Origin of the sequence: Pigmentiphaga kullae (genome assembly GCF_004216695.1) — a bacterium.
Classification (GTDB): domain Bacteria; phylum Pseudomonadota; class Gammaproteobacteria; order Burkholderiales; family Burkholderiaceae_B; genus Pigmentiphaga; species Pigmentiphaga kullae.
The window spans coordinates 1627444-1682906 of the sequence record NZ_SGXC01000002.1 but is presented as its reverse complement, the minus strand read 5'-3'; the positions used below and the strand labels follow the sequence as shown (position 1 = coordinate 1682906).

The following is a 55463-nucleotide window of genomic DNA, read 5'->3' as shown; positions in this document are numbered from 1 at the left end:
GCCAATGGAACCCCAAGGCTCAGCGCCCCGAGGTCTGGAATCTGTACAACACGCGGGTCCACGCCGGCGAGAACATGCGCGTGTTCCCGATCTCGAACTGGACCGAGCTGGACGTGTGGCAATACATCGCGCGCGAGAACCTCGCGCTGCCGTCGATCTACTACGCGCACCAGCGCGACGTGGTCCGGCGCAAGGGCCTGCTGGTGCCGGTGACGCCGCTCACCCCGCCGCAGGACGGCGAGTCGATCGAGAACCTGACGGTGCGCTTCCGCACCGTGGGCGACATCTCGTGCACCTGCCCGGTGGCCTCCGAGGCCGCGGATCCGCTGGCCATCATCGCCGAGACGGCGGTGACGGACATCACCGAGCGCGGCGCCACCCGCATGGACGACCAGACCTCGGAAGCCTCGATGGAGCGCCGCAAGAAGGAAGGATATTTCTGATGAACGCCATGACCGATTCCGCATTCTTCTCCGCCGCCGACAAGGGCGTGCTGCGCCTGATCACCGCCGGTTCGGTGGACGACGGCAAGTCGACCCTGATCGGCCGGCTGCTGTACGACAGCAAGGGCATTTTCGCCGACCAGCTCGACGCGATCTCGCGCGCCAAGTACAAGCGCACGGTGGGCGACACCATCGACCTGTCTCTGCTGACCGACGGCCTGGAAGCCGAGCGCGAGCAGGGCATCACGATCGACGTGGCGTACCGCTATTTCTCGACGCCGGTGCGCAAGTTCATCATCGCCGATGCCCCCGGGCACGAGCAGTACACGCGCAACATGGTGACCGGCGCATCCACGGCCGACGTCGCGATCATCCTGATCGACGCGACCCGGGCGGCGGACGGCCAGTTGCTGACGCAGACCAAGCGCCACAGCACGCTGGCGCACCTGCTGGGCATCCGCCACATCGTGGTGGCGGTCAACAAGATGGACCTGGTCGACTGGGACCGCGAGGTGTTCGAGCGGATCCGCGAGGCCTATGCGGCGCTGGCCGCGAAGCTGGGCATCGCCGGCTTCCACGTCCTGCCGCTGTCGGCGCTGACCGGCGACAACGTCGTCGGCAAGTCCGGCCGCACGCCCTGGTACCAGGGGCCGGCCCTGCTCGAACTGCTCGAGGCGCTGGAGGCGCGCGCGGATGATTCGGGCAAGGCCCTGCGCTTCCCGGTGCAACTGGTCGCGCGTCACGGCGGCGACCGGGCCGACGATTTCCGCGGCTACATGGGGCAGTTGGCCAGCGGTTCGCTGGCCGTGGGCGATCGCGTGCTGGTCCAGCCTTCGGGCGTGGCGGCGACGGTGAAGTCGCTGGTCGTTCACGGTGGAGAAGTGGAAGGCGCCATCGCCGGCGATTCCGTCACCGTCGTGCTGGACGAGGACGTGGACGTCTCGCGCGGCGACGTGCTGGTGCACGCGTCGGCGCCGGCCTTCGTCGCGCGGCAGTTCCAGGCCGAGATCTGCTGGCTGGATACGCAGGCCCTGAATCCCGCGCGCAAGTACCTGCTCAAGCACGGCACCCGCCTGACCTCGGCCAAGATCAAGTCGGTGCTGGCGCGGCGCGACATCCACGAACTCGCGGAGGTCCCGGCGGCCGACACGCCGTTCGCGATGAACGACATCGGCCGCGTGGAAATCGCCACCCGCGATGCACTGGCGCTGGATGCCTACGACGACATCGCGGCCACCGGGGCATTCATCCTGATCGACGAAGCCACGCACCAAACGGCCGCGGCCGGATTGATCCGGCAGTCGCCCCCCTCTACGCGCTGACGCGCGCCCCCCAGGGGGCGATGCGGGTGGACCGGCAAAGCCGGATCCACCGCATCCTGGAGAACTTGGAAACTATCGGAATGGTTCCGGCCGTCGCCATAGCCACACGGCTACTGTCAGCATGACGGCGGTGGACAGGCCGGCGGCCCAGCGCGGCACCGGGGCGATGAACAGGATGGCGGCGCACAGGGCCATGGTAAGGGTGGCGCTCCATTTGGCGCGGCGGCTGACGGAGCGGTCGGTGCGCCAGTTGCGGATCATGGCGCCGAAGACCGGGTGGCGTTCCAGCCAGGCCAGCAGGCGGGGCGATCCTCGCGCCGCGAACCAGGCGGCCATCAGGATGAAGACCGTGGTCGGCAGGCCGGGCACGAAGATGCCGACGACGCCCAGCGCCAGGCACAGCAGCGCCGCCAGCAGCATCAGGCCGCGAACGACGATGCCGGGATCGGATGCGGGTTTCACGGCCGGCCCGGACCGTCGGCGGCGGGCAGCCACTTGGCGAAGAGCCGGCGCGGCATGGCCGGCGAGATCCACCACTTGCGCTGCACGCTGTCCCACTGCGCGCCCAGTTGCTTGGCCGCGTCCTTTTCGCCGTAGGGTACGTCCAGGTAGACGCGAGGAGGCGTGGCCGGCGCCGCCGGGGCGGCGGGCCGGGCGCGCGCGGCCGCGCGCGCCGCTGGCAGGTCCAGCGCGCGGATGAAATGGCTGTCGTGGCCCTGCGGCGTGTACAGGAACAGCTTCTCGCTGGTCCGCGTCATGGCGACGTAGAACAGCCGGCGTTCCTCGGCCGGATCGGCGTGCGCCTGCGGGAATTCGCCGTCGGCGATGAAGGGCATGTGCACGAAACGCCATTCCTTGCCCTTGGCGGCGCGCGCGGTGGTCACGACCAGCGGTTGCCGGTTTTTCTTCAGCGCGCCGCTGCGGCGCTGGGCCTGGTGCAGGTGGTCCAGCAGGCCGGCGGCATCCAGGCCGGTGGTACGCGCGTAGGCGATGAAACCATCGATGGAGCGGGTGACCGCCTGGGCGTCCAGCCGGTGCACGAACAGGCGCCGCGTGGCGTCGGCCAGTTGCAGCTGCGCCGCCGCGTGGGCCAGCAGCTCGCCCGCCGACAGCGAAGATGCCTGGGCGATGAGATGGTCGCAGACCTCGGCGAAGCGGGCGCGCCAGCGGCGGGTGGCCGGGCCCACGGTTTCCTGCGCGTCGGTGGTGCGGCTGAGCCGGCCGCTGTAGAAATAGCGGATGGTCTCGGGGTCGGTGGCGATGGTGCGTTCGGCGTCCGCCCACTCGCTTTCCGTATAGTCCAGTCCCGCGAACAGGCCCAGCGCCCGCAGGATGGCCTTGACGTCGCCGCGGTCGCGCACGGGTGCCATGGACAGCCTGGCGATGTGCAGGATGCCGCGCAGCATCAGGATCTCGATGCGATCGAGATAGCTCTGGCAGCCGTCCATGGCGTAGGGCAGGCCGCGGGCGATCAACGCGTTCTCCAGGGCGATGCTTTGATGCGCGTCGCGCAGCACCACGGCACAGTCGGCCAGGCTGTGCGCGGCGCCCGACTCGACCAGGCCCGCCAGCGCGTCGACCACCTGGCGGCAGCAGTCGTCTTCCGGCGCCTTGCCGTAGCGCACGATCTCGACCTCGGTATCTTCCGCCCGCCCGGACTGGAAGACCTGGGCCGTCAGGGCCTGGGCGCACGCGCCCAGCGTCGCGCCGCAGCGGAACGAGTTGGTCAGCGGCAGGCGGCGCGTGCCGGGGAAAAGATGCTCGAAGGCCTCGCCCATGTAGCGGGGGTCGGCGCCGTTCCACGAATGGACGACCTGTTCCTTGTCGCCGGCCGCGATGATGCGGGTGCGCGGGCCGGCAAGCTTGCGCAGCAGGCTGATCTGGGCGGCGTTGGCATCGTGCCATTCGTCCGCCACGACCAGCGCGGGGCAGGGCAGGGGCACGATCTCGCCCAGCTCGTCGGCAATGGCCAGCACGTCGGTGACCAGATCGTGCTCGCTCTGGAACGCGAAATGGCCGGCATCGATCCGGCGCAGCCGTTCGTAGGTGCGGCAGATCGACAGCAGTCCGCGCGGCAGGTCGAGTTCGTCGGCCAGTTCCGCGTCGGAGGCATCCCCGAAGCGGGCGAAGGCCAGCGTGCCCTTGAGCCGGGACAACTGGTTGATCACGATTTCGGCATGCAGGTTGTTCAGGTCGTAGCCGTATTCCCGGTCCGCCTGCGGATCGGCGGCCGCTTCCTCGATGGCCTCGAACACGCAAGGCCGCATGGCCTCGGCGTCGGGCAGGTAGTCCAGGGCGCCGTCGATCAGCCCCTGCCCCTGCCAGTCGGCCAGCAGCCCGCGCGCGAACTCGGCATAGGTGGCGACCCGGATCGAACGCGACGCGCCGGCCTGCGCCAGGCGCTGCAGGAAGACCTGCCGGGCGGCCTCGGTGAACACCAGCGCCAGGATGCCGTCGGCCGGCGTGCCCTGGCGCTCGCGATAGGCCACGCACTGGGCCAGGGTCGTGGTCTTGCCCGAGCCGGCCACGGCGTCGATCAGCAGGAATTGGCCGGCTTGCGAAACGATCTGCCGCTGTTCCGGCGTCAGCAATAGGGAACTCATGGCCGGAAGTGTAAACCGCCGGCCTGAGTGCGGACAGTTCGCCGCGGCGCTCAGAACTGGTGGTTGATACCGACGCTGAACGCGCGGTTGCCCGCCGTCATGTTGCCGATGTCGTTGGCGTTCCACACCCGGTAGAAGCCCGTGGGCGAGGTGTTGGAGGCCTTGTTGTCGATATAGGCGTACGACGTGTACAGGCTGGTGCGCCTGGACAGCGAATAGACGTAGCCGATCGCGTATTGCTGCGCGTCGAAGTTGTCGGCCGACCGGTCGTTCTTGTTGATGTAGGAAAGAATCAGCCGCCCCTGTCCGATCGGGACCACGGCGCCCACCAGGATGTCCTGGGACTTGTAGTTGGGGGTGCCGGGCACGATGGCGCCGCGGCTGACGACGTAGTTCAGGTAGCCGATCACCGGGCCGAAGTCGTAGCGGATGCCCAGGAAGGTTTCCTTCGCGTCCTTGCCCGGACCGTTCGCGTCCTTGGCGTTGGCGTAGGCGATCTTGCCGCGCAACGGTCCGCGCACGTAGCCCAGCGCGGCGCCGTACTGGTCGTTCTGGCCGCCGTTCGTGGTTTCGCCCGGCGCGTACGAGGCTTCCAGTTCCAGGCCGTGCAGCGATGGCGAGTTGTACTTGACCGCGTTGTCGAAGCGATTGCTGCCGCCGCGCCCGCCGGCCGAGATCAGGTTCGCCGACGTGCCCGCCATGCCGGTCGAGAACGGGTCGAGTTCCGCCTGGGCCACGGCCAGCGTGGTGTATTGCCGGCCCAGCGTCAGGCGGCCATAGGGCGTGCCCAGCCCGACCAGCGCCTGCCGGCCGAACAGCGTGCCGCCCTGGCCGGACATGCCGGTGTCCATCAGGATGCCGGCCTCCAGCGCGAAGAACGCGCTCAGGCCCGAGCCCAGGTTCTCCTGGCCGCGGAAACCCAGGCGCGAGCCGGACATCATGCCGCTGGTGAGTTTGTTGCGCGAGCCGTCGGCCGCGCCGCTTTCATGGACGAAGCCCATGTCGGCGATGCCGTACAGGGTGACGCCCGTGGTCTGGGCGTGGGCGGAGCCCGCGCCCGCCAGCAGGCAGGCGAACGCGTACCGCTTCATGGTGGTGTGACCGACCTTGAACATTGTTGTCTTCCAGAGGAGAAAGCGTGTCCGTGCGGGGACACGGCAGGGGAGGGGCGCGCGGCCTGCCCCCCGGCAGCGCCGCGCGCGCAGAAAGCTCAGTTGGCCTGGATGCCGAATTCCTTGATGATGCGGGCGTAGCGCGTGTCCTCGGCGGCGATGCGCCGGGCCAGCGCGTCGGGCGTGCCGCCCGTGGGCGTGAGGCCCATGACCGCCGCGCGGGAAACGATGTCCGGCATCCTGATGATCTCGTTCACCGCCGCGTTCAGCTTCTGCACGACCTCGGCCGGCAGCCCGCGCGGCCCGAGCAGGGCCTGCCAGGCCCCGACCTCGACGTTCTTGTAGCCCAGCTCGGCGAAGGTGGGGACCTCGGGCGCGAAGGGCGAGCGCTGCGGGTCGGCCACGGCCAGCAGGTGCAGCTTGCCGTTGGCGACGTACGAGGTGATGGGGCCCAGGGTGGTGTACATCAGCGGGACTTGTCCGCCCACCAGGTCGACGATGGCCGGCGCGCTGCCGCGATACGGGATCTGGTTGATCCGGGTGCCGGCCGCCTTGTCGAACAGCTCGGCCAGGATGTGCATGGGCGATCCCGAGCCGGGGCTGGCATAGCTTTGCAGCGTGCCCGCTTTGACGCCCGCCACCACGTCCTTGACCGACTTCACGCCGGATTGCTGGGAACTGGCCAGGAACAGCGATTGGGTGCCGATCTCGGCGATGGGGGTGAAGTCGGTCCGGGCGTCGTAGTCGGCGCCGGTGCCGGGCTTGAGCACGTGGGGCACGATGGCCAGCGTGTTGGGCGCCAGCAGTAGCGTGTAGCCGTCGGCGGCGGAGCGGGCCACGTAGGCGCTGCCTATCGAGCCGGCCGCGCCGCTGCGGTTCTCGACCACGACGGGCTGGCCCCACCTGGCGCTGAGCTTCTCTCCTATCCAGCGGGCCAGCACGTCGGTATCCCCACCCGCGGGATAGGCGACGATGATTTTCACCGGTTTGTCGGGATAGCCGGCCGCCACGGCGGAGGTGGCCAGCGCGGCGAGGGAAACCGCCGCGGCGAGGGCGGCGAGCGTGGTGCGTCTTGCGAAATCGGTCATGGCCATCCCTGTAAGTCCGGGTAATTTATATGAACGTCTTAAAATATAAGAAGTGTGGAAAATATAAATTATTTGGTGTTGTATGAATTTAGGGAAAAACCCTGGCCCTCTGCGAACCACCGATGAAACAAGCGCATAGGCTAAAATTTATGAATAACGGATTTTGTATATATTCAACCGTCGTCGGAGCGGTACCCTCATGCGATCAGCCGAAACGCCCGCCCAGGTCCGGACGCCTGCCCCCAAGGCGCCTTCGGAGACCATGTCCGAACGGGCGTACCAGCACCTGCGCGCCGACGTGATCGCCGGCGCGCTGGCGCCCGGCCAGAAGCTCAGGCTGCAGGCCTTGCAACAGCGCTACGAACTGGGCATCAGCCCCATACGCGAAGCCTTGATGCAGTTGTCCGGCGAAGGCCTGGTCAGCAACGACGGCCAGCGCGGCTTCAGCGTGTCCCCGCTGTCCCGGGAGGACATGCTCGACCTGATGCATGCGCGCACCTCGGTCGAGACGCTGCTGCTCCAGGACGCGATCGAGCATGGCGACGACGATTGGGGCGCCAGCATCACGGCCGCCTACTACAAGCTGACGCGGGCGCGCCTGCCGCAGGATCCCAACGACCTCGTGGCGGTAGAGTTGTGGGAAGCGGCCCACCGGGGTTTCCACGCCGCGCTGCTGGCCGCCGCGCGGTCCAAGTGGCTGATGCGCATCGACGAACAATTGATCGATCATTCCGAGCGCTACCGCCGGATCCGCCTGGCCTATACGTCCTCGGCCCAACAGCTCGAGGATGACGTGATGAGCGAACACGCGCAGTTGATGGAGGCCGCCCTGGCCCGCAACGCCGGCCTGGCCTGCGAGCTGCTGCGCAGCCACCTGATGCGGACCGCGCAGGTGCTGGGCGAGCGTTTCGCCGGATAGGCGCTAGCGGCAGGTCCGCGCCACCAGCGACTCCAGCTGCCCGTACCAGTCGTGGGCGGGGTCGGCCAGCGCCAGATGGGTGTCGAAGTGATCGAGGCCCGTCCAGGCGTGCAGGCCGGCGTCGGCGGGCTGGCGCTTCAGCAGTTCGTGCATGCGCGTATTGGCGCCGATCACGCGGGCGCTGTCCCGTTCCCCATAGCTCGACACCATAGGCACGAGGTTGCCGGCGGTCCAACTGATGGCGCTCATCAGCGTGTCTTCGCACGGCCGTTCCAGCAGGGTGGCGTAGACCCGTTCCTCCAGGCTGCCGGGCCCGGGGCAGGGGTGGTGCAGGTCCATGACGCCGCTGATGGGCAGGCAGCCACGGACGTCGCCGGGCGGTACGCCCGCCCGCTCCAGCGCCGGCTTGCGCAGGGCCGCCATCGCGGCGGTGCCGCCTCCGGCCGAGTGCCCGGCCAGATAGAGATTCCGGCAATCTCCCCCCCACCTGCCCACGGTCCGCCGCAGTTCGCCCAGCAGCAGGACGGCGTCGTCGTAGGCGGCGGGCAGCCGGTGGCCGGGCGCCAGCCGATAGGTGGGCGCGACCAACACCAGCCCCCGCCGGATCACGGCCTCGGCCATGAAGTGCACATATTCCTTGTAGCCATTGGTCCAGCCGCCGCCATGCCAGAACACCAGCACCGGCGCGCCGCGCATGCCATCGGCGGCGAACACGTCATAGCGGTGCTGCGGATCGGGTCCATAGGCCTGGTCGCGGGCGCGCAGGGAACGGGCGTCCAGGCCTCGGGCCCATTCCAGCACCGTGTCTTCATAGCGCTGCGCGGCGGGAAAAGGCAGGGGAGGCTGCGGAGTGAGCGGGGCGTGGTTCATGATTCGTCTCGTAAATTTCTAATTAATTATAGAAATTATATATTTTTAGGAAAATATTTTTTGTTGTGTGAGGTGGAGGCGATTGTGTCTCGATGCTGTATGGATATACAGTATTTCGGTGGAAAACGATGATCTGCCGCAAGACGGCTACCCCCAGGCTCCCCCCGTACCGCAGCGCGGACGCGGCGCCGTTCTCAACGTCAGGCACCGCTTCGAGGGCGACCGGCGCGACGCGGTCGACGATGGCTGGGCCACCCCGGAAGAAGAACCTCCCCCGCTCAGGACCGAGGTCGCCATCGAGCGGGCGCGCAAGATCCTGTCCCGCAACGATTCGCCCGACATCCCCTTCGACCGCGCCATCAATCCTTACCGCGGCTGCGAGCACGGCTGCGTCTATTGCTTCGCGCGGCCCACGCATGCCTACCTGGGCTGGTCTCCCGGCCTGGATTTCGAGACCCGCCTCGTCGCCAAGGCCAATGCGGTCGAGGCGCTGCGGGCTGAACTGGGGCGTCCGGGCTACCGGGTGGACGTCATCAACATCGGTTCGGCCACCGACGCCTACCAGCCCATCGAGCGCCAGTGGAAGCTGACGCGGGGGCTGCTGGAACTGCTGCTGGAAACCCGGCACCCCGTGTCGCTGGTCACCAAGGGCGGGCTGGTCGCGCGCGACGTCGATCTGCTGGCGAAGCTGGCGGAATTGAAGCTCGTCGCCGTCTATGTCTCGGTCGCCACGTTGGACGGGCGCGTGGCGCGGACGCTCGAGCCGCGCGCGGCGGCGCCGTGGCGGCGGCTGGAGGCGGTCCGGACGCTGGCCGGCGCAGGCGTGCCGGTTGGCGTTTCGCTGGCGCCGGTCATCCCCTTCATCACCGACGACCATATCGAGCACGTATTGGAGGCGGCCAAGGAGGCGGGGGCACGGGCGGCTTTCTACACCATGCTGCGCCTGCCCTGGGAGGTCAAGGACGTGTTCTCGGACTGGCTGCAGGCGCACTTTCCCGACCGCAAGGCCAGGGTGCTGCATTGTCTGGAGGATCTGCGCGGCGGCAAGCTCAACGACGCGCGTTTCGGCAGCCGCATGCGTGGCCAGGGCATCTGGGCCGACCTGGTCGCGCAGCGTTTCGGGCGCGCCGCGCGCCGGCATGGGCTGGCGGACCGGCGCATCGAACTGGATACGGGGTCGTTCAGGCCGCCGGCCCGCGAGCCCCGGGGTGGAGAACCTCCGGTCGATACGCGCCAGATGCCGCTGTTCGGCTAGCTGGCGATCAGGCGGGGATGCCCTCGAACAGGCTCTGGAACAGCAGCACGATGCCCAGCATGAGGATGGCGGTGCCCACGGCCAGCGTGATGCCGGCCACCAGGACCGGCCCCCAGCCGGTGCGCGACTGCCGCGCCTGGCCCGCGTTGTATCGGGCATCGAACTTGGCATCGGAGGTCAGGCACAGGACGATGGCCTCGATGAAGCCCGCGACGGCCGGGACCAGGAACAGGAAGAAGGCGGGATGGAAATACCATGCTTCGCTACGCAGCGCGGTGCCTATCATGATCAGCGAGAACAGGAGGACGATCCAGCCATGCCGGCGGCCCAGGTACCACCAGTGCGCGCCGGCCCAGCCCAGCACGGCGGCCAGCAGTCCGGCCACGGTTTTGTGGCGGAATCCTCGGGTCGGCGGGGGGATATGGGACGTATCGTCTGCGGAAGAGGTGGGCATGTGGTGGGAATCCATCGTAGAAGACCTTGATTTTGAAGGACTTTACCGCATCCTTGCTTGCTAGGCCTAGCAGGCCGGGCTATACTTTAGGGCTTTTCTCAGTTCAACTTTTTCCAAGGAATTACCTATGGTGGTGATTCGTATGTCCCGCGGCGGCTCGAAGAAGCGCCCCTTCTACAACCTCGTTGCTGCCGATTCGCGCAATCGCCGCGATGGCCGCTTCATCGAACGCGTGGGTTTCTACAACCCCGTTGCTTCCGAGGGTGAAGAAGGCCTGCGCATCGCGCTCGACCGCGTCGAGCACTGGACCAAGAACGGCGCCCAGCTGTCGCCGGCCGTGGCCCGTCTCGTCAAGGAATACGGCGCCAAGGTCGCGTCGGCTGCCTGATTTCGTGGTGTCCGCTGCGTCCACGGGGTCCGGTAGCGATCCCGCCCTTCCCGCCGACCTCGTCGAGGTCGGGCATGTGGCGGAGGCCTTTGGCGTGCGCGGCGGTCTGAAGATCCAGCCGTACTCGGCACAGTCCGAAGCCTTGTTGGGCAGCCGCGCGTGGTGGTTGCGCAAGGGAGCGGAGGTGCGCCGTATCGAAGTGGTCGACGCCAAGCGCCATGGCGCAGTGGTGACGGTCGCTTTTCCCGGCGTGTCCGACCGGGACCAGGCCCTGGCCTGGAAGGGTTGGACGGTGCTGGTGCCGCGCAGTCAGTTCCCCCGGCTCGCGGAAGGCGAGTTCTATTGGGTGGACCTGATCGGCTGCGAATTGACGGGCAAGGATGCCTCGGACCGGGAAGTCGTCCTGGGTACGGTGTCGGAAGTCAGCGACAACGGGGTGCATGCGATCCTGCACGTGGCCTGTGTCGAACCCGTGGCTCCCGGCCTGCCGACGCAGCCGCTGCTCGATGCGCGCGGCAGGCAGCGCGAGACCCTGGTGCCTTTCGTCGACGCGTATATCCGCGGTGTCGATCTGGACGCCAAGCGCATAGACAGCGATTGGCCCGAGGGTTTCTGACCCGTCGGGCGTGAACAGAGGGCTTGGGCCCGGGCCATGGACGAGATGTTGCGGTTCGACGTGATCACGCTGTTCGGCCCGATGTTCGAGGCCATCAGCCAGCAGGGCGTGACCGGCCGGGCGCATGCGCAGGGCCGGTGGCAGTTGCAGGCCTGGAATCCGCGCGACTTCACGGTGGACGTGCATCGTACGGTGGACGACAGGCCCTATGGCGGCGGACCCGGCATGGTGATGCGGGTCGAGCCTCTGGAGAAAGCCGTGTGCGCGGCGCGCGACCAGCGCGCGCAGGCCGGCTTGCCCGAGGCGCCGGTGGTGTTGCTGTCGCCGCAGGGGCGGCGTTTCGACCAGGCCCAGGCTCACGCGCTGGCCGGCGGAACGGGCGCCATCCTGGTGTGCGGCCGCTATGAAGGCATCGACCAGCGGTTCATCGACCGCTGGGTGACGCAGGAAGTGTCGCTGGGCGATTTCGTGCTGTCCGGCGGGGAAATCGCCGCGATGGCGATGATGGATGCCGCGGTCAGGCTGTTGCCCGGTGTCCTGAACGACGACGAATCGGCCGTGCAGGACTCGTTCAACGAGCGGTTGTCCGGCCTGCTGGACTGTCCGCACTATACTCGGCCGGAAGTCTATGACGGCCAGCCGGTGCCCGACGTACTGTTGTCCGGGCACCATGCCAACATCGAGCGTTGGCGGCGCCGGCAGTCGCTGGAAGCGACGAGCGGCAAGCGCCCCGACCTGATCGAGGCGGCACGCGAGCGCGGCTGGTTGAGCCGCGACGACGAGAAGTTTCTGTCCGACCTGCAAAGGGAGGACAAGCGCTGACCGCCCCGGCGGACAGCGTTGCAGCAAGCCTGTCGGGCATGAGTCCGGTGGGAGTTCCCATCCTCTGGTAGCGGTGCCATCAAAAGCAGAACCGCCACGTATGATGGTCATTGGAGATAGAAATGGACCTGATCCAAGTCCTCGAGCAAGAAGAGCTGGCCCGCTTGACGGCCAACAAGACCATCCCCGAATTCGCCCCCGGCGACACCGTGGTGGTCAACGTCAACGTGGTTGAAGGCACCCGCAAGCGTGTCCAGGCATACGAAGGCGTGGTCATCGCCAAGCGCAATCGTGGCCTGAACTCGTCGTTCATCGTCCGCAAGATTTCGTCGGGTGAAGGCGTGGAACGTACGTTCCAACTGTACGCGCCGACCATCGCGTCGATCGAAGTCAAGCGTCGCGGTGACGTGCGCCGCGCCAAGCTGTACTACCTGCGCTCCCGTTCGGGCAAGTCGGCCCGGATCAAGGAAAAGCTGGTTCGCAACACGCCTGTTGCCAAGGCTTGATTCCCGCGGTACTGCAAGATGGGCGCCCCCGTGTGGGGCGCTTTTTTTTCGCCGCCGCGCAGCGGCAAGCGTGGGGGCCGCCAGCGGGAGTATGCTCTAGCCATGCCGACAACGACGGCGTTTTCGCCGGGATTTCCGTTTCACATGTCATCATCCATCTCGACCGATCAACCTAGCGACGCTCCGGCAGACCAGATCGACGATACGCCGGAGGAAATCCAGCCCGATTCCCTCGCCCCGCCAGTCCTGCGCCCGCCGCAGCGCCCGGCCTTCGATCCCGTCGCCCAGCCATGGGTCGCCAATCCGGGCGGACTGGCGGCGGTGCCCGGGACGCGCCTGACACCGATGGCGCTGCGCGACCGCTTCGCCGCGCCGCCCATCTGGACGCCGGATGCGCAGGACATCAATCCGGCGCGCGCTGCGGACCGGTCCCTGCGGCTGGCGTCGGTGCTGGTACCCATGATGCTGCGGCCCGATGGCATCCAGGTCATGCTGACCCAGCGCACCGCGCACCTGCACGACCACGCCGGCCAGGTCAGTTTTCCGGGCGGGAGGGTGGAGCCCAGCGATACGTCGGTAACGGATGCCGCGCTGCGCGAGACCGAGGAAGAAACCGGCCTGCCGCGCGGGCTGGTGGAAATCATCGGGCAGCTGCCGGACTACTTCACCGGCACGGGGTTCCGTGTCGTGCCGCTGGTGGGGCTGGTGCGCCCGGATTTCGCGCCGCGTCCGGATCCCTTCGAGGTGGCCGAGGTCTTCGAGGTGCCGCTGAGCTTCCTGATGGATCCGTCCAATCATCGGCTGCACAGCGCCGCATTGCCGGCCGGCGGCCTGCGTTCCTATTATTCGATGCCATGGAAGCAGTTCTTCATCTGGGGCGCGACGGCGGGCATGCTGCGCAATCTCTACCAATTCCTGCGCGCCTGACCCCGTGCCGTCCTCGCGTGTGCGAGGGATGATGCAAAATCATGGCTATGCAATCTAGAATGCGCTCATGAGCTTCTTCGCACTCCTTCTTGCCTTTCTTGCCGAACAAGTCCGGCCCCTGCCGCGTTCCAACGCCGTCCATGAAGCCGCCCGCGCCGCCTGCCGGTGGGCCGGCCATGCGCTGGACGCGGGCAGCCGCGGCTATGCCGTGCTGGGCTGGCTGCTGGTGGTGGTGGTTCCCACCCTGGCGATATGGCTGATCGGGTCGCTGGCGTGGTCCGTGCACCCTGTTTTTTCGCTGATCTTCCACGTGGTCGTCCTGTGGTTCACGCTGGGGTTCCGGCAGTTCAGCCACCATTTCACCGAGATCCAGTTCGCGCTGGCTCGGGGCGACGTCACGCTGGCGCGCAGCCATCTGCAGGAGTGGCTGCGGGCATCCGGCGACACCGTGTCCGCCGAGACCATGACCGTGCCGGAGATCTGCCGCACCGCGATCGAGGAAGGCGTGGTCGCCTCGCATCGGAACGTCTACGGCGTGCTGTTCTGGTATGCGCTGCTGCCCGGTCCGTCCGGCGCCGTGCTGTACAAGCTGGCGGGCATCGCGCGCCAGGAGTGGGGCGATCGCGCCGATGCCTTCGGCGAGGTGGCGCGCCGGGCCTTCTACCTGCTGGACTGGATTCCGGCCCGGATGACGGCGGTCGGCTTCGCCATCGTCGGCAATTTCGAGGACGCCCTGTACGGGTGGCGCCAGCGCGCCTCCAGCTGGGACGATCCCCAGCGCGGAGTGGTGGTCGAAAGCGCGGCGGGCGCGCTGGGCGTGCGCCTGGCGCCGGTCTCGGGCAAGTGGCAGCCGCCGGCCGAGACCGTCGATCCCGACCTGGTCGGGCCGGTCCAGCCGGCCTCCGCCGCCAGCGAGTTCACCGCCGCCGCCGAGGCCCCCGACGAGCCCGCTCGGCTGCCCGATCCGGCCACGCTGCATGCGGCGGTGGGGCTGCTGTGGCGGGCGGTGGTGCTCTGGATGGCGCTGCTGTTGCTGCTGTCGCTGGTGTCCTGGGCATCCTGAGACCTGGCTGGCGGCGGGCCATGCATGGCGGCGCCGTGCCGCCATGCTGCACTGCATGAGGCCAGGCGCGGTTTCCGGCGCTATAGTGGCCCGGTCGAACTGACCGGAGCGGGGCCAGCCATGTTCTCTTTCCAATATTGCCCGAATCGCACTTCCCGTGTGCTGGAAGTGGAGATAGACCCGCTGCAGCGTGGCCCGGGCACGTGGGATGTCAACTGCAAGATCTACGAACAGAGCGAGGGCAGGCGGCTGTTGCTCGGGCCGACGCTGGCGCTGCGCGACATTCCGGCCCAGTCCGAGCAGGAATGCCTGGACGAGGCCGAGATCCGCATCGCTGACGAAATCGAGAACGACCGCTGGTTCAAGCTGTAGCGACTGGCGTTTCTCAGTTATTGCATCCCGTTACATCCCAGGACTCGGCTTCCTGCCACGGTCTATACAATCGACCGCAGGCATGTGCCGTTCACGACGATTAGGGGGAAGATGTGAGCATTTTCAAAGCCATACTCGACAAGATTTTCCCGTCCAGCCATCCCGCGGTGGCCCAGGAGGCGCCTCCGGCAGCCGCCCCGGCGCCTGGTGGCGCGGCGGCCCCGGCCATGCCGGCCGTGGATGTGGAAAACATCCTGAACGCCCTGGCGGCCAAGAGCCCCGAGAAGCTGAACTGGAAGACCTCCATCGTCGACCTGATGAAGCTGCTGGGACTGGACAGCAGCCTGGCGGCCCGCAAGCAGCTCGCGACCGAACTGCACTACAGCGGCGACACCAACGATTCCGCCTCGATGAACATCTGGCTGCACAAGCAGGTGATGCAGAAGCTGGCGGACAACGGCGGCAAGGTTCCCGACGACCTGAAGAAGTGATCGAAGGCAGGGCCCCCACGCCTGCCCCCATGCGGCGGCAAGCGTGGGGGCCCTTTTTGTTTCACGATCGCTTTTGTTTCATTCGGGCAGGATGTCGATTTCCTTCGTGATCTGCGCCCACCGCGCGTGTTCGCGCTTGAGGAAGTCGCCGGTCTGGGCCGGGCTGTAGCCCGGCGCGGCGATGGGGCCGATGGTGGCGATGCGCCCGGCCACTTCCTCGTCGGCCAGCAGCGCATTGATGTCGCGGTTGACCCGCTCGACCGCCGCCGTGGGCGTGCCGGCGGGCGCGACGATGGCGAACCAGCCCACCATATCGAAGTCGGGCAGCAGCTCGGACACCGCCGGTACCTGCGGCCAGTCCGCCAGGCGCTTGTCCGAGGTCACGGCCAGCAGCCGCAGCCGTCCTTGTTTGGCGAGCTGCGCGGTCGAGGCCACGTCGGCCACGATCGCATCCACGTGGCCGCCCATCAGGTTCTGCGCCGAAACACCTACCGACACGTAGGGCACCAGGTTGGCCTGGGCGCCGGAGCGGGCATTGAACAGGCGGGCGATCATGCCGCCGAAGGTGCGCGGTCCCTCGTTGCCCAGCGTGAACGTGCCCGGGGTGGCCTTGGACCTGGCGATCAATTCCTCGACGGTGCGGATGGGCGAATCGGCCTTGACCAGGATGCCGAAGGGGCTGCGGGCAATGAAAGCCACCGGCACGAAGTCCTTGGCGGGATCGTAGGGAAGCTGCTTGAACAGGAACGTATTGGTGACCAGTGCAGCGGTGGTCGCGAAATAGAAGTTGTAGCCATCGGCCGGCGACCGGGCCGCCGCCTGCGCGCCCACGGTATTCTGGCCGCCCGGCTTGTTCTCGATCACGACGGCCTGGCCCCAGCGCGGATACAGCCGCTCGGATAGCAGCCGGGCGATGTTGTCCGGGCCGGATCCCGGCGGCTGGGACAGCAGCAGCCGCACCGGCTTGTCGGGCCAGGCCTGGGCCAGGGCCGAGCGCAGGGGGGAAAGCGCCGGGACGGCGGCCAGGGCGGCCAGGGTCTGGATGGCGTGTCTTCTGTTCATCGTTGTCTCCTCGCGTAATGGGTCAATGCAGCGCGCTGCGCAGTTCTTCCAGCAAGGCGTCCAGTTCGCGCGCATCGGACGCGACGCCGTAGACATAGCGGTCGGGACGCACCACCGCCGCCGTGCAGCGGTGGCGCGCGAACCACGCCGCGCACACACCCTCGGTTTCGGCCAGTTCGCCCAGGTCCAGCGTGGCCATGTCCCACCGGGGGGGAAGGGCGGGCGCGGCCCCCGCATGGCGGGCGTCCAGCACCAGCCACCAGCCGTCTCCCGCCACGTGGTCCAGGCGGACGACCGCATCCGCCCGCCTGATCCAGGGTTGCGGGAACAGCGTGCCGCGGGCCGGCGTGCCGGCACGGGCCAGCAGGCCCTGTTCCAGCGGCGGAATGACTTCCTGGCGCGGCACGTCGCGCACCGTGCCGCCGCATTCGTCCAGCAGTTGGGCGTCGCGGGCCCGGGCCCGGGCCTCGTCGCGTTCGCAGATCACCGCGCCTATGGCCTTGATGCGGCCGGTCAGGCTGCGCACGTGCTGCTTGCGCTCGATGCCGTAGCTGTCCAGCAGCGCGTCGGCCTGGGCGCCCGTCACGGCTTGCCGCAGCACGGCGGCCAGCTTCCAGTTCAGATTGGCGACGTCGCGTATGCCCTGGCACATGCCCTGGCCCAGGAAGGGGGGCTGCTGGTGGGCGGCATCGCCGGCGACGAACACGCGGCCGCGGCGCCAGTCGCGCGCCACCAGCGCGTGGAAACGATAGCTGGCCTGGCGCCAGAGTTCGCCGTCCTCCGGGGTCAGCCAGCGCGACAGCAGCTTCCAGGTTTCTTCGGGCTGCGTGATGGTGCGGGGATCCTCGCCGGGCTTGAGGGAAATCTCCCAGCGGCGGTGATTGCCCGGACCGATGACCAGCGTGCATGGCCGGTCGGGTTCGCAGTACTGCACGCTGGTGCGCGGCAGCTTGGCCAGGCCGCGCTCGTTGGCCAGGACGTCCACCACCAGCCAGGGTTCGTCGAATTCCAGGTCTTCCAGCTCGATGCCGGCCAGTTCGCGCACCGTGCTGGAGGCGCCGTCGCAGCCGACGACGTATTTCGCCCGCAGGCTGGCGCGGCGGCCGTCCGCGTGGGCCAGGTCCAGCCTGGCGCCCGAGGCGTCCTGCTCCAGGCCGACCAGCGTCGTGTCCAGCTCGACGCGTACGTTCGGCAATTGCTGGACGTGGTCGCGCAGGATGCGTTCCACCGGCGGCTGGGTGAACACGTTCGATGGCGTGTAGCCCAGGGGGTAGGGCGGTTCGACCATCGTGAGCCGCTTGATCAACTGGCCATCCACGCCGAAGTACTCCGATGGCGTGAAGGGTTCCACGTACCGGGAGATGGAATCGACCAGTCCCAGCTGCTGGAAGACCCGCATGATCTCGTGATCGACCGCGATCGCGCGCGGCTTGTCGTAGACGTCGTGCTGCCGGTCGCAGACGTAGACCTTGAATCCCTGGTTGCCCAGCAGTCCGGCGGCGACCGCCCCCGAAGGGCCGAAGCCGACGATGGCGACGTCGTACAGGGGATGCGTGGAGGCGTTCATGCCCGGCCTCCGGATGCGGGGTGTTTCTTCGGGGCGAGACGGGCCATGCCCGCCAGCCGGGCGTGAGGGGTGTGCATGATGGGTCCGTGATTCGGGAAAAGGGCGCCTCAGGCGGACGAGGGCACGAAGAACACTTCGCCTTGCGCCGTCTTCAATCGTGCCGACGGAGGCGGCGAGATGCCCCACTGGTCCACCCGTCCCGGCGGCCATTTCCAGTCGTCGGGGCTGCCGGCGACGTAGCCGTCGTCGATCTGTTCCACTTCCGCCGTGTATTCGATCACCTCGCCGAACGGGCCGATGAAATAGTTGAAGGCGTTGTCGCCGGGGCCGTGGCGGCCCGGGCCCCATTCGATCGCATAGCCGGCATCCTTCATGCGGCCGCCGCCGCGCATGACCGATTCCAGGTCCGGCATGACGAAGGCGATGTGGTTCAGCGCGTTGTTGTCGGTGATTCCCACCGCGATCGTGTGGTGGTCGGCATTGCAGTTCATGAACGCCATGATGCGGGTGAGGTCCGCCAGCCGGAAGTCCAGCGCCTGCTCGAAGAAACGCCGGGTGGCGGCGACGTCGGCGCTGTTGAGCACCGCGTGCGCCAGGCGCACGGGCCGGTCAGGCACGTCGGGCGCCTGGGCGTGCCGGACGTCGCCGGTCACGACCTGGATCAGCCTGCCGTCGGCGTCGCGCAGCAGCAGTCCGCGGCCGCCGGCCGGGTCGGCCAGGGGACCGATGGTCGCCGCCAGCGTGCCGCCGGCTTCCAGGCCTGCGCGGGCGATCGCATGCAGGGCGTCCTCGTCGTGGGCCCGCAGCGTGACGTGGCGGATGGCCGTGCGCGGGCCGCGGTGCAGCGCCAGCAGATGGTGGTCCGGGCCGGTGCCGCGGAAATAAAGAGCGTCCGGCTCGCGAGCGACGACGTCCAGGTGCCAGATGCGGGTGTAGAAGTCTTCCGCCTTGTCGAGGTCGGGGACTTCCAGGGCTACGCTGCGCAGCCCTTGTATGGTGGAAGATGCCATGGGTGATTTGCTCCGTGATGCGTGCCGCGTCAGCCCGCCTGCAGGCCGGCGGCGGTGACGCCGGCGATGCAGATGTCCTCGTCCTCGTCGCCCGTGCCGCCGCTGGCGCCGGCCGCGCCAACGATGGCGCCGCCGGCATCGCGGATCAGGATGGCGCCGGTCTGCGGCAGGAAGCGTCCCTGCGCGGTGGCCGCCAGCGTGACGAAGAAGTTCGGGTTGTCCTGGGCGCGCTGTGCCAGCGCGCGGCTGGGGGCGTCCATGCCCACCGCGGCCCAGGCCTTGCCGGTCGCGATGTCCACGCGGAACATGCTGGCGCCGTCCTGGCGTTGGGCCGACTTGAGATGGCCGGCGGCGTCCAGCACCACCACGGCCATGGGCTTGTAGCCCTTGCGGGCGGAATGGGCCAGCGCGCCGGCGATGATGGCGTTCGCCTGTTCCAAGGTCAGGCCGGGCATGGCATCTCCGTTTGTTCGAGTAGTCATGCGGGCAGTCTACGAGGCGGTCGACTATCTATCCAGACGATCAGGCGAATAGTTAGAATCCATGCCATGGATATTCGTCATGTGGACCTGAACCTGCTGCGCGTGTTCGACGCCATGCTGGAGCACCGCAGCGTGTCGCGCGCGGCCGAGGCCATCGGCCTGAGCCAGCCGGCCATGAGTGCCGCGGTGGCCCGCCTGCGCGCGCTGTTCAACGATGCCTTGTTCGTGCGGACCGGCGCGCAGATGCAGCCCACGCCACGCGCGCTGGCGCTGGCCCCGGCGGTGCGCCGCGTCATGGAGACCGTCAAGAGCGAGATCCTGCAGGCCCATACCTTCGACCCGGCCACCAGCGAGCGCACCTTCACGCTGATCACGCCCGACATCGGCGAGATCAACTTCGTGCCCAAGCTGCTGGCGCGTTTCGTGCAGGCCGGACCGGGGCTGAACCTGCGCACCCTGGCCATGCCGCGCCACGCGGCGGCCGAGGCGCTGGAGTCGGGCGAGGCCGAGCTGGCCATCGGCTATTTTCCCGACCTGCACAAGGCGGGCATGTTCCAGCAACTGCTGTTCCGCAATCCCTACGTCTGCATCGTGCGCAAAGGCCATCCGGACGTGGGCGATGCGCTCACGCTCAAACAATACCTGGCCTTGCCGCACGCGGCGGTCAGGCCGGGGCGGGAACACCTGTTCGAGGAATATCTTCAGCGCAAGGGGCTAAGGCGCAGGATCCTGCTGGAGACCTCGCATTTCACCAGCCTGCTGCCCATCATCGAGAGCTCGGACCTGATCGCCACCGTGCCGCACGACATGGCCACCGTCTGCGTGCAGCACGCCGACATCCGCATGGTGGACGTACCGCTGAAGGTACCCACCATCGAGGTCCACCAGTTCTGGCCGCGCCGCTTCCACAAGGACGCCGGCAACATGTGGCTGCGGGCGCAAGTCTACGAGCTATTCAGAGAGTAGAGGTCCCCCCCCTACGCCCTTCGGGCGCCCCCAAGGGGGCGATGCGGGTGGACCGGCGGAGCCGGATCCACCGCATCCTGGGTCTAGTTCCTTTATCTTGGTATGTCACACCGTTGCTACCGCTGGCAGCCAGCGAAGCACAGGTGCTCCAACCCAAGATAAAGGAACTAGACCCAGGAAACCGCGGATCTGGCTTTGCCAGTCCGCCGGTTTCGCCCCCTGGGGGGCGCCCGAAGGGCGTAGGGGGGGGACACCCTCTACCCTATTGCAGTTCGCAAGTCGTCGGGCAGCGCGATCGACTTGTGCGTGTCCAGCGAGGTGGTGACCAGCGTCTGGACCGCCGATATCCGCACCACGTCGTCCGTGCCCACGCAGCGCCAGGCCAGCGTGATCGAGCGGTTGCCCAGGCGCGTGACCTCCAGCTCCAGCCACACCTGTTCGCCGAAGCGGCTGATGGCCCGGAAGTCCGATTCGATGTGCACGGTGGGCATGCCTATCCGCCGCTCGCCCACCAGGCCGTGGTAGCCGCCGGGCAGGATCGCGTCTATCCAGCTCTCGACCAGGTCGTTGAACAGGATGAAGTACTGCGGATAGAAAATGATGCCGGCCGGGTCGCAGCGGGAAAAATGGATCTTGTAGGGAAGCCGGAACGTGTGTGCGGTTTGCATGGGGAGACGGTTCGTCAGGGAAGGGCGGGCGCGAGCGGCCTGCGGAAGCACACGCGGTGCTGTCCCGGACCCGCATGGTCGAGATGGACGGGAACGCCGTCGATGACGCCGGTTCCGGGCGCCAGCTCGAAGCCCATGCGCCGGTGGAAGGCGATCGAGCCCGTATTGGCCGGGGACGTGATGCTGCGCACTTCCCGGCAGCCCCGGGCCCGCGCGGCATCGAAGAAACGTTCGTACAGCACCCGCCCCAGGCCCGAGGCGCGCAGCGTGGGGTCGACGCCGACGAAGTGGATGTAGGCCACGCCCGCTTCCGACTGCGAGACGAAGCCGACCAGGAAGGCGCGCACTTCCCCGGGCCGGCCGGCGACGAAGCTGGTGTCGCGGAAGTGCTCGAAGAACAGGCGCTGCAGCAGGCCGCGCATGGGCCGGCCGCCCCACCAGTCGTCCACCACCGAGGCGATGGGTTCGTAGTCGTCGATGGACAGGGGGCGCAGGGGGGGGAGCGTCATGGATGGCTGCAAAGGGATATGCCGGGTGCCGGGAATGTCTCGCGGACACGATACACGAGTTCATGCCCGTCCTATGCCTAGGCCGTGACGGCGTGCGCGTGCCGTTTGATCTGCGCCAGGGTTTCCTTCCCGATGGCGTCCCTGGCTCGTTCGGTATCGTAGTGCGCTTGCAGGCTCATCCAGCTTTGCGCGTCGGTCCCGAAATAAACACCCAGTCGCACGGCGGTATCGGCGGTGATGGCGCGTTGTCCCTTGACGATTTCGTTGATGCGTCGGGGCGGTACACCGATGGCCTTGGCCAGGGCGTATTGGGTAATACCCATCGGCTCCAGCCAGTCGTGGAGCAGGATCTCGCCAGGAGTGGCGAGGGGGACTTGTCGGGGCACGGTGTTCTCCCTGCTAGTGATAATCCACGATCTCGACGTCACTGCTGATCCCCGCGCTGAAGCGAAAGCACACGCGCCATTGCGCGTTGATCCGGATGCTGTATTGTCCGGCCCGGTCGCCCGAGAGCGCCTCCAGCCTGTTTCCGGGGGGCGCGCGCAGGAAGTCCAGTGTGGCGGCTGCGTGGATCTGCTGGAGTCTGCGCATCGCCACCACTTCGATGTTGGCGAATCGTTTGACGTGTCTGCCCTGAAACAGCGCTTCAGTGTGGGGGCACTTGAATGACAGGATCATTGGATGGATAGTAACGTATCGCGTTATTAACGTCGAGCGTTAATAACGCGGTGTATGAGAGTTCCTTGCGGTGCTTCGTGCACCGCAAGTCTGCCATCCATTTCCCTGGTGTCGAGCGGACCTGGGATATCCGCATCACATCAAGATGATGTCGTACTGCTCCTGGCTATAAATACCCTCGACCTGCAGCGAGATCGGCTTGCCGATGAAATCGCCCAGCGCCGCCAGGTTCTGGCTTTCCTCTTCCAGGAACAGATCCACCACCGCCTGCGCGGCCAGGATGCGGAATTCCTTGGGGTTGAACTGCCGCGCCTCGCGCAGGATCTCGCGCAGGATCTCGTAGCACAGCGTGCGCGCGGTCTTGACCTGTCCGCGGCCCTGGCAGGTGGGGCAGGATTCGCACAGCACGTGGCTGAGCGATTCGCGCGTGCGCTTGCGCGTCATCTCGACCAGCCCCAGCTGGGTGAAGCCGTTGAGCGTGATGCGCGTGCGGTCGCGCGCCAACGCCTTGCGCAGCTCGCCCAGCACGGATTCCCGGTGCTCCAGGTTCTCCATGTCGATGAAGTCGAGGATGACGATGCCGCCCAGGTTGCGCAGCCGCAACTGGCGCGCGATGGCCTGCGCCGCCTCGAGGTTGGTCTTGAAGATGGTGTCGTCGAAGTTGCGTCCGCCGACGAAGCCGCCGGTGTTGACGTCGATGGTGGTCAGCGCCTCGGTCTGGTCGATGATGAGGTAGCCGCCCGATTTCAGTTCGACGCGCCGCGACAGGCCCCGGTTGATCTCTTCGTCGACGTTGTAGAGGTCGAACAGCGGACGCTCGCCGGTGTAGTGCATGACCTTGTCGATGACCGAGGGTGTGAACTCGCGCGCCCAGGCCAGCAGCCGGGTGAAGCTGCTGCGCGAATCGATCTGGATGGAGGCGGTCTCGGTGCTGACCACGTCGCGCAGCACCCGCTGCGCGAGGTTGAGGTCTTCGTGCAGCAGCCATGGCGCGCCCTTGGTGCGGGCCTGCTGTTGCATGATGGCCCACAGCTTGCCCAGATAGGCGATGTCGGCCGCGAGTTCCTCGTCGGAGGCGTCCTCGGCCTGGGTGCGCACGATGTAGCCGCCTTTCTCTTCGGCGGGCACCAGACGCTGCACGCGGTCGCGCAGCTGGTTGCGCTCGGCCTCGGATTCGATGCGCTGCGAGATGCCGATGTGCGGATCGTAGGGCAGGTAGACCAGCATGCGGCCGGCCACGCTGATCTGCGTGGACAGGCGGGCGCCCTTGGTGCCGATGGGGTCCTTGATGACCTGCACCATCAGGGTCTGGCCCTCGAACAGCAGTTTCTCGATGGGGGTGGCGGGGTGGCCGCCGTGGGCGCGTTCCTGGCGGCTTTCGCGGATGTCGGCGATGTGCAGGAAGGCGGCGCGGCCCAGGCCGATGTCGATGAAGGCGCTTTGCATGCCCGGCAGCACGCGCGCGACGCGGCCGAGGTAGATGTTGCCGACGTAGCCCTTCTGCGAGGTGCGCTCGATGTGGAGTTCCTGGACGGCTCCCTGCTGGATGACGGCGACCCGGGTTTCGTACGGGGATACGTTGATGAGGATGTCTTCGGTCATGGAATGTGCCGGTGGCGTGCGCGACTATCCGCAGCTTACCGCGAGTCGGGTGGCGGCGGGGCGGGGATCAGGGCAGGACGATGCCGGCCAGTCCCAGCAGGCGCGCCGTTTCGTACAGCGGCAGGCCCATCACGCCGGTGAAGCTGCCGGCGATGTGCTGCACGAACACGCCGCCCAGGCCTTGTATCCCATAGGCGCCGGCCTTGTCGTAGGGTTCGCCGGTGTCGCAGTAGCGCGAGATATCGCCCGGCGTCAGTTCGCGAAAGCGTACGAGGGTGATGGAGACGTCTTCGTGCAGCGTGCCGCGATGGACCAGGGCGAGGGCCGTGTGTACTTCGTGCTCGGACCCCGACAGCCGTCCCAGGATGCGCACCGCGTCGTTCCGGTCGACTGGCTTGCCCAGCACGTCGCCGTCCAGGATGACGGTCGTGTCGGCGGCCAGGATGGGGCGCCCGGCCAGCTTGCGCTGCTTCAGCAGTTCGGCGCCGGTCAGCGCCTTTTCGCGGGCCGTGCGGCGCACGTAGTGGGCGGCGGGTTCACCGGGCAACTGCGGTTCGTCGGGGCCGTTCGCGGGCGGCGGCAGCAGCAGTTCGTGCTCGACGCCCAGTTGCGCCAGGAGTTCCCGGCGGCGCGGGCTGCGCGAGGCGAGGTAGATGGGGGGCATGTCAGCGCCCCATGGCGCGATGCGCCTTTCGTGACGGATGAAGCGGGTGCTGGTTGATCCAGGACGCCGCGGATCCGGCTTTGCCGGTCCGCCAGCGTCGCCCCCTTGAGGGGGCCCGCGTAAGCGGGTAGGGGGTGGGTTTCATCCTAGCCGCCTCGATGGTAGGGGTGGTTGGCCAGGATGGACCAGGCCCGGTACAGTTGCTCGGCCAGCAGCACGCGCACCATGCCGTGCGGCAGCGTCAGGCTGGACAGCCGCAGCATGCCGTGGCAGCGGCGCTTCAGATCGGGGTCCAGTCCGTCGGGCCCGCCTATCAGCAGGGCGACGTCCTGGCCGTCGTCGCGCCACTGCTGCATTTGCCTGGACAGGTCCATCGTGGTCAGGTCGCGGCCCCGTTCGTCCAGGGCCAGCCAGCGTCCGCCGGCGGGCAGGGCGGCTTCGATGCGCCGGGCTTCCAGGGCCTGCATCTGCGCGGCGGTCTTGCCGGTGGTGCGCGGTTCAGGCCGCACTTCGCGCAACTCGATGGGCAGGTCGGGCGGCATGCGCTTGGCGTAGTCCGCGTAGGCGTCGTCCACCCATCCCGGCATGCGATGCCCCACGGCGATGATGATGAGCTTCATGCCCCCAGCCTCGTTAGTCAGATGTCCAGACCCAGGATGCGGTGGATCCGGCTTTGCCGGTCCACCCGCATCGCCCCCTGGGGGGCGCGCGTCAGCGCGTAGGGGGGGGACTCAATTTCACACGGACGGGCTTGCCGCCCCAGACCTCTTCCAGGTTGTAGTACTGGCGGATGGCCGGCTGCATGATGTGGACGACGATGTCGCCCAGGTCCACCAGCACCCACTCGCCGGTTTCCTCGCCTTCGGTGGCGATGACCTCGCCGCCCAGGGCCTTGATCTTCTCGCTCACGCTGGAAGCCAGGGCACGGGTCTGCCGGTTCGAGGTGCCGCTTGCGATGACGACGCGGTCGAACAGGCTGGTGAGGTGGGTGGTGTTGAGCACCGTGATGTTCTGCGCCTTGACGTCCTCGAGGGCATCGACGACGGCGCGTTGTAGTTTGCGTATGTCCATATTCAGGCCTGATACAGGCGATGCTGTGTGATGTACCGAAGTACGGCGGGGGGAACGAGGCCGTCGACCGATTCGCCGCGGGCCAGCCGCCGCCGGATGCCGGAGCTGGACACCGCCATCTCGGGCATGGGCAGCCGGTGCAGGGTGCGCCCGTGCCGGGCCAGCTCCGCATGCAGCGGGGCGGGGGGCTCGGGTTCGGTGCCAGGGCGGCCGGCCACCGCGAGGTCGGCCAGCGCGACGATGCCCTGCCATTCATTCCAGGTGCAGAAATTCGCCAATTGGTCCGCGCCCAGGATCCAGACGTAGCGGGCGCCAGCCGCCGGCGTGCCCGTGCCGCCCGCCAGGGCGCGCAGGGTGTCGATGGTGTAGCTGGGGCCGCCGCGGTCGATCTCGATCCGGTTCAGGGCCAGGCCCGGCTGGCCGGCGATGGCCAGCGCGACCATGTCGGCGCGCTGTTCCGCCGTGGCCGCCAGCGGCTGGCGCTGCCAGGGCGCGGCGGCGGGTATGAGCTGGACCGAGGCCGCGTCCAGGTGCGCGAGCGCGGTGCGGGCCAGCGTCAGGTGCGCTTCGTGGATGGGGTCGAAGCTGCCTCCCAGCAAACCGATGCGCGGTGCCGTGGACGCGCTCAAACCCAGTCCCGGGGGGGCAGCAGTTCGTAGAGGCGGGCCTCGGGCGAACCGGGTTCGGGGTGCCAGTCGTAGCGCCATTGCGCCAGCGGCGGCATGGACATCAGGATGGACTCCGTGCGCCCGCCCGATTGCAGGCCGAACAGCGTGCCGCGGTCGAACACCAGATTGAACTCGACGTAGCGTCCGCGGCGGTAGGCCTGGAAGTCGCGTTCGCGTTCGCCGTAGGGCAGGGCCAGGCGCCGGCGCACGATGGGCAGGTAGGCTTCCAGGAAGGCATCGCCCACCGAACGGGTGGCGGCGAAGGCATGGTCGAAGCCGCCTTCGTTGAAGTCGTCGAAGAAGATGCCGCCCAGGCCCCGGGCTTCCTTGCGGTGCTTGAGGTAGAAGTACTCGTCGCACCACTTCTTGAAGCGCGGATGGAGATCGGCGCCGCTGGGGTCGAGCGCGGCCTTGCACGCGCGGTGGAAATGGACCGCGTCTTCCTCGAAGGGATAGTACGGGGTCAGGTCCATGCCGCCGCCGAACCAGAACACGTCGTCGTCGTCCGAGGCATGGACGGACTTGGCGATGAAGACCCGCACGTTCATGTGCACGGTGGGCACGTAAGGATTGCGCGGGTGGATCACCAGCGAGACGCCCATGGCTTCCCAGGGGCGCCCGGCCAGCTCGGGGCGGTGGGCGCTGGCCGAGGGCGGCAGCGTGGCGCCGGTCACGTGGCTGAACAGCACGCCGCCGCGTTCGAACACCCGGCCGCCTTCGATCAACCGGGACACGCCGCCTCCGCCTTCGGCCCGTTCCCAGGCATCCGAGCGGAAGGGGCCGCCTTCGATTTCCTCCAGCCCCTGGACGATGCGGGACTGCAGGCCGGTGAAATAGGCGCGGGTGTGCGCGGTGTCTATCTTCATGCCGTGCCGGGCTCCGCGGGGGCGTTGCGGCGCGTGATGGCACGCCAGCCGATGTCGCGGCGGTACTGCGCGCCGTCGAACTGGATGGACTGCAGCACGTCGTAGGCGCGCTGCTGCGCCAGCCGGGCGGAGTCGCCCAGCGCCGTGACGCACAGCACCCGGCCGCCGCTGGTCCGGACCTCGCCGCCGCTTTCGGTGGTGCCGGCATGGAACACCATGCTGTCGGGCGTCTCGGCGGGCAGGCCGCGGATGACGTCGCCGGTGCGCGGGGTATCGGGATAGTTGTGGGCGGCCATGACCACGCCCAGCGCGGTGCGGCGGTCCCAGTCGATGTTGGCCTGGTCCAGCGTGCCGGCCACCGCGTGCTCGAAGACTTCCAGCAGGTCACTCTTGACGCGCATCATGATGGGCTGCGTCTCCGGATCGCCCATGCGGCAGTTGAATTCCAGCACCTTGATGCCGTTCGGGCCGATCATCAGCCCGGCGTACAGGAAGCCGGTGAACGGAATGCCGTCCTTGGCCATGCCCTGGATGGTGGGCCAGATGACCTCGCGCATGATGCGGCCATGCAACTCGGGCGTGACCACGGGGGCGGGCGAGTAGGCGCCCATGCCGCCGGTGTTGGGGCCTTCGTCGTTGTCCTTGAGGCGCTTGTGGTCCTGGCTGGTGGCCAGCGGCAGCACGTGCTTGCCGTCGCACAGCACGATGAAGCTGGCTTCCTCGCCCTCGAGGCATTCCTCGATCACCACGCGGGCGCCCGCCTGGCCCAGCTTGCCGTCGCCCAGCATGGCGTCGACCGCGGCGTGGGCTTCCTGGACCGAGGCGGCGACCACCACGCCCTTGCCGGCGGCCAGGCCGTCGGCCTTGATGACGATGGGCGCGCCTTCCTGGTCGATGTAGGCGTGCGCCTGCGCCGGGTCGGTGAAGGTCTGGTACTTGGCGGTGGGAATGCCGTGCCGGACCATGAAGGCCTTGGCGAAGTCCTTGGAGCTTTCCAGCTGCGCGGCGGCCTTGGTGGGGCCGAAGATCTTCAGGCCGCGCGCGCGGAAGATGTCCACCACGCCGGCCGCGAGCGGGGCCTCGGGACCGACCACGGTCAGGCCTATGCCTTCCTTTTCGACGAAGTCGGCCAGTTGCGTCGGGTCGGTGATGGAGATGTTCTGCAGGTGCGAGGTCAGGGCCGTGCCGCCGTTGCCGGGGGCGACGAACACCTTCTGGGTCTTCGCGGCTTTGGCCAGTTGCCAGGCCAGGGCGTGTTCGCGGCCGCCGGAGCCGATGACGAGAAGCTTCATGTGGGTTACTCGTCCATGACCGCGGTGGTGTAGACCTCCTGGACGTCGTCCAGGGATTCCAGCACGTCCAGCAATTTCTGCATTTTCTCGGCGTCCTCGCCGGACAGGGCCGTTTCGTTGAGCGCCTTCATCACGATGCCGTCCATCTCGGCCTTCATGCCGGCGCCGTCGAAGGCCTGCTTGACGGCGACGTAGTCGGTGGGGGCACAGATGACCTCGATCACGCCTTCGTCGTCGGTGATGACGTCCTCGGCGCCGGCATCCAGGGCCCGTTCCATGACCTTGTCCTCGGACGTGCCGGGGGCGAACAGGAACTGGCCGCAGTGCTTGAACATGAAGGCGACCGAGCCTTCCTGGCCCAGGTTGCCGCCGTGCTTGGCGAAGGCGTGGCGGACCTCGGCCACGGTGCGCGTGCGGTTGTCGGTCATGCAGTCGACGATGACGGCCGCTCCGCCGATGCCATAGCCTTCGTAGCGGACTTCCTCGTAGTTGTCGCCGTCGGCTCCGCCGGCGCCGCGCGCGATGGCCCGCTGGATGGTGTCCTTGGGCATGTTGGCGTCGGTCGCCTTGTCCCACGCCAGGCGCAGGCGGGGGTTGGTGTCGGGGTCGGCGCCGCCGGCGCGGGCGGCCACGGTGACTTCACGTATCAGTTTGGTCCACAGCTTCCCGCGCTTGGCGTCTTGGCGCCCTTTGCGGTGCTGGATATTGGCCCATTTGCTATGTCCGGCCATGGAAATCGCTTGTGTCGTAACGATGAAAGGGGCATTTTAGCTTGACCGGCAGGTGGCGGCTCCCGGAGGAATGTCCACTTGCTGCCAATACCACATCCCGCGCACCATCCCAGCCCTGCGAAAGCTGCCGAACCGGGGCGCGGAGCCAGGCCCGGCGCGGCTTTTGACAAGAGCGGGGCCTTGCGCACAGAATCCCCGCAACCCCCGCCGCCCAGTTTGCCCAACGGAACCATCATGGCCGCTCCCATTCTCCTTGCCAAGAACGCCAAAACCGAGCTTTTCCTGCTGCCGGGCATGGCCAACCGCCACGGTTGCATCACCGGCGCGACCGGCACCGGCAAGACGGTCACCCTGCAGGTCATGGCCGAAGCCTTCTCGCGCCAGGGCGTGCCGGTGTTCATGGCCGACGTCAAGGGCGACCTGACCGGGATTTCCCAGGCCGGCGCGCCCACGCCCAAGCTGCAGGAGCGGCTCAAGTCGCTGGGGCTGGACGCGCCGGCCTGGGGCGCGAGTCCGGCCACGCTGTGGGACGTCTTCGGCGAACAGGGGCATCCGGTGCGGGCCACGGTGTCCGACATGGGGCCGCTGCTGCTGGGCCGGATGCTGAACCTGAACGATACCCAGTCCGGCGTGCTGACCATGGTGTTCCGCATCGCCGACGACAACGGCCTGCTGCTGCTGGACCTGAAGGACCTGCGCGCGATGCTCCAGTACGTGGGCGACAACGCCGCCCAGTTCAAGACCAGCTACGGCAACGTCTCGGCCGCCTCGGTGGGCGCGATCCAGCGCGGCCTGCTGGCGCTCGAGGCGCAGGGCGGCGACCGCTTCTTCGGCGAACCCATGCTGAACATCGACGACCTGATGCAGACGGACGCCCAGGGGCGCGGCGTGGTCAACATCCTGGCCGCCGACAAGCTGATGCAATCCCCCACGCTGTACGCGACCTTCCTGCTGTGGATGCTGTCCACGCTGTTCGAGCACCTGCCCGAGGCCGGCGACACCGACAAGCCCAAGTTCGTGTTCTTCTTCGACGAGGCGCACCTGCTGTTCAACGATGCGCCCAAGGCCCTGCTGGACAAGATCGAGCAGGTGGTCAGGCTGATCCGTTCCAAGGCGGTGGGCGTCTATTTCTGCACCCAGAACCCGCTGGACATCCCCGAGACGGTGCTGGGCCAGCTCGGCAACCGCGTGCAGCACGCGCTGCGGGCCTTCACGCCGCGCGACCAGAAGGCGGTGAAGTCGGCGGCCGACACCATGCGGCCCAATCCGGGCCTGGACATCGCCGCCGCCATCACCGAGCTGGGCGTGGGCGAGGCGCTGGTGTCGCTGCTGGACGAAAAGGGCCGGCCGGGACCGACCGAACGCGCCTACGTGGTCGCGCCGGGCAGCCGGATCGGTCCGGCCACCGATGCCGAGCGGCAGGCGCTGCGCCAGTCGTCGCTGGTGGCGGGGATCTATGAAAAGGCCGTCGACCGGGAATCGGCCTACGAAATCCTGGTTGCCCGCGCGGGGGGCGGCACGGCCGCCTCGGGAGGCGCCGCGGCCCCGGCCCAGCCCGGCCAGCAGCCGGCTTCCGAGGGCGGCCTGGCCGACGGTCTGCGCGACATCCTGTTCGGTTCCACCGGCCCCCGCGGCGGCCGCCGGGAAGGCGTGCTGGAGTCGGCCGCCCGCAGCGCGGTGCGCTCGATGGGGACCCAGCTCGCGCGCGACCTGACCCGCGGGCTGCTCGGTTCGCTGCTGGGCAAGCGGCGCTGATACCGGCCGCGCATGACGCGGCCATGAAGCCCCTGCCGCCAACAGGGACTATAAGTGGGTCTATTACTGCATTGACAACCATTGCCTATGCAGCAATAATGCCGGCATGGCAGATTCCACCTCGTCCCCCCGCATTTCTCCGGAGCTGGCCGACCTGATTCGGCGCTACGACCCGGAAGAAAGCGTGGGCTACCTGATCAAGCAGGCCCATTTGTCGCTGCAGCGCGCCGTCGATGCCGAAATGACGGCGCTCGACCTGACGGCCATGCAATGGGGTCCGCTGATGCTGCTCGCCATGGGGCGGGGGGAAACGGCGGCCGAACTCGCGCGCAGCGCCTGTTCGGACACCGGCGCCATGACGCGCATGCTCGACCGCCTCGAATCCAAGGGATTGATACGGCGGGTGCGCAGCGCGGAAGACCGCCGGGTCATCAAGCTGGAGCTGACGGAAGAGGGCGTGCGCGCCACCGAGCAGGTTCCGCAGCGCCTGCACGACGCGGTCGATCTGCACACCCGCGATTTTTCCGAACAGGAAGTCCAGCAATTGAAGTCCTTGCTGCGCCGCATGGCGGCCAACGGCGCCCAGCGCGGCTGAGGCCGGGCCATCGGGGCGCGGCCCTTGTTTCGTTTTTATGACTGCCTAAGCAGTAATAGGCAAGGCAATTAAATTCAGCGGATCGTAAGCTTCCATGAAAAAACTCTTGCTAGTGCCCCTGGTCGCCGCCCTGGCCGCGTGCGCCGGCATGGACCGGGACGGCGCGTCGCACGCCCGCCTGGTCGATGCGCCCACGCTGGGCATGGCGCAGGCCGACGTGCGGTGGCCGGTGCAGCAGTGGTGGCATCGCTACGGCGATGCGCAATTGGACGGCCTGGTCGATGAGGCCATCGCGGGCAGCCCCTCCATCGTCATCGCCCAGGCCCGCCTGGCGCGCGCCGAGGCGGCCGTGGGCAACGCCCGCGCGAACGGCCTGCCCCAGGTCGACGGCACCTTCACCGCCACCCGCCAGCGCTATACCGAGCACGGCGCCATCCCGGCGCCGCTGGCCGGCGGCGTGCGCACCGATTCGCGGCTGGCGCTGAACGTGAGCTATGAACTGGATTTCTGGAACAAGAACGGCTCGCTGTTGAAGGCCGCGCTGTCCGAAAGCCGGGCGGCGCAGGCGGAGAACCAGGCGGCGGTGGGCATCCTGGCCAGCGCGGTGGGATCGGCCTACTTCAACCTGCAGCGCCTGTTCGCGCAGCGCGACGTGCTCCTGGCCGCCATCGGGCAGCGCGAGGGCGTGGCCGACCTGACCCGCCAGCGCTATGCCTCGGGGCTGGATACGCAGGTGGAAGTCAAGCAGGCCGATTCGGCGCTGGCCGAAGCCCGTACGCAACTGGCGCAGGTCGACGAGAGCATCGCCCTGCAACGCAACGAACTGGCCGCGCTGGCGGGGGCCGGCCCGGAGCGCGGCGCGGCCATCCGGCCCGTGCCGCTGGTGTCGCCCGGCACCGAGGTGCCGGCCAGCATACCGCTGTCGCTGCTGGGCCGGCGCGCCGACATCGTCGCCGCCCGGTGGCGGGTCGAGTCCGCCCAGCGCAACGTCGACGCTGCCAAGGCCATGTTCTATCCCGACGTCAACCTGGCGGGCTTCGTCGGCACGTCGGCACTGGGGCTGTCCAACTTGTTCAAGTCCGGCAGCCAGATCATAGGCGTCGGCCCGGCCATCACCCTGCCGATCTTCGAGGGCGGGCGGCTCAACGCCAACCTGAAGGGCCGGGCGGCGGACACCGACCTGGCCATCGCGTCCTACAACCAGACCGTGCTGCATGCCGTCAACGAAGTGGCCGACACGCTGGCGTCGATCCGCGCGCTGGACCGCGAGAGCGGCGAGCAGCGCAAGGCCCGCGAGGCCATCGAGCAGGCCTACGAGCTGGCGGTCAAGCGCTATCGCGCCGGACTGGGCAACTACCTGAGCGTGCTGACCGCGCAGAGCGCGGTGCTGACGCAGACCCGGCTGGATACCGATCTGAAGGCCCGCGCCCTGACGCTGGACGTCGCGCTGGCCAAGGCGCTGGGCGGCGGCGCGGAACTGCCCGCCGGCCCGGCCGAGCCGGTCGCCGCCGCGCGCTAGCCGAACGAGTCGAACACCTGTTCATGCCGCGCGCAGCGCGGCGCAAGGGAAAAAGAGATGGAAACCGCACAACAAGCTTCCAAGAACCCCCGCAAGAAACTGCTGCTGGGCGCCGCCGGCGTGTTCGCCGTGGCCGCCGTCGCCTACGGCGCGTGGTGGGCGCTGGTGGCCCGCCACTACGAAGGCACCGACGACGCCTATGTGCAGGGCAACCTGGTGCAGATCACGCCCCAGATCGCCAGCACCGTCGTCGCCATCCAGGCCGACGATACCGACTACGTGAAGTCCGGCGACCCCTTGATCCTGCTGGACAAGGCCGACGCGCAGGTCGCGCTCGACCAGGCCCAGGCGGCGCTGGCCCAGACCGTGCGCCAGGTGCGCACGCTGTATGCCAACAACGGCGCGCTGACCGCCAACATCGCGGTGCGCCAGGCCGACATCGAGCGCGCGAAGGCCGATCTGGCCAAGGCCCAGAACGACGCCAGGCGGCGCCAGGAGCTGGCCTCGTCCGGCGCGGTCAGCGGCGAGGAACTGCTGCACGCGGAAACCGCGGTCAGCAACGCCAAGTCGGCGCTGGCCTCGGCGCAGGCGGCCCTGGTGGCCGCGCGCGAGCAGCTCGCCACCAATACCGCGCTTACCGACGGCACCAGCGTCGAGCAGCACCCCAATGTGCTGGGCGCCGCGGCCAAGGTCCGCGAGGCCTACATCAACCTGTCGCGCACCTCGCTGCCCGCGCCCGTGACCGGCTACGTGGCCAAGCGCAGCGCGCAGGTGGGGCAGCGCGTGGCGCCCGGCGCCTCGCTGATGACCATCGTGCCGCTGGACCAGGTGTGGGTGGATGCCAATTTCAAGGAAGTGCAGCTGGGCCGCATGCGCATCGGCCAGCCCGTCACGCTGGAAGCGGACGTCTACGGCTCGAAGGTCGAGTACCACGGCAAGATCGCCGGCCTGGGCGCCGGCACCGGCAGCGCCTTCGCGCTGCTGCCGGCCCAGAACGCCACCGGCAACTGGATCAAGGTGGTGCAGCGCGTGCCGGTGCGCATCGCTCTGGACCCCAAGGAGATCGAGGCGCATCCGCTGCGCGTGGGCCTGTCGATGAACGTCTCGGTGGACGTGTCGTCCACCGACGGTCCGGCGCTGGCCGAGGCGGCGCGCACCGCGCCCGCCTATTCGACCACGGTCATGGACCATGCCCGCGAGGATGCCGATGCCCTGGTAGCCGCCACCATCGCCCAGAACCTGGGCGGCCGCGCGGCCGAGGCCAGGCCGGCGGTGGCCAAGACTTCGCCGCTGCACATTTCCACGCCCGTTCGCGCCGACAACGGCGGCGCGATGGCGGTCGCGCGCCACGGCGCGGGCGTGATGTAGGAAGGCGCCGGCCACGGATGCTGCCATGACGACCAACGCTTCCTCTCCGGCCCCGGCCGACGAACCCGCCGCGCGACCCGCGCCCGGCGGCCCGCCGGCGACCCATCCGCCGCTCCAGGGCGGCCAGCGCGTGCTGGGTACGATCGCCTTGTCCGCGGCGGTGTTCATGAACGTGCTCGACACGTCGATCGCCAACGTTTCCCTGCCGGCCATTTCGGGCGACCTGGGGGTCAGCACCAGCCAGGGCACCTGGGTGATCACCTCGTTCGCGGTGGCCAACGCCATCGCGCTGCCGCTGACGGGCTGGCTGACCATGCGTTTCGGACAGGTGCGGCTGTTCATCGCCTCGGTGCTGCTGTTCATCGTCGCATCGTGGCTATGCGGCCTGGCGCCCAACCTGGAGTCGCTGATCGCGTTCCGCGTGCTCCAGGGCCTGGTGGCCGGCCCAATGATTCCGCTGTCGCAGACGTTGATGCTGGGCAGCTACCCGCGCGAAAAATCCGGCATGGCGCTCGCGTTCTGGGCCATGACCACGCTGGTGGCGCCCGTGGCCGGTCCCTTGCTGGGCGGATGGATCTCCGACAACTATTCGTGGCCCTGGATCTTCTACATCAACATCCCGGTCGGCCTGGCGGCGGCGTGGGTGAGCTGGAGCATCTACCACAAGCGTGAATCGCCGATCCGCAAATTGCCCATCGACACCATGGGCCTGGTCCTGCTGGTGGTCTGGATCGCCGCGCTGCAGATCATGCTGGACAAGGGCAAGGAGCTCGACTGGTTCGCCAGCGGCACCATCGTGACGCTGGCGGTGGTCGCGGTGGTCGGCTTCGTGTTCTTCGTCATCTGGGAACTGACCGACCGGCACCCCGTCGTGGACCTGCGCCTGTTCGCGGGACGCAACTTCACCGTGGGCGCGTTGACGCTGTCGATCGCCTATGCCGTGTTCTTCGGCAACGTGGTGCTGCTGCCGCTGTGGCTGCAGACGCAGATGGGCTACACGGCCACCGACGCCGGCCTGGTGACCGCGCCCATCGGGCTGCTGGCCATCGTGTTCACGCCCATCGTCGGCCGCATGCTGGCGCGCACGGATCCCCGCATCCTGGTCACGATCGCCTTCGGCGTGTTCGCCGGCGTCAGCTTCATGCGCTCGAACTTCACGCCGCAGGCCGATATCGTGACCCTGCTCGAACCCACCGTGCTGCAAGGCGCGGGGATGGCCGCGTTCTTCGTGCCGCTGGTATCGCTGACGCTGGCCGGACTGCCGCCTGACAAGATCGCCAGCGCCTCGGGCCTGTCGAATTTCCTGCGCATCACCGCGGGGGCATTCGGCACTTCCATCTCGACCACGATGTGGGAAGACCGGGCGGCCATGCACCATGCCCACCTGACCGAACACATCGCTTCCGGCAGCGGCGCCACGTCGCAGGCGCTCTCGACCATGCAGGGCGCGGGCATGTCGCCGGGCCAGGCACTGGCATCGATCAACAACCTGATCACCGGGCAGGCGCTGACGATGTCGGTGGTCGACATCTTCTACGGCTCGGCCATCATCTTCCTGGTCCTGACCGCGATGGTCTGGCTGGCCAAGCCCGGCAAGCGCGGAGCGGGGGCGCCGGCCGATGCGGGCGGCGCGCACTGAGGGCGGGGCCCGGCCGTGAAATTTACGAGGGTGCCGCGAACGACTATATTGCTTCGGACTTTCCCCGCAGGAATCCGATGACGCGGCCTTTTCTTTCCCGGCCCCTGGCCATGCTCGGCCTGGCCGGCCTGCTCGTGCTCCAGGGCTGCGCCCCGTTGGCGCCCGGCGGGCGCGGCCTGGATATCGACACGTCCATCAGCGCTCGCAGCCAGGGCAGCCGCGTGCGCTTCATCGTGCTTCACTACACGGTGTCCGAGTCGTCGCGGGCGCTGGGCACGCTCAGCCAGGGCGAGGTCAGCAGCCACTACCTGGTCACCGACGACGAACCTGCGCGCATCTACCGGCTGGTGGACGAGAACCGCGCCGCCTGGCATGCCGGCCAGAGCGAGTGGGGCGGCTATACCTGGCTCAATCGCAGTTCGATAGGCATAGAAATCGTCAATCGCGGGCCGGTCGGCGCGGCTGCCGACGGCACGCCTGCCTGGCAGCCGTACCGGCCGTCGCAGATCCGGGCCGTGCGGGCGCTGGTGCGCGACATCGCCGACCGCCACGGCGTTGCGCCCGAGAACATCGTCGGCCACAGCGACGTCGCGCCGCTGCGCAAGCAGGATCCCGGCCCGCTGTTTCCGTGGCGCGAACTGGCGCGCGAGGGCGTGGGCCGGTGGTACGACGAATCGGTGGCCCGGGCGCTGGGCGCGCGCTTCGCCGCGCAGGGGCTGCCCGACATGGCCTCGGTCCGGCAGCAGCTGATGCGGGTGGGCTACGCAGTGCCGCCCGCCGACTCCCCCGAGCGCGAGATGCAGGCGGTCCTCGCGGCGTTCCAGATGCATTACCGGCCCGCGCGCTACGACGGCGTGCTCGATGCCGAGACCGCCGGCGTGCTGGCGGCGCTGGTGGCCTCGTCGGGGCCGGCGGGCGCGGGCGATGCGTCGGCCTGGTAGAAACCTAGTTCTTGGTGCCGAACAGACGGTCGCCGGCGTCGCCCAGCCCCGGCACGATGTAGGCGTTCTCGTCCAGGTAGTCGTCCAGCGACGCCAGGTACATGGGGACGTCGGGATGGTGGTCGCAATAGACCTGCATGCCCTCGGGCGATGCCACCAGCGCGACGAAGATGATGCTCGAGGCCGGCACGCCGCGCTTCTTCAGCGCTTCCACCGCGTGGGCGGCCGAATAGCCCGTGCCTATCATGGGGTCGCACAGGATGAAGGTGCGGCCCTCGAGTTCGGGCAGGCGTACGAGGTATTCCACCGGCCGGTGCTGCTCGTCGCGGTACAGGCCGATATGGCCGACGCGGGCCGAGGGCACCAGGTCCAGCAGTCCGTCGGCCATGCCGCTGCCCGCCCGCAGCACCGGTACCACCGCGAGCTTCTTGCCGGCTATCACCGGCGCGTCCATGGGCGTCATGGGCGTCTCGATGGGGCGCAGCGCCAGCGGCAGGTTGCGGGTGACCTCGTAGCCCATCAGTTGCGAGATTTCGCGCAGCAACTGGCGGAACGTCCGCGTCGACGTGTTCTTGTCGCGCATGTGGGTCAGCTTGTGCTGGATCAGCGGATGATCGAGGATGAACAGGTTGGGAAAGCGCGGATCGGTCTTCACATGCGTACCTTGAGGGTGGGCGGACGGCGCCTCGCATCGTGGCGCGGCCGATATTCTCCGCGATTGTATGCGCGATTAGAATGCGGCATGACCATTGCCCACCAAGGAGATTCCAGATGTCCAAGGCGATACGAATCGAACAGCACGGCGGCCCCGAAGTGCTCAAGCTGGTTGACGTCGACGTGCCCGCTCCCGGCCCCGGCGAAGTCCGGATCCGGCAGCACGCCGTCGGCCTGAACTTCATCGACATCTATTTCCGTACCGGCCTGTATCCCACCCGGCTGCCCGCGGTGCTGGGGTTCGAGGCGGCCGGGGTGGTGGACGCGGTGGGGCCCAAGGTGCGGCACCTGAAGGTGGGCGACCGCGTGGCCTACGGGCAAAGCCCGCTGGGCGCCTATGCCGAAGTGCGCAACATGCCCGCTTTCCAGGTGGTCCGCATTCCGGACGGCGTCGGCTTCGACCAGGCCGCGGCCATCATGCTCAAGGGGCTGACGGTGCAATACCTGTTCCGCCAGACCTACCGCCTGCAGGGCAACGAGACCATCCTGTTCCACGCCGCGGCCGGCGGCGTCGGCCTGATCGCGTGCCAGTGGGCGAAGGCTTTGGGCGTAAAATTGATCGGTACGGTGTCCTCTCCGGAAAAGGCGGCGCTGGCCAAGGCCAATGGCGCGTGGCAGGTTATCGACTACAGCCGCGAGAACGTCGCCGAGCGCGTGCTCGAACTGACCAAGGGCAAGAAGGTGCCGGTGGTGTACGACGGCGTGGGCAAGGACACCTGGGAAACGTCGCTCGACTGCCTGCAGCAGCGGGGCCTGATGGTCAGCTTCGGCAACGCGTCCGGCGCGGTCACCGGGGTCAACCTGGGCATCCTGGCGCAGAAGGGCTCGTTGTTCGTGACGCGGCCCACCGTGGCGCATCACGTGGACACCCTGGAAAAAATGCAGGCGGCGGCGGCCGACCTGTTCGAACTGGTCGTGGCGGGCAAGATCAAGCCGCGCATCGAGCAGCGCTTCAGGCTCGAGGACATCGCCCGGGCCCACGAGTCGCTGGCCGCCCGCAAGACCACCGGCTCCACCGTACTCGAGGTGTAGGGGGATAGGACTGAACATGAAATGGATCATCGTCGCACTGTACCTGGGCGCCATCGGCTACGTGCACTTCCGGGGCAAGGTCCGGCTGCGCTTCTTCAGGCAGTTGTTCGACCACTCCTCGATCGTGGCGCCCGTGAACGCGTTCATGTACCTGTTTTCCCGGGTTCCCGCCGCGCCGTACATCCCGGTGCGGCAACTGCCGGCGCTGCAGGCGCTGGACGACAACTGGGAAATCATCCGCGACGAGGCGGTACAGCTGCGCGACGCGCAGCGCATACGCGCGGCGGAAAAGAACAATGACGCGGGCTTCAACTCCTTCTTCAAGTCGGGCTGGAAACGGTTCTACCTGAAGTGGTACGAGGCCCAGCATCCGTCCGCGCACGAATACTGCCCCCGCACGGTCGAGATCCTGCGCGGCATTCCCGAGGTCAAGGCGGCCATGTTCGCCGAGCTGCCGCCCGGGGCGAAGCTAAACCCCCACCGCGATCCGTTCGCCGGCTCGCTGCGCTACCACCTGGGGCTGGAGACGCCCAACGACGACCGCTGCTTCATCGAGGTGGACGGCGAGCGCTACAGCTGGCGCGACGGGCAGAGCGTGGTGTTCGACGAAACCTTCATCCACTGGGCCGAGAACGGGACCGACCGCGATCGCATCATCCTGTTCTGCGACGTCGAGCGTCCGCTGCGCTACCGCTGGGCGCAGGCCTTCAACAAGTGGATGGGGCGCAAGGTCATGACCGCCGCCAGTTCCCCCAATGAAGAGGGCGACAAGACGGGCCTGATCAACAAGCTGTTCTATGTCGTGTGGGTGGCCGGGCAGTATCGCCGCAAGCTCAAGAACTGGAACCGCACGGTCTATCGGCTGACCAAGGCGGCCCTGATCATCGGCGTGGTCGCGCTGATCATCTACATCTGACGTTTTTCACAGGCCCCGGGCGCGGGCGAATATGCCCAGGCCCAGGCCGATCGTGGCGCACAGCGCCATCAGCGGCAGGGCATGGGACCAGTCCGGCACCGTGCCGGACAGCGTGACGGCCCAGGTAACCAGCGGGGCGGCGGCGAACTGCCCCAGGTTGGAGCCTTGCAGGAACAGCCCCTGCAGGCTGGCGATCTGGTCGGGGCTCCTGGCCAGGCGCGGCGAGGCCGACAGGGTGGCGGCCGGCAGGGTCCCGCCGATCAGGTTCAGGCTCAGGCAGGCCCCGAAGCGCACGGCGTCGGGCAGCCAGTCCGAGAAAATCGCGCAGGCGGACAGGCCGACGACGACATGCGCCGTCATGATCAGCGAACTGCCGCGCAGGCCGCGTTGCAGCAGCGAGGCGCCCAGCACCGAGCCGCCGGCGTTGAAGAAGATCACGACGGCGGTCAGCAGGGAAGCCGTGCGCAGCGACAATCCGCGTTCCTGGATGGCCCAGGTCGGCAGGAAGGTCATGACCGTGAAGAACTGGATGGCGTAGAACGTGAACGACAGCGCCAGCACCCAGGGTACGATCTGGCGCAGCCCGCCCGTCAGCTTGCGCCAGTCCAGCGAGCGCGCCGCCGGCCTGGGATGGGCGTAGCGCGAGCGCCAGAGCCCCATCCAGACCGCGCACACGGCCGTCACGCCGGCGATCAGCGTCCAAAGCAGGCGCCACCGGCCGTCCTCGAGCAGCAGCGGCGCCGTCAGCAAGGCGAGGCTGATGCCCAGCGGCATGTAGGCCGACCACAGGGCCAGCACCAGGCGGGTCTGGTGCGGCGCGCTCAGCGCCGTCAGCATCGCGGGTACCGACACGACGATGGCGATCTGCCCGGTGCCTTCCAGGATGCGGCTGGCCAGCAGCAGGGCGTAGCTGTCGGACGCCGCGCCCATCAGGCCCCCCGTCACCAGCGCGCACAGCCCGGCCAGGGTGAAGCGCCAGGCGCCCACGCGCCCGGAGAGGAGCCCCATGCCGGCCGCGCACAGGGTGGCGATGGTGCTGAACAGGGAGACGACCCAGCCCACTTCGCGCAGGTTCAGGCCCAGATCCTGTTGCAGCAGCGGCAGCGCGGGCGGCATCTTGCCCACGCACAGCGCGACCAGGATGCCGCAGGTCACGCCCAGGGCGACGCCGGGCCAGTCGGTATGTTGCGGTCGTCCGTCGGCGGCCATGCGTCAGGCCTTGCCCAGCACGATCTTCATGGCGGGCAGCAGCTGGGCGGCGGTTTCCGGGCGCTCGAGCGCGTATTCCAGGTTCATTTGCGCGACGTCCACGTGTTCTTCGGCCAGCGCCTGGGCGCGGGCGCCTTCGCCTTTTTCCATGGCCTGCACCAGCCGGTGGTGTTGCAGGTGGGCGTAGACCATCCACTTCTGCCGTTCGTCGCCGGTGTTTTGCATGGGCAGCATGGTGCTGGGCGACGCGAAGGGCAGGCGGTTGTTCATTTCTATGGCGCGCGCCAGCGCGAAGTTGCCGGCGGCGTCGATGACCAGCTTGTGGAAGCGATCGTTCATCTCCCCGTACAGGGCATAGTCGTCGTAGGTCATCTCGGCCTTGTTGACGGCGCGGTCGCCGTCCTGCAGGCAGGCCCGCAGATCCAGCGACAACTGGCGCGAGACGCCGTGTTCGGCCACCAGGCGGGCGGCCATGCCTTCCAGGTGCCCGCGCACCGCGATGGCGTCATGGATCTCGCGCGGAGTGAAGCGCCGCATCATGTAGCCGTTGGTGGGCGAGGGTTCGATCAGTCCTTCCTGTTCCAGGGCGGCCAGCGCCAGGCGGATGGGCGTGCGCGAGACGCCCAGCTTCTCGGCCAGCGGAATCTCGGCCAGGCGCTCGCCGGGCGTGAATTCCCCTTTCAGTATCAGGTCCCGCAGTTGCACCAATACGCGCGTCTGTTGCGATTCCAATGTCGCTCTCCTTTGCGAGTGCAGCGCATGCCCGTCCGTGGTGCGGCGCGATTCACTTGGCGCCTCATTGTATCGAATTGATAGGCTGGATCCAGTTTTGAGAAATCTGGCCATTTCCGGCTCTGTCGCCAATTGTCGATTTCACGGTTAGGGAAAACGATGTTATTTGTTAAGTGCATGAAAATAAAGAATTATTTTCATATTCATGGATTTTTCCATATCTTTTTCTGAAGATGGGAAAGGGCATGGGTTTACATCATTGGATCCATAGAATAGTATCTTGCATACATCGCACCACCCCAATGGAGTTCGTATGTCCCCTGAGCAGAATGAACGCATCACCCGTGTGGGGATGGGCACGCCGGCCGGCACCTTGCTGCGCCAGTACTGGCAGCCCGTCGCCCTGGTCGACGAACTGGAGGGCGACCGCCCCATCCGTCCCGTCAAGCTGATGGGGCAGGATTTCGTGTTGTTCCGCGACGAGGAAGGCCGCTACGGCCTGCTCGATCGCGACTGTCCGCACCGCGGCGCCGACCTGGCCTTCGGCCGCCTGGAGGACGGCGGGCTGCGCTGCCTGTTCCATGGCTGGCTGTTCGACGTCAGCGGCGCCTGTCTGGAGACGCCGGCCGAACCGGAAGGCAGCAAACTGCCCCAGCGCATCAAGCAGAAGTCCTATCCCGTGGTCGAGAAGAGCGGCCTTCTGTTCGCCTATATCGGCGAAGGCGAGGCCCCGGCGTTCCCGCACTTCGACTGCTTCGTCGCCCCGAACGAATACACCTTCGCCTTCAAGGGCTACCTCGATTGCAACTGGCTGCAGGCGCTGGAGGTCGGCATCGATCCCGCCCACGCCTCGTACCTGCACCGTTTCTTCGAGGATGGCGATACCGAGGCCAGCTACGGCAAGCAGTTCCGCGGCGCCTCGGCCGATTCCAACCTGCCCATCACCAAGGTGCTGCGCGAGTACGACCGCCCCGAGATCAAGGTCGACCCCGCCAACTACGGGCTGCGCCTGACCGCGCTGCGCCGGCTGGGCGACGAGCAGACCCACGTGCGCGTGACCAATCTCGTCTTCCCGCAGGCCTTCATCATCCCCATGAGCTCCGAGATGACGATCGCGCAATGGCATGTGCCGATCGATGACGAGAGCTGCTACTGGTACGCCATCTTCACCAGCTTCGGCCAGCCGGTGAACAAGCAGCAGATGCGCGACCAGCGCCTGGCGCTGTACGAACTGCCGGACTACATGCCGCGCGTGGGCCGTTTCAACAACTACGGCTACGATTCGAAAGAGCAGGCGACGCAGACCTATACCGGGATGGGGCACGACATCAACGTGCACGACCAGTGGGCCGTCGAATCGCAGGGCAGGATCCAGGACCGCACCCGCGAGCACCTGGGGTCCACCGACAAGGGCATCGTCGCCTATCGCCGCCTGCTGCTCGAGGCCATCGACCAGGCCGGGCGCGGCGAGAAAGCCCTGATGATGATCGACGAGTCGAAGGCGGGCGAATTCACCGGTCCGCCTTCCATCGACGGCATCGGCCCGGACGATACCTGGAGCGATTACTGGAAGGTCGCGGACGAGAAGCGCCGCAAGAGTTCCGAGTGGGCGGCGTAGGAGGCGGCATGTCTTTCGTTGATCGGTTCGGCCTGTGGTCCGAGGCCCAGCAGCAGGCCGCGCGCGACGTCATCGCCGCCCTGGAGGGCGGCAAGCTGGACGTGGTGCGCTTTTCCTTCCCCGACCAGCACGGGATCCTGCGCGGCAAGACGCTGGTGGCCCAGGAAGCGGTGCGCGCGCTCAAGAGCGGCGTCACCATCACCACCACCATGTACGCCAAGGATACGTCGCACCGGACGGTGTTCCCGGTGTTCACCTCCGGAGGCGGCTTCAGCCGCCCCGAGATGCAGGGGGCGGCCGACGTCCTGATGGTGGCCGACCCCACCACGTTCAAGGTGCTGCCCTGGGCGCCCAATACCGGCTGGCTGCTGTGCGATACGTATTTCCAGAGCGGCGTGCCCGTTCCGTTCGATACCCGCCAGTTGTTCCGCAAGACGCTGGCGAGCCTGAACGAAGCGGGGTACGGCCTGATCACGGGGCTGGAGGTCGAGTGCCACGTCTTCAAGGTGGCGCAGCATCACATGCGCCCCGAAGACGCGGGCCAGCCCGGCCAGCCCGGCGTGCCTCCGGACGTCGAGCTGATGTCGCACGGCTATCAGTACCTGACCGAGCTGCGCTATGACGCGGTCGATCCGGTCATGGAACTGGTGCGCAAGACGGCGCAGCAACTGGACCTGCCGCTGCGTTCGCTGGAGGTGGAATTCGGTCCCAGCCAGTTCGAGTTCACCTTCGCGCCGGGCGATGCGCTGAAGACGGCCGACGACATGATCCTGTTCCGCAACGCGGTCAAGCAGGTGTGCCGCCGCGAAGGTTTCCACGCCACCTTCATGTGCCGCCCGCGCATTCCGAACGTGGTGTCCAGCGGCTGGCACCTGCATCAATCCCTGCGCCGCCTGGCCGACGGCAGCAATGCCTTCGTGCCCACCGAGGCGGGCCAGGACCTCTCGCCGGTGGGGCGCCACTACCTGGGCGGGCTGCTCGCCCACGCCTGCGGCGCCACCGCGCTGTCCACGCCGACCCTGAATGGCTATAAGCGCTATCGGCCGTATTCGCTCGCGCCCGATCGGGCGATCTGGGGGCGGGACAATCGGGGCGTGATGCTGCGCGTGCTGGGCGGCGTGGGTGACTCCGCGACCCGCATCGAGAACCGGGTGGGCGAGCCGGCGGCGAATCCCTACCTGTATTTCGCCTCGCAGGTGTTGTCGGGCATGGACGGCATCGCCCGCGCCATCGATCCCGGGCCGTCGGCCGACGCGCCCTACGAAACCCAGGCCGCCAGCCTGCCGCATACGCTGACCGAAGCGCTGGGCTGCCTGCGCGACGATCCGGTGCTGCGGGAAGGCCTGGGGACCGGCTTCGTGGATTACTTCTGCCACATCAAGGAAGCCGAGATCGCCCGCTTCAATCTCGAAGTGAGCGAGTGGGAACAGCGCGAGTACTTCGAGCTGTTCTGAACTCCCTGCGCGCGAGGCGCGCAGGGAGCTTCCTCAACCCGCCTCGTGATGATATTGGGTGACGAGGTCGACTTCGTTCTTCGAGCCCAGGATCACGCTGACGCGTTCGTGCAGCGCGGCGGGCTCGATGTCCAGGATGCGCTGCAGGCCGTTGGTCGAGGCGCCGCCGGCCTGTTCCACCAGCATGCTCATCGGGTTGGCTTCGTACATCAGGCGCAGCTTGCCGGGCTTGGTCGGTTCGCGCGCGTCCCACGGGTACATGAAGATGCCGCCGCGGTTCAGGATGCGATGCACGTCGGCCACCATGGAGGCGATCCAGCGCATGTTGAAGTCCTTGCCGCGCGGGCCGGTCTTGCCGGCCAGGCATTCCTCGACGTAGCGGCGCACGGGCGGAGCCCAGTGGCGCATGTTGGACATGTTGATCGCGAATTCCTTGGTGTCGGCCGGAATGCGGATGTTCTCCTGGGTCAGCACCCACGAACCGAGCTCGCGGTCCAGGGTGAAGCCGAACACGCCGGTGCCCACGGTCAGGATCAGCATGGTCTGCGGACCGTACAGCGCGTAGCCCGCCACCACCTGCTGCGTGCCCGGCTGCAGGAAGTCCTGTTCGGTGATCTCGCGGCCTCGCGCCTCGGCGGGTGCGCGCAGCACCGAGAAGATCGTGCCGATGGACACGTTCACGTCGATGTTGCTGGAGCCGTCCAGCGGGTCGAACAGCAGCAGGTATTCGCCCTTGGGGTAGTGGGTGGGAATGAGGTGGACGGTTTCCATTTCCTCGGAAGCCATGGCCGCCAGCTGGCCGCCCCATTCGTTGGCTTCCAGCAGGATCTCGTTGGACAGCACGTCCAGTTTCTTCTGCACTTCGCCCTGGACGTTCTCGGACTCCAGGCTGCCGAGCACGCCGCCCAGCGCGCCCTTGCCGACCGCGTGGCCGATGGCCTTGCAGGCGCGGGCGACGATTTCGATCAGCAGGCGGACTTCGGCGGGCAGGGCGGCGGATCCGCGCTGCTGCTCGATCAGGAATTGGGTGAGCGTCTTGCGCTTCATGCGGCGATCTCCAGGGCTTTAGAAACGATTTCGGTAACGTTGCGCGACAGGCCGGGGTGGCTGCGCACCTGTTGCAGGACCTGCCGCATCGGCTCGCTCAGCTCGGGCACGTAGCGGACCCAGCGGTCCAGCGCGCGGGCCAGGCGGGCGGCGATTTCGGGGTTGAGGGCGTCCAGCGCCAGGACCTGGCTGGCCCAGTAGCGGTAGCCGCTGCCGTCGGCGCGGTGAAAGCCATAGGGGTTGTTCAGGCAGAACTGGAAGACCAGCGAGCGGGCGCGGTTGGGGTTGCGCAGCGAGAACGCGGGATGGGTCATCAGGCCTTCCACGGTCTGTACCGTGGTGCCGCGGGCCGTTGCCTGCAGGGTGAACCATTTGTCCACCACCAGCGGATCGTCCTGCCAGCGCTCGTAGAAATCGGCCAGCACCCGCGCGGAGGCATCGGCCGCGCCGAAGTTGACCAGCGACGACAGCGCCGACAACCGGTCCGTCATGTTGCGCGCCGTGTCGTACTGGCCCAGCGCCTGTTCCGTCGCGCCGTCCACGCGGCCGGCCATCAGCGTGGCCAGCGCGAGGTTCTTCAGCGCGCGCTTGCCCGCGCTGATGGGGTCGGGCGAGTAGTCGCCCGGCGTCTGGTTGGCCTGGACCGCGGCGCGCCAGTCGTCCGCCAGCGCGCGGCCGAGCGCGCCCAGCGTTTCGTCACGCACCGCGGCCAGCGCCACCGGGTCGACCTTGGCCATGTGTTCGGCCAGCGTCTTTTCCGACGGCAGCGTCAGGGCGCGGGCGCGGTAGGCGGCATCCAGCCCCGGCGCGGTCAGCACCGAGCGCCAGGCTTCGATGAAGTCGCGGTGCAGCGCGAAGGGCCTGCCTTCCTGCCGTTCCCGGGTGGCGGCCAGTATGACGCGGGTGGCCAGTTGCTGTCCGGCTTCCCAGCGGGCGAAGGCATTGCCGTCGTGCCGCATCAGCAGCGCCAGCTCGTGGTCGGTGTAGTCGTACTCGACGATGACCGGCGCGGAGAAGTCGCGCAACAGCGAGGGCACGGGCCTGGCGTCGATGTTCTCGAAGGTCCATTGCGCGTGTTCGGTGGTCAGTTCGAGCAGTGCGGTGTCGCGCACCTCGTGGCCGTCCGCCTGTTTCAGCGGCAGGGGGCGGCCCTGCGCGTCGAGCAGGCCGATGGCGAAGGGGATGTGGAAGGGCTGCTTGGCCGGCGCGCCCGGCAGGCGTTCCACGCCGACCGGTTCGCAGCGCTGGGCCAGCGTGACGGTGCAGCGCCGCGTGGCGGCGTCGTGTTCGATCGTCACCCGCACCCGCGGCGTGCCGGCCTGGCTGTACCAGCGCCTGAACACGGACAGGTCGCGCCCGGGATGGTCCTGCGCGTACACCGATTCCATCGCCGCCACGAAATCGTCGCAGGTCACGGCCTGGCCATCGTGCCGGCGGAAGTACTCGGCCAGCCCGCGCGTGAATCCGGCCGGCGTCAGCAGCGTCTGCTGCATGCGGATGACTTCCGCGCCTTTCTCGTAGACGGTGGCGGTGTAGAAGTTGCCGATTTCCTGGTAGCTCTCGGGCCGGATGGGGTGGGCCATCGGGCCGGCATCCTCGGGGAACTGGGCCGCGCGCAGCGTCACGACGTCGTCGATGCGCTTGACCGTGCGCGCGCTGGCGGCCGCTTGCGCATCCAGCCCCTGCGCCATCATGTCGGCGGTGAATTCCTGGTCGCGGAAGACGGTCAGGCCTTCCTTCAGGCTGAGCTGGAACCAGTCGCGGCAGGTGACGCGGTTGCCGGTCCAGTTGTGGAAGTATTCGTGGCCGATCACCGCCTCGATGGCGCTGAAGTTGGCATCGGTGGCGCTTTCCGGGTCGGCCAGGACGTAGGCGGCGTTGAAGATGTTCAGGCCCTTGTTTTCCATGGCCCCCATGTTGAAGTCGCGCGCCGCCACGATCATGAAGCGGTCCAGGTCCAGTTCGAGCGAGAAGCGTCGCTCGTCCCAGCGCACCGCGCGTTCCAGCGACTCCAGCGCGTACTGCGTCTTGCCTTCGCTGCCCGGATCGCTGTAGACCTGCAGCAGCACCTCGCGGCCCGAGCGGGTGCGCATGCGCGACTCGCGCCAGGTCAGGGCGCCGGCCACCAGCGCGAACAGGTAGCAGGGCTTGGGAAACGGGTCTTCCCAATGGGCTTCGTGGCGGCCGTCGGCAAGGTCGGCCTGTTTGACCAGGTTGCCGTTGGACAGCAGTTGCGGGAAGCGCTTCTTGTCGGCCCGCAGCACCACCGAATACCGCGACATGACGTCGGGCCGGTCGGGGAACCAGGTGATGCGGCGAAAGCCCTCGGCCTCGCACTGGGTGAAGAAGACGCCGTTCGAGACGTAGAGCCCCATCAGCGCGGAATTGGCCTCGGGCCGGCAGCGCGAGACGATCTCGACCCGCGCCTGGGTGCCCAGGCCGTCCAGGGTCAGGGTGTCGCCGTCCACCTGGTAGCGCCCGGCCCAGTCGCGGCCGTCCACCTGGACCGAGACCAGTTCCAGGTCTTCGCCGTTCAGGACCAGCGGACCTTCGCCGGTGCGCCGCACCTCCAGCTGCGAACGGACCTGGGTGTCCGCGGGATCGAGGTCGAATTCCAGCCTGACCGTCGCGATGTCATACGGAAACGGAAGGTAATTCTGGCGTCTGATGGTGACGGGAGTATCGGTACGCATGATGGCGGGAAACGAGTGACGGCGCAGGGATGGGATTGTAGCGGGGTGAGGCGGGGCGCGTCGGCCGAGAACCGAAACACCTCGTGTCGGTCCAAGCGCCATAACGGTTAAATTACGATTCTTGCTGCGGACGCGAAAGCACCATGTCGATATCCAAATGTAATTCTTTCCTCCGACGGGGCGGCTGGACATGGGCCAGCCGCGTTGCCAAGGTCGCCGCGGTGGCCTTGCTCGCGGGTTGCGCGACCACGGTGCCGGCCCGCGTCACGACCTTCCAGCAATGGCCGGCCGATGCCGTGGGCGCCACCTGGAAATTCGATCCGTCCGCGGCGCAGCGGGACAGCCTGGAGTACCGCGAATACGCCGACATGATCCGCTCCGGCATCGGTCCCACCGGCATGGTCGAGGCCCGGGCGGGGCAGCCCGCCCGCTTCACGATCAACTTCTCGTACGGCGTCGAGCCGGTGCAGGTGCGCGTCGAACGCCCGGCCTACGATCCTTTCTACGGGCCGTGGGGACCCTGGGGTTATGGCTGGGGCGGATTCGGCTATCGTGGCCGCGGCGGCATGGGCTTCGCCTGGGGGCCGCCGTATCCGCCGACCTGGACGTCCACCACGGTGGACGCGTCCCGTGCCTCGCTGCGGGTGGAGATACGGGATGCCCGGCAGAACGGGCAGAAGGTCTACGAGTCCACGGCGGTAAGCACCGGCTCGGGCGACTCCATTCCGCAGGTGATGCCCTATCTGGTGCGGGCGATTTTCGATCGCTTTCCCGATACCAACGGGCAGGTCAGGGATGTGACCTACGAGGTGGAGCAGCGCAAGTAGCGCGCCGCCCGCCCGTCAGCCGGCCGGCGTTTCCGGCTGGCTGATCTTCAGCCCGGCCAGGAAATCGTCGATGACCCGGCCGCCCACTTCGGTGATGTCGAAATCGCCCGGTTCCAGCATCCAGTCCATGAACAGGCCGTGCATGATGGCGTGCAGGCCCAGGGCGGCGATCCGGGGATTGGTGTGTGGGGGCAACTGCCCCAGGGCAATGGCGCGGCGGAAGCCGTCTTCGTAGCGGCCCAGGGCGATCTTGCGGCTTTCGACATGGCGGCGGCGCATGTCCGCCGTTTCCGCCACATACTCGCACTTGAACAGCAGGATCTCGCAGACCCGCTGCGCGCTAGCGCCTTCGGAGATCAATTGCATGGCGCCGACGGCGCTGCGCCGCAGCTGGCTGAGCGGGTCGGGGGAGTTGACGTCGCAACTGCGTTCGAGCGCGTCCTCGATAGGCATCTTGACCCGCTGCAACATCGCGTCCAGCAGGTCCGTCTTGTTCTTGAAGTGCCAGTAGATCGCGCCGCGGGTTACATTGGCGGCCGCCGCGATATCTTGCAGCGACGTGTGCGAGACGCCTTGTTCGCTGAAGATCTGTTCGGCCGTTTCGAGTATGCGGGTGCGGGTTTCGAGCGCTTCCTCTTTCGTTTTGCGTACCATGGCCATGCCCAGCCGGTGGTGTCCGGCATCACCCTGGAGGGCCGCCGGACAAAGGTGTGTGAGTGAACGGGCTATCTGGGTAAGGTGCCCCCGATGCAGTGCTTATATACATGCATGAATGTATGTAAGCATGCCATGTTTTGGCTTGCTTGACTGTTGATGGAGGGGGCATGGCTGCCCAAATTCTGGGGTTCGTGGGGCTCCTGGCGTTATCCAATATGTTCATGACGTTCGCCTGGTACGGACACCTGCGCTATGCGCACGGCAGCCCCTGGTATCTCGCCTTGCTGGCGAGCTGGGGGCTCGCTTTTTTTGAATATGCAATCATGGTGCCCGCGAATCGCTACGGTTTCGATTTCCTTAGCGTAACGCAGATGAAGATATTGCAGGAGGTGGTGACCCTGACGGTGTTCGTGCCGTTCGCTCTGCTGTTCATGGACGAGCGGCTGCGGCTGAACCATTTATGGGCGGCGTGCTGCCTGGTCGGTGCGGTCTATTTCGCGTTCAAGAAATAATTTCACGACCGTAATAATCGAAGGCTTGAGTGTGTAAAGCTTTCCGAATGGTAACAATCAAAAAGGTGGTTTTACGATTGTGAGTCGTAAAACCACCTTTATAAAAGAACCCTGTCGGCCCGCGCCGTGTTACTGGGCGATGAGAAACTGATCGCGCGTCGCGCCGCCGGCTTCCGCCGCGACCAGCCAGCGGGGGGGCTTGCCGCGGCCGGTCCAGGTTTCGCCGGTTTCGGGGTGGCGGTACTTGGGGGCGACCTGCTTGGCGGGTTTTGCCGCGCTGGTCTTGGCGGCGGCGCCCGCCCGCTTGCGGGGGGCCACGCCCTTGGCCTGGGCGGCTTTCAGCTCGTCCAGCGTGATCGAGAATTCCTGCATCGAGCGAAGAATGGAGGCGATGACAGGCTGGCGTTGCTTCTGGCGAACGCTTTCCGCTTTTTCCTGAAGCTTGCGGATTTGGGCCTGCAGGGTTTGGTAGGTATCTTTAGCCATTTTTGTCCAGGTGGTTTTTTCAGGCGAAGGGCAGGGAAAATGCTCGATTTGGGGCGCGAGGATAACCAGCGCATTTTAGAATCGAATTTTCCAAACTGTGAAGCTCTAATTGAAAACGGATACATTTCCAAATGAATAGAGCGGAACGGGCGCTCGAAGTTCATTCGGAAACATCCTTAGGTAATTCCCCGGAACGCCGTGCGCCGGCCCGGTTCCGGTTTTTTAAGAGGAAAGGCCGCCGCGCGGGCGGCCGGTGAAAGACATGGCTCTACGTTCGGTGGTTTACAAGGCGGTGCTGCAAGTGGCGGACATGGACAGGGGTTACTACGCGGAGCATCCGCTGGTCATTGCCCGCCACCCCTCGGAGACCGATGAAAGAATGATGGTGCGGGTCCTGGCTTTCGCGCTGAATGCCGACGAAGATCTGGCGTTCGGCCGGGGCCTGTCGACCGACGATGAGCCGGATCTGTGGCGCAAGGATCTGACCGGCGCGGTGGATGTCTGGATAGAAGTAGGCCTGCCGGACGAGAAATGGTTGCGCAAGGCCTGCGCGCGGGCCGCGCGGGTGGTGCTTTATGCCTATGGGCGCACCGCCGACGCGTGGTGGCGCCAGAACCAGGACAAGCTGGCGCGGCTGGAGAATCTGCAGGTTTTCCGCCTGGCTCCCGACGATACCGCCGCGCTGGCACGGTTGGCGGAACGGAACATGCAGCTTCAATGCAACGTGCAGGAGGGACAGGCCTGGATGGGTAATGGCGGGCGAGACGCTACGTTGACGCCGGAAAGGCTGCATCCCTCATTATGAATAGGGTTTTTTGAACGTTCCGCGGGCCATGAACGTCCGCGCTTTTGGTGCTAGGATAAAAAAGCAAAGTGGTTACGAAGCTGGTCTACCGAATAGCGCCGACCTAGGGGAATCTTTGCCTGATGTGGGTTGCGCGCCGATAAAAAAACGCGTCTGTCGCGGTCCGACAGGTTGTGGAAACGGAAAACCCTACATGAATGCACTTTTTTCCCAGGCAGAACGTCAACTCTCCTCATTACCCGTTCCCGTTCAACTCATACTGCCCGACGGTACCCGGCTGGGGGCCGGCGATCCGAAGGTCGGGTTCACGCTCAAGACCCTGCGTTCCGTGTCCCATCTGGTCCGGGGCCGCATCGGCCAGTTGGGCGAGGACTATGTCGAGGGGCGGGTCGACATAACCGGCAACATGCGCGACCTGATGGCGGCGGCCGCCGCCATACTGACCGAATCGCCGGTCGACAATTCCCAGCCCGGCTGGCTCTCGGAACTGGGGCGCAAGGCGACGTCGGTCATGCGCCACACCATGGACCGCGATGCGAGGCAGATCCAGTTCCACTACGACCTGTCCGACGATTTCTACGGTCTGTGGCAGGATCCGCGCCGCGTCTATTCGTGCGCCTATTACCGTGATTCCGGCATGACGCTGGCCCAGGCCCAGGAGGCCAAGCTCGACCATATCTGCCGCAAGCTGCGGCTGCACGAGGGCGAGCGATTCCTGGACATCGGCGCGGGATGGGGCGGCCTGCTGCTGTGGGCGGCCGAAAACTACGGCGTCGACGCCACCGGCATTACCCTGTCCAAGAACCAGCATGCGCACGTGAACCGCCTGATCGAGGAAAAGGGGCTCCAGAACCGCGTCCGGATGATATTGCTGGATTACCGCCAGTTGGAGGAAACCCGGCCGTTCGACAAAATCGCATCGGTCGGGATGTTCGAGCATGTCGGGCGCGCCCAGTTGACCGGCTATTTCTCGAAAGTCCGCCGGCTCCTGCGTCCGGGTGGCCTGGTGATGAACCACGGCATCACGTCCGGCGGCACCTACAATGCCCAGCTCGGCAGCGGCATGGGCGATTTCATCGAGAAATACATATTCCCCGGCGGAGAGCTGGTGCACGTCAGCAAGGTCCTGGAGACGCTCAGCGATGGCGGGCTGGAAGCCGTCGACGTCGAGAATCTGCGGCCCCATTACGCGCGCACGCTGTGGGCCTGGAGCGACGGACTGGAGGAAAAGCTGGACGAGGCCTACCGGATATTGCCCGGCGAGCAGGGCGCCAAGTCCATCCGTGCCTACAGGCTGTATCTGGCCGGCTGTGCCATGGCGTTCGAGCAGGGCTGGATTTCGCTGAATCAGGTGCTGTGCCAGCGTCAGGGCGTGTTCGATGAAACCCAGCTCGACGAGCCCCCGGGCCAGGCCTATCCGTTCCGGCGGGACTACATCTATCGCTGATCCGCTATGCGGTCCGCAAGCAGCGGGCCCCGCTCAAGCGGGGCCCGCGCGTTTCGGCAAGGCGGGCGCGCGGCGATCAGAGCGACGCAGCGGAGAACGTATCGCAATTGCCGGGATTGCCGGTTTCCAGCCCGCGCTTGAACCAGCGCACGCGCTGCGCCGAAGTGCCGTGCGTGAAGGCGTCCGGCACCACGTAGCCCTGGGCTTCCTTCTGCAGGCGGTCGTCGCCGATGGCCGAGGCGGCGTTCAGGGCCGCCTCGACGTCGCCGGGTTCCAGGATCTGCCGGGCGCGATTGGCGTGATGGGCCCAGATGCCGGCGTAGCAGTCGGCCTGGAGTTCCATCCGTACCGACAACTGGTTGGCCTCGACCTGGCTGGAGCGCCGCTGCTGGCGGTTGACCTTGTCGGCCGTGCCCGTCAGGTTCTGGACATGGTGTCCGATCTCGTGGGCGATCACGTAGGCGCGGGCGAAGTCGCCGGGGGCGTTCAGGCGGCGCTGCATTTCCTCGAAAAAGCTCATGTCGAGGTAGACGCGGGCATCGCCGGGGCAGTAGAACGGCCCCATGGCCGCCTGGCCGGTGCCGCAGGCGGTGTTGGTGGCGCCCGAATACAAGACCAGCTTGGGGTCGGTGTAGCGGCTGCCGGACGCGGTGAAGATCTGGCTCCAGGTGTCCTCGGTGTCGGCCAGCACCTTCGAGACGAACTGGGCCTGTTTGTCGTCGGCCGGCGGGGGCCCGGACGTTTCCTGGACCGACTGGCCGGGGCCGGACGCCAGGTCCAGAACTACCGAGGGATCGACGCCGAAGTACATGGCGACCAGCGCCAGCACCACCGCGCCTATGCCCAGTGAACCGCGGCCCGCCAGGCGGGGGCCGCTGCCGCGCCGGTCTTCGATGTTGCTGCTTTCTCGGCCATTGTCCAGACGCATGGGGCTTCCTCTGTCGTTCGATGCGGTGCGGTGCGCGGGCGCACGGCCAGACTATAAACCCATCCGGTCCGGCGCGGCCGCGCGCCGGCAGGGCCGCAGAGGGGGCAGGGTGTTGTTTATGCCGCAACGATGGTGGAGCAAAATCGCAAAAGGCTCAGCAGTTGGCCGCAAAAGTGTGGGAGCATTTCCCCTCGGGAGCGCATGCCGCGCCGGGCGAGATGCAAGTCGGTAAAAGCCCTAGTCACGCCAGGGGTTAATGCCCACTTGACATATTCTGGCGCTCAACTGACGAAACAAAAAAATTCGTTCTTTTTATACAAACATCCATGAATGTTTGTATAATCGCCTGCTTCACGATGTCCGCAATGTCTTCCCGTCCGCACCCGGCGCGCGCCAGGCCGCCGGACGCGCAAGGCTTTCGTCATCCCGGGATTTCGACTACGTTTCGGCTTCATCCGTGCCGAGACGTCTATGCCTAGAGGAATGCTATGCAACGCAAAAGACGCTCACCTTATCTGCTAGGCGCGGTATCGCTGGCGACCCTGCTCGCGCTGTCGGCTTGCGGCAAAGGAAACGGTGGCGCGCAGCAGGGCGCGGGGGCGCCTCCTCCGATGGAGATCGGCACCGTCACCATCACCCCGACCAAGGAAGTCATCGTCAACGAATTGCCGGGGCGCCTGGAAGCGACCCGCATCGCCGAGGTCCGGGCGCGCGTGGCGGGCATCGTGCTGCAGCGCGCCTTCCGTGAAGGCAGCGACGTCAAGGCGGGCCAACTGCTGTTCAAGATCGACCCGGCGCCTTTCCAGGCCGACTACAACAGCGCCAAGGCCAACCTCGAGCGCGACGAAGCCAACCTGTACCAGGCCCGCATGCTGGCCGAACGCTATGAGCCGCTGGTGAAGGCGAACGCGGTCAGCAAGCAGGAGTACGACAACGCCGTCGCTTCGTACAAGCAGGCGCAGGCGGCCGTGTCGGCCACCCGTGCCGCGCTGGACCGCGCCAAGCTCAGCCTGGACTACGCCACCGTCACGGCCCCGATTTCCGGCCGCATCGGCCGCGCGCTGGTCACGGAAGGCGCGCTGGTCGGCCAGGGCGAAGTCACGCCGCTGGCGGTCATCCAGCGCCTGGATCCGGTCTATGCCAATTTCACGCAGTCCGTGGCGCAGCTGAGCCAGCTGCGGGCGGCCTTCGACAGCGGCAAGATCAAGCAGGTCGCGCCGAACGAAGCGCGCGTGTCGCTGGTGCTGGACGATGGCTCGCGCTATCCGCTGACCGGCAAGCTGCTGTTCTCGGACGTCACGGTCGACCAGAGCACCGGCCAGGTCACGCTGCGCGCCGAGTTCCCGAACCCGAACAACGTCCTGCTGCCCGGGATGTACGTGCGGGTGCGGGTCGAGCAGGGCATCGACGAGGCGGCGCTGACCGTGCCGCAGCAGGCCGTGCAGCGCGGCGCCAACGGCGACGCGTCGGTCTATGTGGTCG

General features: G+C 67.3%; 58 protein-coding genes (2 of these 58 only partly in view). 28 read left to right on the top strand and 30 right to left on the bottom strand.

Annotated features, from left to right (window positions below; genetic code table 11):
- Positions 1–443, top strand: the 3' end of a protein-coding gene (cysD, locus tag EV675_RS22290; protein WP_130359892.1) for a sulfate adenylyltransferase subunit CysD. The gene continues 472 nt to the left of window position 1, outside the view; 443 of the gene's 915 nt are visible here — the last part of the coding sequence; its start codon lies off the left edge, out of view; its stop codon occupies positions 441–443.
- Positions 443–1765: a sulfate adenylyltransferase subunit 1 gene (locus EV675_RS22285; RefSeq protein ID WP_130359890.1), complete on the top strand. Its 1323-nt coding sequence runs from the start codon at positions 443–445 to the stop codon at positions 1763–1765. The genes cysD and EV675_RS22285 overlap by 1 nt, the downstream gene beginning before the upstream one ends.
- Before the next feature lie 72 nt (positions 1766–1837).
- On the opposite strand, the gene EV675_RS22280 is transcribed toward EV675_RS22285, so the two are convergent.
- The 4 genes from EV675_RS22280 to EV675_RS22265 all read right to left on the bottom strand — a co-directional run bounded on the left by EV675_RS22280 (position 1838) and on the right by EV675_RS22265 (position 6568).
- On the bottom strand, positions 1838–2185 hold the full coding sequence (locus EV675_RS22280) for a YbaN family protein (RefSeq protein ID WP_130360318.1): 348 nt from the start codon (positions 2183–2185) through the stop codon (positions 1838–1840).
- Between the two features lie 38 nt (positions 2186–2223).
- Positions 2224–4368 carry an ATP-dependent helicase gene (locus EV675_RS22275; RefSeq protein WP_130359888.1) on the bottom strand — a complete coding sequence of 715 codons (2145 nt, stop codon included), beginning with the start codon at positions 4366–4368 and terminating at the stop codon, positions 2224–2226.
- 50 nt (positions 4369–4418) lie between these two features.
- A complete protein-coding gene (locus EV675_RS22270) occupies positions 4419–5483 on the bottom strand; it encodes a porin (protein WP_130359886.1) in 1065 nt (354 codons plus the stop codon).
- Positions 5484–5578: 95 nt separating this feature from the next.
- A complete protein-coding gene (locus EV675_RS22265; protein ID WP_130359884.1) occupies positions 5579–6568 on the bottom strand; it encodes a Bug family tripartite tricarboxylate transporter substrate binding protein in 990 nt (329 codons plus the stop codon).
- Positions 6569–6830: 262 nt separating this feature from the next.
- On the opposite strand from EV675_RS22265, the gene EV675_RS22260 reads away from it, so the two are divergent.
- A complete protein-coding gene (locus EV675_RS22260; protein ID WP_242621541.1) occupies positions 6831–7487 on the top strand; it encodes a GntR family transcriptional regulator in 657 nt (218 codons plus the stop codon).
- Between the two features lie 3 nt (positions 7488–7490).
- Here the strand turns inward: EV675_RS22260 and EV675_RS22255 are convergent, their stop codons facing one another.
- Positions 7491–8357, bottom strand: a complete 867-nt coding sequence (locus EV675_RS22255; RefSeq protein WP_130359880.1) for an alpha/beta hydrolase — start codon at positions 8355–8357, stop codon at positions 7491–7493.
- A 112-nt stretch (positions 8358–8469) separates the two neighbouring features.
- Here EV675_RS22255 and EV675_RS22250 point away from each other — a divergent pair, with 112 nt between their 5' ends.
- Positions 8470–9612: a PA0069 family radical SAM protein gene (locus tag EV675_RS22250; RefSeq protein ID WP_130360316.1), complete on the top strand. Its 1143-nt coding sequence runs from the start codon at positions 8470–8472 to the stop codon at positions 9610–9612.
- Between the two features lie 7 nt (positions 9613–9619).
- Here EV675_RS22250 and EV675_RS22245 read toward each other — a convergent pair whose 3' ends face one another.
- On the bottom strand, positions 9620–10066 hold the full coding sequence (locus EV675_RS22245; RefSeq protein WP_130359878.1) for a TM2 domain-containing protein: 447 nt from the start codon (positions 10064–10066) through the stop codon (positions 9620–9622).
- A 127-nt stretch (positions 10067–10193) separates the two neighbouring features.
- Here EV675_RS22245 and rpsP point away from each other — a divergent pair, with 127 nt between their 5' ends.
- From rpsP to EV675_RS22205, 8 genes are all read left to right on the top strand, one after another.
- Positions 10194–10454 carry a 30S ribosomal protein S16 gene (gene rpsP / locus EV675_RS22240; protein WP_130359875.1) on the top strand — a complete coding sequence of 87 codons (261 nt, stop codon included), beginning with the start codon at positions 10194–10196 and terminating at the stop codon, positions 10452–10454.
- A 7-nt stretch (positions 10455–10461) separates the two neighbouring features.
- Positions 10462–11070, top strand: coding sequence for a ribosome maturation factor RimM (rimM, locus tag EV675_RS22235; protein ID WP_130359873.1), 609 nt, complete (start codon positions 10462–10464; stop codon positions 11068–11070).
- Between the two features lie 48 nt (positions 11071–11118).
- Complete coding sequence (gene trmD / locus EV675_RS22230) at positions 11119–11892, top strand: tRNA (guanosine(37)-N1)-methyltransferase TrmD (protein WP_130360314.1); 774 nt, start codon at positions 11119–11121, stop codon at positions 11890–11892.
- Between the two features lie 122 nt (positions 11893–12014).
- Positions 12015–12398 carry a 50S ribosomal protein L19 gene (gene rplS / locus EV675_RS22225; RefSeq protein ID WP_130359871.1) on the top strand — a complete coding sequence of 128 codons (384 nt, stop codon included), beginning with the start codon at positions 12015–12017 and terminating at the stop codon, positions 12396–12398.
- A gap of 144 nt (positions 12399–12542) precedes the next feature.
- Positions 12543–13325: a CoA pyrophosphatase gene (locus EV675_RS22220; protein ID WP_130359869.1), complete on the top strand. Its 783-nt coding sequence runs from the start codon at positions 12543–12545 to the stop codon at positions 13323–13325.
- A 67-nt stretch (positions 13326–13392) separates the two neighbouring features.
- A complete protein-coding gene (locus EV675_RS22215; protein WP_130359867.1) occupies positions 13393–14388 on the top strand; it encodes a CobD/CbiB family protein in 996 nt (331 codons plus the stop codon).
- A gap of 120 nt (positions 14389–14508) precedes the next feature.
- A complete protein-coding gene (locus tag EV675_RS22210; protein ID WP_130359865.1) occupies positions 14509–14760 on the top strand; it encodes a hypothetical protein in 252 nt (83 codons plus the stop codon).
- Positions 14761–14873: 113 nt separating this feature from the next.
- Complete coding sequence (locus EV675_RS22205; protein ID WP_130359863.1) at positions 14874–15251, top strand: DUF3597 domain-containing protein; 378 nt, start codon at positions 14874–14876, stop codon at positions 15249–15251.
- Between the two features lie 78 nt (positions 15252–15329).
- On the opposite strand, the gene EV675_RS22200 is transcribed toward EV675_RS22205, so the two are convergent.
- From EV675_RS22200 to EV675_RS22185, 4 genes are all read right to left on the bottom strand, one after another.
- A complete protein-coding gene (locus tag EV675_RS22200; RefSeq protein WP_165404708.1) occupies positions 15330–16313 on the bottom strand; it encodes a Bug family tripartite tricarboxylate transporter substrate binding protein in 984 nt (327 codons plus the stop codon).
- 22 nt (positions 16314–16335) lie between these two features.
- Positions 16336–17880, bottom strand: a complete 1545-nt coding sequence (locus tag EV675_RS22195; RefSeq protein ID WP_130359859.1) for a bifunctional 3-(3-hydroxy-phenyl)propionate/3-hydroxycinnamic acid hydroxylase — start codon at positions 17878–17880, stop codon at positions 16336–16338.
- A gap of 107 nt (positions 17881–17987) precedes the next feature.
- A complete protein-coding gene (locus EV675_RS22190) occupies positions 17988–18890 on the bottom strand; it encodes a VOC family protein (protein WP_130359857.1) in 903 nt (300 codons plus the stop codon).
- A 29-nt stretch (positions 18891–18919) separates the two neighbouring features.
- The gene (locus EV675_RS22185) at positions 18920–19345 is read right to left on the bottom strand and encodes a GlcG/HbpS family heme-binding protein (protein ID WP_130359855.1); all 426 of its coding nucleotides are present in this window, start codon (positions 19343–19345) and stop codon (positions 18920–18922) included.
- 93 nt (positions 19346–19438) lie between these two features.
- Between EV675_RS22185 and EV675_RS22180 the strand changes: the two genes are divergently transcribed.
- Complete coding sequence (locus tag EV675_RS22180; protein ID WP_130359853.1) at positions 19439–20338, top strand: LysR family transcriptional regulator; 900 nt, start codon at positions 19439–19441, stop codon at positions 20336–20338.
- A 257-nt stretch (positions 20339–20595) separates the two neighbouring features.
- Here EV675_RS22180 and EV675_RS22175 read toward each other — a convergent pair whose 3' ends face one another.
- From EV675_RS22175 to EV675_RS22120, 12 genes are all read right to left on the bottom strand, one after another.
- Positions 20596–21006 (bottom strand): acyl-CoA thioesterase, encoded by a 411-nt coding sequence (locus EV675_RS22175; protein WP_130359851.1) that lies wholly within the window; start codon positions 21004–21006, stop codon positions 20596–20598.
- A 14-nt stretch (positions 21007–21020) separates the two neighbouring features.
- Positions 21021–21515 carry a GNAT family N-acetyltransferase gene (locus EV675_RS22170; RefSeq protein WP_130359849.1) on the bottom strand — a complete coding sequence of 165 codons (495 nt, stop codon included), beginning with the start codon at positions 21513–21515 and terminating at the stop codon, positions 21021–21023.
- A 77-nt stretch (positions 21516–21592) separates the two neighbouring features.
- Positions 21593–21901, bottom strand: coding sequence for a HigA family addiction module antitoxin (locus EV675_RS22165; protein WP_130359847.1), 309 nt, complete (start codon positions 21899–21901; stop codon positions 21593–21595).
- Between the two features lie 13 nt (positions 21902–21914).
- On the bottom strand, positions 21915–22193 hold the full coding sequence (locus EV675_RS22160) for a type II toxin-antitoxin system RelE/ParE family toxin (protein ID WP_207222013.1): 279 nt from the start codon (positions 22191–22193) through the stop codon (positions 21915–21917).
- Between the two features lie 135 nt (positions 22194–22328).
- Positions 22329–23795: a ribonuclease G gene (gene rng / locus EV675_RS22155; protein ID WP_130359843.1), complete on the bottom strand. Its 1467-nt coding sequence runs from the start codon at positions 23793–23795 to the stop codon at positions 22329–22331.
- A gap of 67 nt (positions 23796–23862) precedes the next feature.
- Positions 23863–24459 carry a Maf family protein gene (locus tag EV675_RS22150; RefSeq protein ID WP_130359841.1) on the bottom strand — a complete coding sequence of 199 codons (597 nt, stop codon included), beginning with the start codon at positions 24457–24459 and terminating at the stop codon, positions 23863–23865.
- A 146-nt stretch (positions 24460–24605) separates the two neighbouring features.
- Positions 24606–25079 (bottom strand): 23S rRNA (pseudouridine(1915)-N(3))-methyltransferase RlmH, encoded by a 474-nt coding sequence (gene rlmH / locus EV675_RS22145; protein ID WP_130359839.1) that lies wholly within the window; start codon positions 25077–25079, stop codon positions 24606–24608.
- 91 nt (positions 25080–25170) lie between these two features.
- Positions 25171–25530 carry a ribosome silencing factor gene (rsfS, locus tag EV675_RS22140; protein WP_087841015.1) on the bottom strand — a complete coding sequence of 120 codons (360 nt, stop codon included), beginning with the start codon at positions 25528–25530 and terminating at the stop codon, positions 25171–25173.
- A 2-nt stretch (positions 25531–25532) separates the two neighbouring features.
- Positions 25533–26159, bottom strand: a complete 627-nt coding sequence (gene nadD, locus EV675_RS22135) for a nicotinate (nicotinamide) nucleotide adenylyltransferase (protein ID WP_242621539.1) — start codon at positions 26157–26159, stop codon at positions 25533–25535.
- Entirely contained in the window at positions 26156–27064 is a 909-nt protein-coding gene (hemF, locus tag EV675_RS22130; RefSeq protein ID WP_130359835.1) for an oxygen-dependent coproporphyrinogen oxidase, read from the bottom strand. The genes nadD and hemF overlap by 4 nt, the downstream gene beginning before the upstream one ends.
- On the bottom strand, positions 27061–28356 hold the full coding sequence (gene purD / locus EV675_RS22125; RefSeq protein WP_130359833.1) for a phosphoribosylamine--glycine ligase: 1296 nt from the start codon (positions 28354–28356) through the stop codon (positions 27061–27063). The genes hemF and purD overlap by 4 nt, the downstream gene beginning before the upstream one ends.
- A 5-nt stretch (positions 28357–28361) precedes the next feature.
- Positions 28362–29087, bottom strand: coding sequence for a YebC/PmpR family DNA-binding transcriptional regulator (locus EV675_RS22120; RefSeq protein WP_130359831.1), 726 nt, complete (start codon positions 29085–29087; stop codon positions 28362–28364).
- A 234-nt stretch (positions 29088–29321) separates the two neighbouring features.
- Here EV675_RS22120 and EV675_RS22115 point away from each other — a divergent pair, with 234 nt between their 5' ends.
- The 6 genes from EV675_RS22115 to EV675_RS22090 all read left to right on the top strand — a co-directional run bounded on the left by EV675_RS22115 (position 29322) and on the right by EV675_RS22090 (position 36904).
- Positions 29322–30842: a helicase HerA-like domain-containing protein gene (locus EV675_RS22115; protein ID WP_130359829.1), complete on the top strand. Its 1521-nt coding sequence runs from the start codon at positions 29322–29324 to the stop codon at positions 30840–30842.
- 106 nt (positions 30843–30948) lie between these two features.
- The gene (locus tag EV675_RS22110; RefSeq protein WP_087841021.1) at positions 30949–31437 is read left to right on the top strand and encodes a MarR family winged helix-turn-helix transcriptional regulator; all 489 of its coding nucleotides are present in this window, start codon (positions 30949–30951) and stop codon (positions 31435–31437) included.
- Positions 31438–31531: 94 nt separating this feature from the next.
- On the top strand, positions 31532–32956 hold the full coding sequence (locus EV675_RS22105; RefSeq protein WP_130359827.1) for an efflux transporter outer membrane subunit: 1425 nt from the start codon (positions 31532–31534) through the stop codon (positions 32954–32956).
- A 57-nt stretch (positions 32957–33013) separates the two neighbouring features.
- Positions 33014–34324 carry an HlyD/EmrA/EmrK family protein gene (locus EV675_RS22100; protein WP_130359825.1) on the top strand — a complete coding sequence of 437 codons (1311 nt, stop codon included), beginning with the start codon at positions 33014–33016 and terminating at the stop codon, positions 34322–34324.
- Between the two features lie 25 nt (positions 34325–34349).
- Entirely contained in the window at positions 34350–35963 is a 1614-nt protein-coding gene (locus tag EV675_RS22095; RefSeq protein ID WP_130359823.1) for a DHA2 family efflux MFS transporter permease subunit, read from the top strand.
- Positions 35964–36040: 77 nt separating this feature from the next.
- Positions 36041–36904, top strand: a complete 864-nt coding sequence (locus EV675_RS22090) for an N-acetylmuramoyl-L-alanine amidase (RefSeq protein ID WP_242621538.1) — start codon at positions 36041–36043, stop codon at positions 36902–36904.
- A gap of 4 nt (positions 36905–36908) precedes the next feature.
- Here the strand turns inward: EV675_RS22090 and upp are convergent, their stop codons facing one another.
- A complete protein-coding gene (gene upp / locus EV675_RS22085; protein ID WP_130359821.1) occupies positions 36909–37559 on the bottom strand; it encodes a uracil phosphoribosyltransferase in 651 nt (216 codons plus the stop codon).
- Between the two features lie 116 nt (positions 37560–37675).
- Here upp and EV675_RS22080 point away from each other — a divergent pair, with 116 nt between their 5' ends.
- Both EV675_RS22080 and lpxO read left to right on the top strand, forming a co-directional pair.
- Positions 37676–38650 carry a quinone oxidoreductase family protein gene (locus tag EV675_RS22080; RefSeq protein WP_130359819.1) on the top strand — a complete coding sequence of 325 codons (975 nt, stop codon included), beginning with the start codon at positions 37676–37678 and terminating at the stop codon, positions 38648–38650.
- Between the two features lie 16 nt (positions 38651–38666).
- On the top strand, positions 38667–39566 hold the full coding sequence (gene lpxO, locus EV675_RS22075) for a lipid A hydroxylase LpxO (RefSeq protein WP_130359817.1): 900 nt from the start codon (positions 38667–38669) through the stop codon (positions 39564–39566).
- 6 nt (positions 39567–39572) lie between these two features.
- Here the strand turns inward: lpxO and EV675_RS22070 are convergent, their stop codons facing one another.
- Together EV675_RS22070 and EV675_RS22065 are read right to left on the bottom strand one after the other, a co-directional pair.
- Positions 39573–40775: an MFS transporter gene (locus EV675_RS22070; RefSeq protein WP_130359815.1), complete on the bottom strand. Its 1203-nt coding sequence runs from the start codon at positions 40773–40775 to the stop codon at positions 39573–39575.
- A 3-nt stretch (positions 40776–40778) separates the two neighbouring features.
- Positions 40779–41507: a GntR family transcriptional regulator gene (locus tag EV675_RS22065; RefSeq protein WP_130359813.1), complete on the bottom strand. Its 729-nt coding sequence runs from the start codon at positions 41505–41507 to the stop codon at positions 40779–40781.
- Positions 41508–41820: 313 nt separating this feature from the next.
- On the opposite strand from EV675_RS22065, the gene EV675_RS22060 reads away from it, so the two are divergent.
- On the top strand, positions 41821–43125 hold the full coding sequence (locus tag EV675_RS22060) for an aromatic ring-hydroxylating dioxygenase subunit alpha (protein WP_130359811.1): 1305 nt from the start codon (positions 41821–41823) through the stop codon (positions 43123–43125).
- An 8-nt stretch (positions 43126–43133) separates the two neighbouring features.
- Positions 43134–44579, top strand: coding sequence for a glutamine synthetase family protein (locus tag EV675_RS22055; protein WP_130359809.1), 1446 nt, complete (start codon positions 43134–43136; stop codon positions 44577–44579).
- Between the two features lie 33 nt (positions 44580–44612).
- Here the strand turns inward: EV675_RS22055 and EV675_RS22050 are convergent, their stop codons facing one another.
- Both EV675_RS22050 and pepN read right to left on the bottom strand, forming a co-directional pair.
- Positions 44613–45626 carry a class 1 fructose-bisphosphatase gene (locus EV675_RS22050; RefSeq protein ID WP_130359807.1) on the bottom strand — a complete coding sequence of 338 codons (1014 nt, stop codon included), beginning with the start codon at positions 45624–45626 and terminating at the stop codon, positions 44613–44615.
- On the bottom strand, positions 45623–48319 hold the full coding sequence (pepN, locus tag EV675_RS22045) for an aminopeptidase N (RefSeq protein ID WP_130359805.1): 2697 nt from the start codon (positions 48317–48319) through the stop codon (positions 45623–45625). The genes EV675_RS22050 and pepN overlap by 4 nt, the downstream gene beginning before the upstream one ends.
- Positions 48320–48462: 143 nt before the next feature.
- Here pepN and EV675_RS22040 point away from each other — a divergent pair, with 143 nt between their 5' ends.
- A complete protein-coding gene (locus EV675_RS22040; RefSeq protein WP_130359803.1) occupies positions 48463–49146 on the top strand; it encodes a DUF4136 domain-containing protein in 684 nt (227 codons plus the stop codon).
- Positions 49147–49161: 15 nt separating this feature from the next.
- On the opposite strand, the gene EV675_RS22035 is transcribed toward EV675_RS22040, so the two are convergent.
- Positions 49162–49800, bottom strand: coding sequence for a TetR family transcriptional regulator (locus EV675_RS22035; protein WP_165404707.1), 639 nt, complete (start codon positions 49798–49800; stop codon positions 49162–49164).
- A 170-nt stretch (positions 49801–49970) separates the two neighbouring features.
- Here EV675_RS22035 and EV675_RS22030 point away from each other — a divergent pair, with 170 nt between their 5' ends.
- A complete protein-coding gene (locus tag EV675_RS22030) occupies positions 49971–50315 on the top strand; it encodes a DMT family protein (RefSeq protein ID WP_130359799.1) in 345 nt (114 codons plus the stop codon).
- A 129-nt stretch (positions 50316–50444) separates the two neighbouring features.
- On the opposite strand, the gene EV675_RS22025 is transcribed toward EV675_RS22030, so the two are convergent.
- Positions 50445–50801, bottom strand: coding sequence for an H-NS histone family protein (locus tag EV675_RS22025; protein ID WP_130359797.1), 357 nt, complete (start codon positions 50799–50801; stop codon positions 50445–50447).
- Between the two features lie 262 nt (positions 50802–51063).
- Here EV675_RS22025 and EV675_RS22020 point away from each other — a divergent pair, with 262 nt between their 5' ends.
- The gene (locus tag EV675_RS22020) at positions 51064–51606 is read left to right on the top strand and encodes a YaeQ family protein (RefSeq protein WP_130359795.1); all 543 of its coding nucleotides are present in this window, start codon (positions 51064–51066) and stop codon (positions 51604–51606) included.
- Positions 51607–51799: 193 nt separating this feature from the next.
- Complete coding sequence (locus EV675_RS22015; RefSeq protein ID WP_130359793.1) at positions 51800–53053, top strand: class I SAM-dependent methyltransferase; 1254 nt, start codon at positions 51800–51802, stop codon at positions 53051–53053.
- Positions 53054–53129: 76 nt separating this feature from the next.
- Here the strand turns inward: EV675_RS22015 and ypfJ are convergent, their stop codons facing one another.
- Positions 53130–53981 (bottom strand): KPN_02809 family neutral zinc metallopeptidase, encoded by an 852-nt coding sequence (gene ypfJ / locus EV675_RS22010; protein WP_130359791.1) that lies wholly within the window; start codon positions 53979–53981, stop codon positions 53130–53132.
- A gap of 488 nt (positions 53982–54469) precedes the next feature.
- Between ypfJ and EV675_RS22005 the strand changes: the two genes are divergently transcribed.
- A protein-coding gene (locus EV675_RS22005) for an efflux RND transporter periplasmic adaptor subunit (protein ID WP_130359789.1) crosses the window boundary here: on the top strand, positions 54470–55463 show its 5' portion. It continues 215 nt past the right edge of the window; the window shows 994 of its 1209 coding nt (coding positions 1–994); the start codon lies at positions 54470–54472; its stop codon lies off the right edge, out of view.

Coding starts and splice junctions, on each gene's coding strand:
- EV675_RS22285 (WP_130359890.1), top strand. CDS start 443: ATGAACGCCATGACCGATTCCGCATTCTTCTCCGCCGCCGACAAGGGC.
- EV675_RS22280 (WP_130360318.1), bottom strand. CDS start 2,185: ATGCTGCTGGCGGCGCTGCTGTGCCTGGCGCTGGGCGTCGTCGGCATC.
- EV675_RS22275 (WP_130359888.1), bottom strand. CDS start 4,368: ATGAGTTCCCTATTGCTGACGCCGGAACAGCGGCAGATCGTTTCGCAA.
- EV675_RS22270 (WP_130359886.1), bottom strand. CDS start 5,483: ATGTTCAAGGTCGGTCACACCACCATGAAGCGGTACGCGTTCGCCTGC.
- EV675_RS22265 (WP_130359884.1), bottom strand. CDS start 6,568: ATGACCGATTTCGCAAGACGCACCACGCTCGCCGCCCTCGCCGCGGCG.
- EV675_RS22260 (WP_242621541.1), top strand. CDS start 6,831: ATGTCCGAACGGGCGTACCAGCACCTGCGCGCCGACGTGATCGCCGGC.
- EV675_RS22255 (WP_130359880.1), bottom strand. CDS start 8,357: ATGAACCACGCCCCGCTCACTCCGCAGCCTCCCCTGCCTTTTCCCGCC.
- EV675_RS22245 (WP_130359878.1), bottom strand. CDS start 10,066: ATGCCCACCTCTTCCGCAGACGATACGTCCCATATCCCCCCGCCGACC.
- rpsP (WP_130359875.1), top strand. CDS start 10,194: ATGGTGGTGATTCGTATGTCCCGCGGCGGCTCGAAGAAGCGCCCCTTC.
- rplS (WP_130359871.1), top strand. CDS start 12,015: ATGGACCTGATCCAAGTCCTCGAGCAAGAAGAGCTGGCCCGCTTGACG.
- EV675_RS22220 (WP_130359869.1), top strand. CDS start 12,543: ATGTCATCATCCATCTCGACCGATCAACCTAGCGACGCTCCGGCAGAC.
- EV675_RS22215 (WP_130359867.1), top strand. CDS start 13,393: ATGAGCTTCTTCGCACTCCTTCTTGCCTTTCTTGCCGAACAAGTCCGG.
- EV675_RS22210 (WP_130359865.1), top strand. CDS start 14,509: ATGTTCTCTTTCCAATATTGCCCGAATCGCACTTCCCGTGTGCTGGAA.
- EV675_RS22200 (WP_165404708.1), bottom strand. CDS start 16,313: ATGAACAGAAGACACGCCATCCAGACCCTGGCCGCCCTGGCCGCCGTC.
- EV675_RS22195 (WP_130359859.1), bottom strand. CDS start 17,880: ATGAACGCCTCCACGCATCCCCTGTACGACGTCGCCATCGTCGGCTTC.
- EV675_RS22190 (WP_130359857.1), bottom strand. CDS start 18,890: ATGGCATCTTCCACCATACAAGGGCTGCGCAGCGTAGCCCTGGAAGTC.
- EV675_RS22185 (WP_130359855.1), bottom strand. CDS start 19,345: ATGCCCGGCCTGACCTTGGAACAGGCGAACGCCATCATCGCCGGCGCG.
- EV675_RS22180 (WP_130359853.1), top strand. CDS start 19,439: ATGGATATTCGTCATGTGGACCTGAACCTGCTGCGCGTGTTCGACGCC.
- EV675_RS22175 (WP_130359851.1), bottom strand. CDS start 21,006: ATGCAAACCGCACACACGTTCCGGCTTCCCTACAAGATCCATTTTTCC.
- EV675_RS22170 (WP_130359849.1), bottom strand. CDS start 21,515: ATGACGCTCCCCCCCCTGCGCCCCCTGTCCATCGACGACTACGAACCC.
- EV675_RS22160 (WP_207222013.1), bottom strand. CDS start 22,193: ATGATCCTGTCATTCAAGTGCCCCCACACTGAAGCGCTGTTTCAGGGC.
- rng (WP_130359843.1), bottom strand. CDS start 23,795: ATGACCGAAGACATCCTCATCAACGTATCCCCGTACGAAACCCGGGTC.
- EV675_RS22150 (WP_130359841.1), bottom strand. CDS start 24,459: ATGCCCCCCATCTACCTCGCCTCGCGCAGCCCGCGCCGCCGGGAACTC.
- rlmH (WP_130359839.1), bottom strand. CDS start 25,079: ATGAAGCTCATCATCATCGCCGTGGGGCATCGCATGCCGGGATGGGTG.
- rsfS (WP_087841015.1), bottom strand. CDS start 25,530: ATGGACATACGCAAACTACAACGCGCCGTCGTCGATGCCCTCGAGGAC.
- hemF (WP_130359835.1), bottom strand. CDS start 27,064: ATGAAGATAGACACCGCGCACACCCGCGCCTATTTCACCGGCCTGCAG.
- purD (WP_130359833.1), bottom strand. CDS start 28,356: ATGAAGCTTCTCGTCATCGGCTCCGGCGGCCGCGAACACGCCCTGGCC.
- EV675_RS22120 (WP_130359831.1), bottom strand. CDS start 29,087: ATGGCCGGACATAGCAAATGGGCCAATATCCAGCACCGCAAAGGGCGC.
- EV675_RS22115 (WP_130359829.1), top strand. CDS start 29,322: ATGGCCGCTCCCATTCTCCTTGCCAAGAACGCCAAAACCGAGCTTTTC.
- EV675_RS22110 (WP_087841021.1), top strand. CDS start 30,949: ATGGCAGATTCCACCTCGTCCCCCCGCATTTCTCCGGAGCTGGCCGAC.
- EV675_RS22105 (WP_130359827.1), top strand. CDS start 31,532: ATGAAAAAACTCTTGCTAGTGCCCCTGGTCGCCGCCCTGGCCGCGTGC.
- EV675_RS22100 (WP_130359825.1), top strand. CDS start 33,014: ATGGAAACCGCACAACAAGCTTCCAAGAACCCCCGCAAGAAACTGCTG.
- EV675_RS22095 (WP_130359823.1), top strand. CDS start 34,350: ATGACGACCAACGCTTCCTCTCCGGCCCCGGCCGACGAACCCGCCGCG.
- EV675_RS22090 (WP_242621538.1), top strand. CDS start 36,041: ATGACGCGGCCTTTTCTTTCCCGGCCCCTGGCCATGCTCGGCCTGGCC.
- EV675_RS22080 (WP_130359819.1), top strand. CDS start 37,676: ATGTCCAAGGCGATACGAATCGAACAGCACGGCGGCCCCGAAGTGCTC.
- lpxO (WP_130359817.1), top strand. CDS start 38,667: ATGAAATGGATCATCGTCGCACTGTACCTGGGCGCCATCGGCTACGTG.
- EV675_RS22070 (WP_130359815.1), bottom strand. CDS start 40,775: ATGGCCGCCGACGGACGACCGCAACATACCGACTGGCCCGGCGTCGCC.
- EV675_RS22060 (WP_130359811.1), top strand. CDS start 41,821: ATGTCCCCTGAGCAGAATGAACGCATCACCCGTGTGGGGATGGGCACG.
- EV675_RS22055 (WP_130359809.1), top strand. CDS start 43,134: ATGTCTTTCGTTGATCGGTTCGGCCTGTGGTCCGAGGCCCAGCAGCAG.
- EV675_RS22050 (WP_130359807.1), bottom strand. CDS start 45,626: ATGAAGCGCAAGACGCTCACCCAATTCCTGATCGAGCAGCAGCGCGGA.
- pepN (WP_130359805.1), bottom strand. CDS start 48,319: ATGCGTACCGATACTCCCGTCACCATCAGACGCCAGAATTACCTTCCG.
- EV675_RS22040 (WP_130359803.1), top strand. CDS start 48,463: ATGTCGATATCCAAATGTAATTCTTTCCTCCGACGGGGCGGCTGGACA.
- EV675_RS22035 (WP_165404707.1), bottom strand. CDS start 49,800: ATGGTACGCAAAACGAAAGAGGAAGCGCTCGAAACCCGCACCCGCATA.
- EV675_RS22030 (WP_130359799.1), top strand. CDS start 49,971: ATGGCTGCCCAAATTCTGGGGTTCGTGGGGCTCCTGGCGTTATCCAAT.
- EV675_RS22025 (WP_130359797.1), bottom strand. CDS start 50,801: ATGGCTAAAGATACCTACCAAACCCTGCAGGCCCAAATCCGCAAGCTT.
- EV675_RS22020 (WP_130359795.1), top strand. CDS start 51,064: ATGGCTCTACGTTCGGTGGTTTACAAGGCGGTGCTGCAAGTGGCGGAC.
- EV675_RS22015 (WP_130359793.1), top strand. CDS start 51,800: ATGAATGCACTTTTTTCCCAGGCAGAACGTCAACTCTCCTCATTACCC.
- ypfJ (WP_130359791.1), bottom strand. CDS start 53,981: ATGCGTCTGGACAATGGCCGAGAAAGCAGCAACATCGAAGACCGGCGC.